The organism is Bacillus sp. TH25 (assembly GCF_016650935.1).
GTDB lineage: Bacteria > Bacillota > Bacilli > Bacillales > Bacillaceae_G > Bacillus_A > Bacillus_A mycoides.
This window is the reverse complement of sequence record NZ_JAEKEU010000039.1, coordinates 1,094,763-1,152,433: the sequence shown is the minus strand read 5'-3', so window position 1 is coordinate 1,152,433 and position 57,671 is coordinate 1,094,763. Positions and strand designations below refer to the sequence as shown.

63 protein-coding genes and 2 pseudogenes (2 of these 65 cut by a window edge) are annotated in these 57,671 nt (G+C 36.0%); 20 read left to right on the top strand and 45 right to left on the bottom strand.

The annotated features are described in order from the left end of the window. The 9 genes from JFT89_RS29880 to JFT89_RS29840 form a co-directional block, all read right to left on the bottom strand. Positions 1-660 carry the 5' portion of a conserved phage C-terminal domain-containing protein gene (locus JFT89_RS29880; protein ID WP_201040998.1) on the bottom strand. It extends 105 nt beyond the left edge of the window, so only the first 660 of its 765 coding nucleotides appear in the window; the start codon lies at positions 658-660; its stop codon lies off the left edge, out of view. Next, positions 657-929 carry a hypothetical protein gene (locus JFT89_RS29875; RefSeq protein ID WP_201040997.1) on the bottom strand — a complete coding sequence of 91 codons (273 nt, stop codon included), beginning with the start codon at positions 927-929 and terminating at the stop codon, positions 657-659. The genes JFT89_RS29880 and JFT89_RS29875 overlap by 4 nt, the downstream gene beginning before the upstream one ends. A 13-nt stretch (positions 930-942) precedes the next feature. Further along, the gene (locus JFT89_RS29870) at positions 943-1,614 is read right to left on the bottom strand and encodes a DUF1071 domain-containing protein (RefSeq protein ID WP_201040995.1); all 672 of its coding nucleotides are present in this window, start codon (positions 1,612-1,614) and stop codon (positions 943-945) included. After that, the gene (locus tag JFT89_RS29865) at positions 1,611-2,093 is read right to left on the bottom strand and encodes a siphovirus Gp157 family protein (RefSeq protein ID WP_201040993.1); all 483 of its coding nucleotides are present in this window, start codon (positions 2,091-2,093) and stop codon (positions 1,611-1,613) included. Before JFT89_RS29865 ends, JFT89_RS29870 begins: the two co-directional genes overlap by 4 nt. 14 nt (positions 2,094-2,107) lie before the next feature. Further along, positions 2,108-2,272 (bottom strand): hypothetical protein, encoded by a 165-nt coding sequence (locus JFT89_RS30425; RefSeq protein ID WP_242488433.1) that lies wholly within the window; start codon positions 2,270-2,272, stop codon positions 2,108-2,110. Positions 2,273-2,342: 70 nt separating this feature from the next. Next, positions 2,343-2,660, bottom strand: a complete 318-nt coding sequence (locus tag JFT89_RS29855) for a hypothetical protein (protein ID WP_201040988.1) — start codon at positions 2,658-2,660, stop codon at positions 2,343-2,345. A 150-nt stretch (positions 2,661-2,810) separates the two neighbouring features. Then, positions 2,811-3,077, bottom strand: a complete 267-nt coding sequence (locus JFT89_RS29850) for a hypothetical protein (RefSeq protein ID WP_000483547.1) — start codon at positions 3,075-3,077, stop codon at positions 2,811-2,813. A gap of 19 nt (positions 3,078-3,096) precedes the next feature. Then, positions 3,097-3,798 carry a Rha family transcriptional regulator gene (locus JFT89_RS29845; RefSeq protein ID WP_201040986.1) on the bottom strand — a complete coding sequence of 234 codons (702 nt, stop codon included), beginning with the start codon at positions 3,796-3,798 and terminating at the stop codon, positions 3,097-3,099. Beyond that, positions 3,783-4,016, bottom strand: a complete 234-nt coding sequence (locus tag JFT89_RS29840) for a helix-turn-helix domain-containing protein (RefSeq protein WP_242488435.1) — start codon at positions 4,014-4,016, stop codon at positions 3,783-3,785. Before JFT89_RS29840 ends, JFT89_RS29845 begins: the two co-directional genes overlap by 16 nt. A 167-nt stretch (positions 4,017-4,183) precedes the next feature. On the opposite strand from JFT89_RS29840, the gene JFT89_RS29835 reads away from it, so the two are divergent. The 4 genes from JFT89_RS29835 to JFT89_RS29820 are packed head-to-tail and all read left to right on the top strand — an operon-like array spanning position 4,184 to position 6,434. Further along, on the top strand, positions 4,184-4,612 hold the full coding sequence (locus JFT89_RS29835; RefSeq protein WP_201040982.1) for a helix-turn-helix domain-containing protein: 429 nt from the start codon (positions 4,184-4,186) through the stop codon (positions 4,610-4,612). A 22-nt stretch (positions 4,613-4,634) separates the two neighbouring features. Continuing rightward, on the top strand, positions 4,635-5,063 hold the full coding sequence (locus JFT89_RS29830; RefSeq protein WP_098204355.1) for an ImmA/IrrE family metallo-endopeptidase: 429 nt from the start codon (positions 4,635-4,637) through the stop codon (positions 5,061-5,063). Between the two features lie 16 nt (positions 5,064-5,079). Next, positions 5,080-5,247 carry a hypothetical protein gene (locus JFT89_RS29825; RefSeq protein WP_197219421.1) on the top strand — a complete coding sequence of 56 codons (168 nt, stop codon included), beginning with the start codon at positions 5,080-5,082 and terminating at the stop codon, positions 5,245-5,247. A gap of 41 nt (positions 5,248-5,288) precedes the next feature. Further along, positions 5,289-6,434, top strand: coding sequence for a tyrosine-type recombinase/integrase (locus JFT89_RS29820; protein WP_201040980.1), 1,146 nt, complete (start codon positions 5,289-5,291; stop codon positions 6,432-6,434). Positions 6,435-6,548: 114 nt separating this feature from the next. On the opposite strand, the gene glnA is transcribed toward JFT89_RS29820, so the two are convergent. The 4 genes from glnA to hflX all read right to left on the bottom strand — a co-directional run bounded on the left by glnA (position 6,549) and on the right by hflX (position 11,031). Beyond that, positions 6,549-7,883, bottom strand: coding sequence for a type I glutamate--ammonia ligase (gene glnA / locus JFT89_RS29815; RefSeq protein ID WP_002014472.1), 1,335 nt, complete (start codon positions 7,881-7,883; stop codon positions 6,549-6,551). Between the two features lie 48 nt (positions 7,884-7,931). Beyond that, on the bottom strand, positions 7,932-8,321 hold the full coding sequence (gene glnR, locus JFT89_RS29810) for a transcriptional repressor GlnR (RefSeq protein ID WP_002014475.1): 390 nt from the start codon (positions 8,319-8,321) through the stop codon (positions 7,932-7,934). Positions 8,322-8,495: 174 nt separating this feature from the next. Then, on the bottom strand, positions 8,496-9,767 hold the full coding sequence (locus JFT89_RS29805; RefSeq protein ID WP_033707568.1) for a methionine gamma-lyase family protein: 1,272 nt from the start codon (positions 9,765-9,767) through the stop codon (positions 8,496-8,498). After that, the gene (gene hflX, locus JFT89_RS29800) at positions 9,760-11,031 is read right to left on the bottom strand and encodes a GTPase HflX (protein WP_002069969.1); all 1,272 of its coding nucleotides are present in this window, start codon (positions 11,029-11,031) and stop codon (positions 9,760-9,762) included. The genes JFT89_RS29805 and hflX overlap by 8 nt, the downstream gene beginning before the upstream one ends. A 92-nt stretch (positions 11,032-11,123) precedes the next feature. Here hflX and JFT89_RS29795 point away from each other — a divergent pair, with 92 nt between their 5' ends. Together JFT89_RS29795 and JFT89_RS29790 are read left to right on the top strand one after the other, a co-directional pair. Next, positions 11,124-11,747 (top strand): trimeric intracellular cation channel family protein, encoded by a 624-nt coding sequence (locus JFT89_RS29795; RefSeq protein ID WP_002014478.1) that lies wholly within the window; start codon positions 11,124-11,126, stop codon positions 11,745-11,747. Positions 11,748-11,846: 99 nt separating this feature from the next. Continuing rightward, positions 11,847-11,984 (top strand): hypothetical protein, encoded by a 138-nt coding sequence (locus tag JFT89_RS29790; protein WP_002087943.1) that lies wholly within the window; start codon positions 11,847-11,849, stop codon positions 11,982-11,984. Between the two features lie 31 nt (positions 11,985-12,015). On the opposite strand, the gene spoVK is transcribed toward JFT89_RS29790, so the two are convergent. After that, a complete protein-coding gene (gene spoVK, locus JFT89_RS29785; RefSeq protein ID WP_002014481.1) occupies positions 12,016-12,972 on the bottom strand; it encodes a stage V sporulation protein K in 957 nt (318 codons plus the stop codon). Positions 12,973-13,085: 113 nt separating this feature from the next. Here spoVK and JFT89_RS29780 point away from each other — a divergent pair, with 113 nt between their 5' ends. Both JFT89_RS29780 and JFT89_RS29775 read left to right on the top strand, forming a co-directional pair. After that, positions 13,086-14,048 (top strand): tyrosine-type recombinase/integrase, encoded by a 963-nt coding sequence (locus JFT89_RS29780; RefSeq protein ID WP_002137832.1) that lies wholly within the window; start codon positions 13,086-13,088, stop codon positions 14,046-14,048. 117 nt (positions 14,049-14,165) lie between these two features. Continuing rightward, positions 14,166-17,957 (top strand): Gly-Xaa-Xaa repeat protein, encoded by a 3,792-nt coding sequence (locus JFT89_RS29775; protein WP_201040978.1) that lies wholly within the window; start codon positions 14,166-14,168, stop codon positions 17,955-17,957. A gap of 79 nt (positions 17,958-18,036) precedes the next feature. On the opposite strand, the gene hfq is transcribed toward JFT89_RS29775, so the two are convergent. Further along, positions 18,037-18,261, bottom strand: coding sequence for an RNA chaperone Hfq (gene hfq, locus JFT89_RS29770; RefSeq protein ID WP_000813896.1), 225 nt, complete (start codon positions 18,259-18,261; stop codon positions 18,037-18,039). Positions 18,262-18,282: 21 nt separating this feature from the next. Further along, positions 18,283-19,236 carry a tRNA (adenosine(37)-N6)-dimethylallyltransferase MiaA gene (gene miaA / locus JFT89_RS29765; RefSeq protein ID WP_002014696.1) on the bottom strand — a complete coding sequence of 318 codons (954 nt, stop codon included), beginning with the start codon at positions 19,234-19,236 and terminating at the stop codon, positions 18,283-18,285. Positions 19,237-19,416: 180 nt separating this feature from the next. Here miaA and JFT89_RS29760 point away from each other — a divergent pair, with 180 nt between their 5' ends. Continuing rightward, the gene (locus tag JFT89_RS29760; RefSeq protein WP_002014695.1) at positions 19,417-19,662 is read left to right on the top strand and encodes a hypothetical protein; all 246 of its coding nucleotides are present in this window, start codon (positions 19,417-19,419) and stop codon (positions 19,660-19,662) included. A 62-nt stretch (positions 19,663-19,724) separates the two neighbouring features. Here JFT89_RS29760 and entD read toward each other — a convergent pair whose 3' ends face one another. The 8 genes from entD to gabP all read right to left on the bottom strand — a co-directional run bounded on the left by entD (position 19,725) and on the right by gabP (position 28,734). Beyond that, positions 19,725-20,690, bottom strand: coding sequence for a cell wall-binding protein EntD (gene entD / locus JFT89_RS29755; protein ID WP_002066697.1), 966 nt, complete (start codon positions 20,688-20,690; stop codon positions 19,725-19,727). Between the two features lie 348 nt (positions 20,691-21,038). Further along, positions 21,039-22,895 carry a PTS fructose transporter subunit IIABC gene (locus JFT89_RS29750; protein ID WP_002066696.1) on the bottom strand — a complete coding sequence of 619 codons (1,857 nt, stop codon included), beginning with the start codon at positions 22,893-22,895 and terminating at the stop codon, positions 21,039-21,041. A 13-nt stretch (positions 22,896-22,908) separates the two neighbouring features. Next, positions 22,909-23,820 (bottom strand): 1-phosphofructokinase, encoded by a 912-nt coding sequence (gene pfkB / locus JFT89_RS29745; RefSeq protein ID WP_002137839.1) that lies wholly within the window; start codon positions 23,818-23,820, stop codon positions 22,909-22,911. Beyond that, positions 23,817-24,569, bottom strand: coding sequence for a DeoR/GlpR family DNA-binding transcription regulator (locus JFT89_RS29740; protein WP_002137840.1), 753 nt, complete (start codon positions 24,567-24,569; stop codon positions 23,817-23,819). The genes pfkB and JFT89_RS29740 overlap by 4 nt, the downstream gene beginning before the upstream one ends. Positions 24,570-24,727: 158 nt before the next feature. Continuing rightward, positions 24,728-25,891: an iron-containing alcohol dehydrogenase gene (locus JFT89_RS29735; RefSeq protein WP_002014688.1), complete on the bottom strand. Its 1,164-nt coding sequence runs from the start codon at positions 25,889-25,891 to the stop codon at positions 24,728-24,730. 117 nt (positions 25,892-26,008) lie between these two features. Beyond that, positions 26,009-26,551, bottom strand: coding sequence for a DUF420 domain-containing protein (locus JFT89_RS29730; RefSeq protein WP_002137842.1), 543 nt, complete (start codon positions 26,549-26,551; stop codon positions 26,009-26,011). Between the two features lie 316 nt (positions 26,552-26,867). Continuing rightward, positions 26,868-27,206 carry a hypothetical protein gene (locus JFT89_RS29725; RefSeq protein WP_002014685.1) on the bottom strand — a complete coding sequence of 113 codons (339 nt, stop codon included), beginning with the start codon at positions 27,204-27,206 and terminating at the stop codon, positions 26,868-26,870. 133 nt (positions 27,207-27,339) lie between these two features. Next, on the bottom strand, positions 27,340-28,734 hold the full coding sequence (gabP, locus tag JFT89_RS29720) for a GABA permease (RefSeq protein ID WP_033707099.1): 1,395 nt from the start codon (positions 28,732-28,734) through the stop codon (positions 27,340-27,342). A gap of 270 nt (positions 28,735-29,004) precedes the next feature. On the opposite strand from gabP, the gene JFT89_RS29715 reads away from it, so the two are divergent. Beyond that, entirely contained in the window at positions 29,005-30,087 is a 1,083-nt protein-coding gene (locus JFT89_RS29715; protein ID WP_201040976.1) for a chitinase, read from the top strand. Positions 30,088-30,141: 54 nt separating this feature from the next. Here the strand turns inward: JFT89_RS29715 and JFT89_RS29710 are convergent, their stop codons facing one another. Beyond that, on the bottom strand, positions 30,142-31,353 hold the full coding sequence (locus JFT89_RS29710) for a M20 metallopeptidase family protein (protein WP_002014679.1): 1,212 nt from the start codon (positions 31,351-31,353) through the stop codon (positions 30,142-30,144). 122 nt (positions 31,354-31,475) lie between these two features. Then, a pseudogene (locus tag JFT89_RS29705) lies at positions 31,476-32,368 on the bottom strand (metallophosphoesterase). Positions 32,369-32,567: 199 nt separating this feature from the next. On the opposite strand from JFT89_RS29705, the gene JFT89_RS29700 reads away from it, so the two are divergent. Beyond that, on the top strand, positions 32,568-33,383 hold the full coding sequence (locus tag JFT89_RS29700; protein WP_002137851.1) for a formate/nitrite transporter family protein: 816 nt from the start codon (positions 32,568-32,570) through the stop codon (positions 33,381-33,383). Between the two features lie 141 nt (positions 33,384-33,524). Next, positions 33,525-33,797, top strand: coding sequence for an HU family DNA-binding protein (locus JFT89_RS29695; protein ID WP_002033657.1), 273 nt, complete (start codon positions 33,525-33,527; stop codon positions 33,795-33,797). Between the two features lie 19 nt (positions 33,798-33,816). On the opposite strand, the gene JFT89_RS29690 is transcribed toward JFT89_RS29695, so the two are convergent. The 10 genes from JFT89_RS29690 to JFT89_RS29645 form a co-directional block, all read right to left on the bottom strand. After that, positions 33,817-34,296 (bottom strand): GNAT family N-acetyltransferase, encoded by a 480-nt coding sequence (locus tag JFT89_RS29690; RefSeq protein ID WP_201040974.1) that lies wholly within the window; start codon positions 34,294-34,296, stop codon positions 33,817-33,819. Positions 34,297-34,514: 218 nt separating this feature from the next. Continuing rightward, positions 34,515-36,935, bottom strand: a complete 2,421-nt coding sequence (locus JFT89_RS29685; RefSeq protein WP_016096285.1) for a heavy metal translocating P-type ATPase — start codon at positions 36,933-36,935, stop codon at positions 34,515-34,517. Between the two features lie 95 nt (positions 36,936-37,030). After that, entirely contained in the window at positions 37,031-37,237 is a 207-nt protein-coding gene (copZ, locus tag JFT89_RS29680; protein ID WP_002066751.1) for a copper chaperone CopZ, read from the bottom strand. Positions 37,238-37,432: 195 nt separating this feature from the next. After that, positions 37,433-37,735, bottom strand: a complete 303-nt coding sequence (locus JFT89_RS29675; protein WP_002014668.1) for a metal-sensing transcriptional repressor — start codon at positions 37,733-37,735, stop codon at positions 37,433-37,435. A gap of 387 nt (positions 37,736-38,122) precedes the next feature. After that, positions 38,123-38,350, bottom strand: a complete 228-nt coding sequence (locus JFT89_RS29670; RefSeq protein WP_000849103.1) for a hypothetical protein — start codon at positions 38,348-38,350, stop codon at positions 38,123-38,125. 261 nt (positions 38,351-38,611) lie between these two features. Continuing rightward, entirely contained in the window at positions 38,612-39,547 is a 936-nt protein-coding gene (locus tag JFT89_RS29665; RefSeq protein ID WP_002137858.1) for a cation diffusion facilitator family transporter, read from the bottom strand. Positions 39,548-39,639: 92 nt separating this feature from the next. After that, positions 39,640-39,900 carry a ferredoxin gene (locus tag JFT89_RS29660; protein WP_002066749.1) on the bottom strand — a complete coding sequence of 87 codons (261 nt, stop codon included), beginning with the start codon at positions 39,898-39,900 and terminating at the stop codon, positions 39,640-39,642. Between the two features lie 60 nt (positions 39,901-39,960). Beyond that, the gene (gpmA, locus tag JFT89_RS29655; protein ID WP_016092151.1) at positions 39,961-40,683 is read right to left on the bottom strand and encodes a 2,3-diphosphoglycerate-dependent phosphoglycerate mutase; all 723 of its coding nucleotides are present in this window, start codon (positions 40,681-40,683) and stop codon (positions 39,961-39,963) included. A gap of 66 nt (positions 40,684-40,749) precedes the next feature. After that, the gene (locus JFT89_RS29650) at positions 40,750-41,124 is read right to left on the bottom strand and encodes an ArsR/SmtB family transcription factor (RefSeq protein ID WP_002066747.1); all 375 of its coding nucleotides are present in this window, start codon (positions 41,122-41,124) and stop codon (positions 40,750-40,752) included. Positions 41,125-41,275: 151 nt separating this feature from the next. Beyond that, complete coding sequence (locus JFT89_RS29645; protein ID WP_016096283.1) at positions 41,276-42,352, bottom strand: helix-turn-helix transcriptional regulator; 1,077 nt, start codon at positions 42,350-42,352, stop codon at positions 41,276-41,278. A 91-nt stretch (positions 42,353-42,443) separates the two neighbouring features. On the opposite strand from JFT89_RS29645, the gene JFT89_RS29640 reads away from it, so the two are divergent. Continuing rightward, positions 42,444-43,130, top strand: a complete 687-nt coding sequence (locus tag JFT89_RS29640; protein WP_002066745.1) for a class I SAM-dependent methyltransferase — start codon at positions 42,444-42,446, stop codon at positions 43,128-43,130. Positions 43,131-43,177: 47 nt separating this feature from the next. Here the strand turns inward: JFT89_RS29640 and JFT89_RS29635 are convergent, their stop codons facing one another. The 6 genes from JFT89_RS29635 to JFT89_RS29610 all read right to left on the bottom strand — a co-directional run bounded on the left by JFT89_RS29635 (position 43,178) and on the right by JFT89_RS29610 (position 48,933). After that, positions 43,178-43,996, bottom strand: a complete 819-nt coding sequence (locus JFT89_RS29635) for an alpha/beta hydrolase (protein ID WP_016096282.1) — start codon at positions 43,994-43,996, stop codon at positions 43,178-43,180. 16 nt (positions 43,997-44,012) lie between these two features. Continuing rightward, positions 44,013-44,834: an ABC transporter ATP-binding protein gene (locus JFT89_RS29630; RefSeq protein ID WP_002066741.1), complete on the bottom strand. Its 822-nt coding sequence runs from the start codon at positions 44,832-44,834 to the stop codon at positions 44,013-44,015. A gap of 15 nt (positions 44,835-44,849) precedes the next feature. Then, positions 44,850-45,872 carry a FecCD family ABC transporter permease gene (locus tag JFT89_RS29625; protein ID WP_002087982.1) on the bottom strand — a complete coding sequence of 341 codons (1,023 nt, stop codon included), beginning with the start codon at positions 45,870-45,872 and terminating at the stop codon, positions 44,850-44,852. After that, positions 45,865-46,872: a FecCD family ABC transporter permease gene (locus tag JFT89_RS29620; RefSeq protein WP_002066739.1), complete on the bottom strand. Its 1,008-nt coding sequence runs from the start codon at positions 46,870-46,872 to the stop codon at positions 45,865-45,867. Before JFT89_RS29620 ends, JFT89_RS29625 begins: the two co-directional genes overlap by 8 nt. A 27-nt stretch (positions 46,873-46,899) precedes the next feature. Next, a complete protein-coding gene (locus JFT89_RS29615) occupies positions 46,900-47,865 on the bottom strand; it encodes an iron-hydroxamate ABC transporter substrate-binding protein (protein WP_002066738.1) in 966 nt (321 codons plus the stop codon). Between the two features lie 309 nt (positions 47,866-48,174). Continuing rightward, positions 48,175-48,933: an exodeoxyribonuclease III gene (locus tag JFT89_RS29610; protein ID WP_201040972.1), complete on the bottom strand. Its 759-nt coding sequence runs from the start codon at positions 48,931-48,933 to the stop codon at positions 48,175-48,177. 154 nt (positions 48,934-49,087) lie between these two features. Between JFT89_RS29610 and JFT89_RS29605 the strand changes: the two genes are divergently transcribed. The 6 genes and pseudogenes from JFT89_RS29605 to JFT89_RS29580 all read left to right on the top strand — a co-directional run. Next, entirely contained in the window at positions 49,088-49,660 is a 573-nt protein-coding gene (locus JFT89_RS29605) for a bifunctional transcriptional activator/DNA repair enzyme AdaA (protein ID WP_002066736.1), read from the top strand. A 4-nt stretch (positions 49,661-49,664) separates the two neighbouring features. Further along, positions 49,665-50,189: a methylated-DNA--[protein]-cysteine S-methyltransferase gene (locus tag JFT89_RS29600; RefSeq protein ID WP_201040970.1), complete on the top strand. Its 525-nt coding sequence runs from the start codon at positions 49,665-49,667 to the stop codon at positions 50,187-50,189. Between the two features lie 2 nt (positions 50,190-50,191). Further along, complete coding sequence (locus JFT89_RS29595; protein ID WP_201040968.1) at positions 50,192-51,103, top strand: DNA-3-methyladenine glycosylase 2; 912 nt, start codon at positions 50,192-50,194, stop codon at positions 51,101-51,103. Between the two features lie 391 nt (positions 51,104-51,494). After that, a complete protein-coding gene (locus JFT89_RS29590; RefSeq protein WP_201040966.1) occupies positions 51,495-52,283 on the top strand; it encodes a hypothetical protein in 789 nt (262 codons plus the stop codon). 323 nt (positions 52,284-52,606) lie between these two features. After that, the gene (locus JFT89_RS29585) at positions 52,607-53,620 is read left to right on the top strand and encodes an S-layer homology domain-containing protein (RefSeq protein ID WP_201040965.1); all 1,014 of its coding nucleotides are present in this window, start codon (positions 52,607-52,609) and stop codon (positions 53,618-53,620) included. 143 nt (positions 53,621-53,763) lie between these two features. Then, a pseudogene (locus JFT89_RS29580) lies at positions 53,764-54,595 on the top strand (HTH domain-containing protein); the annotation flags it as partial. Here the strand turns inward: JFT89_RS29580 and JFT89_RS29575 are convergent. From JFT89_RS29575 to pepT, 3 genes are all read right to left on the bottom strand, one after another. Beyond that, positions 54,564-54,827, bottom strand: a complete 264-nt coding sequence (locus JFT89_RS29575; protein WP_201040964.1) for a helix-turn-helix domain-containing protein — start codon at positions 54,825-54,827, stop codon at positions 54,564-54,566. The pseudogene JFT89_RS29580 and the gene JFT89_RS29575 sit on opposite strands and share 32 nt — an antisense overlap. Positions 54,828-54,975: 148 nt before the next feature. Beyond that, positions 54,976-56,040 carry a lactonase family protein gene (locus tag JFT89_RS29570; protein ID WP_201040963.1) on the bottom strand — a complete coding sequence of 355 codons (1,065 nt, stop codon included), beginning with the start codon at positions 56,038-56,040 and terminating at the stop codon, positions 54,976-54,978. 101 nt (positions 56,041-56,141) lie between these two features. Continuing rightward, positions 56,142-57,374: a peptidase T gene (gene pepT / locus JFT89_RS29565; RefSeq protein ID WP_002066729.1), complete on the bottom strand. Its 1,233-nt coding sequence runs from the start codon at positions 57,372-57,374 to the stop codon at positions 56,142-56,144. Positions 57,375-57,555: 181 nt separating this feature from the next. Here pepT and JFT89_RS29560 point away from each other — a divergent pair, with 181 nt between their 5' ends. Then, on the top strand, positions 57,556-57,671 hold the beginning of the coding sequence (locus JFT89_RS29560; RefSeq protein ID WP_002137875.1) for a YczE/YyaS/YitT family protein. The gene runs 529 nt beyond the window's last position; 116 of the gene's 645 nt are visible here — the first part of the coding sequence; its start codon is at positions 57,556-57,558; its stop codon lies off the right edge, out of view.

Sequence of the window (57,671 nt, the reverse complement as noted above, 5' to 3'; positions counted from 1 at the left end):
CTTTGTGCCGAACAACGTTTCTGGTCTTAGATACTTTGCTTGTTCCGTCCTTAGCCATTCTCTAGCCTTTATATCAATCACTGCTTTGAAGTTATCCACAGTGAATCCTTCTATTAATCTAGTTTTAATTAATGACTGTGTTTTCTTAGATGTTGAGCGATAACTACTACCACAAACGTCGTTGAGATAGTTTACTATCTCGACTATATATTCTTTTGCTGTAGTCTCTGTTGTTACTCTCTGTGTATTCTCTGGTATTGGTCGGTTCAAATTGACCTCTTCCATCGGGTCAACTTGACCTGTTCGTGGGGTCAAATTGACCTCATCGTCGGTCGATTCTAACTGACGGAGAAATGTATAATCTATTGAGTACCATTTCGTTTTATCAAACTTTTTCTTGTTATAGTTCCCGATAACCAATACATTGATATTTTCAAGGTTTTTAATGGTCCTTTTAATGGTTGATTCTCCCCAAAAGGGAAACTGTTCTTGCCATTTTGGAATACTGTTATAAATCCACGGTCTTCCATCATAAGAATGCTTGGAACGCCTTAGCCAATAGTGTATCTGTTGTAAAAATATAGCTTCATTCAATCCAATTTTCGTTGCCAGTCCTGGAAGAACAAGTAATGGTTCTTCATGAATTAATAAATTACTCATCCCTTCACCTTCCTCATAACAACCTCATAGTAGAATCCACGGTCACGATCCATCACAACGCAACCTCTAAATAGATGAGGATTTTCATCATTTCTATGTTTAATTGTTTCTAACACCCTTCGAATAGGAAATAGATAATCAAATCCTTCATTCTCTAAACGACGACAACGTTTGAGTAATTCAGATAACCTTTTATCACGTAAATATCGAGTGCCTAAACTTCTATTCAAAGCTAGTGGCATTGATCCATCTCTTACTACCGTTTTCATTTCAGTCACCCACCTATTGTGCTTGCTGTTGCTTTTCTTTCGCTTCGTTTAACCACGATGTTATTGTTTTTTGTAACTGGGATGCTTGTTGTACTGTCATTCCTTTGAAAGATTGAATTCCTAACGACTGTTTTACAGTGTTTTTGGTTTCTTCAAATGGCATGTTATACACTTCTGATAACTCTCTAATTTGCACATGAATAGCTTTTATTCTTTGCTCATTTGCAACTTCTGCTTGTCTAGCTTGCTCCTGTTCTGGAACGTTATCTAGCTGCTTAGCTGCTTGTTTTGGTTCATCATCTTGTGGAATATCTTCACCCGAGTAGATATATAAACCTAAGCCATGTAGTGCTATAGCTTTTGCTAGACACCTTTGAATCGACGTGTTTATTTGAAATGACGTAGGTTTTGCAATTGGCTTATTATAGTTATCCAATACCGGATGAATTTGTGAACGTGTGATGTTATTTACCGTTACTTCAACTTCAACAAAGTACCCTACTTCTGTCTTCATATAAGGTAATCCATCGAACCTAACAATTTGCCATGTAGCATCAGGATGTTTTTTCAAGAGTTGGTCTACAGCCCATGACCAACTCAGATAACTGAAACGCCCCTTCTTCTCTACATGCTTACTAACGTCAATAGATGCTAATTCCGCAAAGTAATTTTTAGTTTCACTCATCGTATTCTCACACTCTCACCTTGTTTTAATGAAATACCATCCCACTTCATGCCATTCTTAATCGCCACTAACAATGCTTTTTTATCTACTTTTGGATTTTGTGGAATCATATATTCCGGTGGAATAACTGCATCCTCTGCAATATCTAAACTTGCTGGATTCTTTTGAATACCTACTGTTATCAATGCACCTTTAATACGTCTTTTATCCACAGCAACCATCTGATGATATAAATAATCCTTAATATTTTTACAGCTGTTCTCTAAAGACCTACGACGCTCAGCCAAGCGATTCTCTTCTCCCTTAATCACTTCAACTTGCGCTTCAATATTACGAATCAATAACGCTGCACCTTGTACCTTATCTTCAATTGCTTCACTAATTGATTGAAGTGTATCGTTAATTACTTCTGGATCTGCCCCGTCTTCAATTATTTGCTGTAATTGATTGAAATTACTTGTTAGTTCATACAGTTTCATATTTTTATAGCCTCCTAGAACGGCATACTGCCATACGGTTTATTAGTTAATATGGTAATCACATAATCTATATCTAACTTTCTACAGTTATCTACTTCCTGTGCAGATATAAGTTTCAAGCTACTTACAGCCGTTTCAACCTGCTTTTTTAATAATTGATTTTCTGTTGACTCTTCCATGTAATCACCCCACGTGATATACTGATTTCGATTTTGTTTTTTAATGGAACCCACTGCAATGGGTTTCTTTTTATTTGCATAAAGCCTTTTGAATAACATCCTCTTTAATTCCAATCTCTCGCATACGCTCTACAACAAGCTGAACTCTATCATTTTCTTTCTTTTTAAATATCAATTCCTTTAATTGCTTATCACACTCTTTGGCCTTTTCTCCACATACCTCATACTCTTTACAAGTCTCATAGAATTCTTTGGTTTTACCCTCTACATTTTTCTTAGTTGCAATGCGAGATAACAAAAATTGATTCTTTATGTAGTTCTCCTTCTTATTACGTAATGATTTCGCTAACTCAGCATCTTCGGGTAACACTAAATTTTCAATTCCCACTAGATTCACCAGCCTTTTTAAAAAGAGCATTTAGACATACAAACCTATTCTCAATTAACCGACGTTGCTTTTTATTTGGTAATTTATAATGGACTAGTAGTCTAAGATAATCAGATACTTTTACATTGTTGTAATCAATTGTAAACATCATTAATCCATCCTTTCTTCTGCCCATTCAACTAAAAATGCTTGCACTTGTTTTGCTGGAAAATACCATTTCTTACCCACTTTGAATTTCGGGAACCGCGGGTCAAAGAAGAACTGATCCTGAATTGTATTCCACGACATACATACACGTTTTTTAAGCTCCTTAGTATCCCAAAACGCTAACTCAGCGTCGTACTCTTTAACCTTCTTTTGAATTTCTTCCACGCATAATTCCTTCACAACATTTTCGTCTATTTGAACATTGAACATGGTTATTCCCTCCTTATTTTTAAACCATTGGTCTCCAGCCGTTTATAAAGTTCAAAGCTTCCTCAAAATCCTTCTTCAAAATGTCCCGATAACTATTCACATTGAATGCATCTTTCAAATTACGTCCCAGTAACCCGAATAGTTTGCGAGTAGAATCATGTACTTCTCTATCTACATGTCCGTTCTCCCATAAGAAGTAGATTCTTTTGGCTTTACTTTTTTCCAGAATACGTTGCTGACCGTAATCAATAGTTAATTGCGTTTCAATTTTTTCTTCTAAGGATGTAACTCTGTTATTTAAATCAAGTGTTCCTGTTGCTAGCAGTTTGATTTGACTGTACGTGTTCCCTAGCATTTCTTGCTCCCCTTGTATCCGCTTCTCCATTTCTTCAAATTGCATAACATATGTAGCAGTAAAAAGTATTCCCTTTTCACCGGTTAATTTATTTGCTACCAAGTCACACCCTTTACGAGTTAAGAGGTATTTTTTGTAAGACTTGTTATTACCTTCAGTTGTATAATTGTCCTCAACAAAAAAATTCTGAGAACGCATTTTTGCGTTTTCTAAAATTTTTATATAATTTTCAATACTTCTTAATAAATCCGTGTGACGTTTACCTATCATATTTGCGACTTCTCTACTATCAACTAACAATTTGCCACTCTGATTTATAACTCTTAATGAAAGCTTCTCGTCTACTACAGCTAGCTGATCGTACATTCCGATTCCTCCTCATGATGTTTAACTTGTATTTCCGTCATTCGTGTCAATAAATTAAGGTCTAGCTCCAAAACAGAAGCTAACCTTATAAAAGTTTTCAAACTAGGGGTATACCTGTCATTCTCGATATCGGAAAGGTAATTCCTAGATATAGAAGCTGATTTTGATACTTCAATTTGTCGCAACTTTTTATTTTGACGACTTTTTTTGACTATCATCCCCAGTGTTTCATGATGTTCCATCAATTAATCACCGCCTTACAAAACTAATTGTACGGTATTTCCGTCATATTGTAAATAGGTTTTTCATTGTTTTTCCGTCATTTTTGCATTAAACTCTTTATAAAGGTCGATAATACCGACATTTTAGGAGGGAACCATGCCTTATGAACGTATCAATAAACATAAAAAAATACAGAAAAGAAAAAAAAATGACGCAAAAAGCATTAGCAGAAAAAGCTAATATTTCACGCTCGTATTTAGGTGATCTCGAAAGTGGAAGATACAATCCTAGTTTAGACACATTAAGAACAATCGCTTCCGCTTTAGATATTGATATTAATTTATTACTCACTGAAGATGGAGCTACTCAAACAAGTAACCTTACTTCAAAAGATGAAAAAGACATAGCAAAAAGAATGGAAGAAATAAAAAGAGATCTTCAAGGTGAGGACGGATTAATGTTCTCTGGTGAGCCTATGAGCGAAGAAGCCGTTGAGTCCTTATTAGATGCAATGGATTACATCGTGAAACAAACTAAAGTAATCAATAAAAAATACGTGCCTAAGAAATATCGTAATACCGACGATAACTGATGCGAGCTTAGGAGGGAAAACATTGAAATTCGTCATAAGAGATCTAGTCCAACAACTTTGCACAAAATACAACACGAATAACCCCTATGAGCTTGCAGATTGTTTAAAGATAAATGTACTAACCTGGGATTTACATGAAGAAATAAACGGATTTTATAAATATGAAAAAAGAAATCGTTTCATTGTTATTAATAATCATTTGTCTCCATCCATGCAAAGAACTGTTTGTGCGCATGAATTAGGACATGCAATCCTACATACTCATGCAAACACACCTTTTCTGCGTAAGAACACATTCTTTTCAGTTGATAAATTAGAGATAGAAGCAAACACGTTTGCTGCGCTTTTGTTAATTGATAAAAAGACCATTCAACCTGGTGATACAAAAGCATGTATAGCATACAAAAATAATATTCCGGTTGAACTGTTAGAATTTTATAAGCCTTACTAAAAGGAGGTGAGACATTTTGATTATTGATTTAACCGCTGAACGAGAAAAACGAAAAAAATCCATCGTTAAATCAGAAGAAATCACAAAGATACCTATAGTTGAAAAAATTTATACAGTTGATGGTGAAATAAAATTTGAAGTTTCGGGTTATAAAGAGACTCCCGTAAAGTGGTTAGATGATTAATCTAGCCACTTTAAAATTATAAGGAAAGAGGGAATAATATAATGGCTAGCTTCAGAAAATTCGGAGATGTTTGGGAATTCCGAGTAAGATTTAAAGACCCTTATACTCAAAAATACAAAGAAAAATCAAAACGTGGATTCAAGACGAAAAAAGAAGCACAGCTTGCGGCTGCTGAAGAAGAGAAAAAATTATTAAACGGTTTAGAAGTTGAGATTATTCCTACTTCGTTAAAACATTACCTTAGAGACTGGTTAAAATTATTTAAGCAAGACAATGTAAGGAAAAACACTTTTATCTTGCATGAACGTAACATCGAAAAGCATCTCATCCCCTACTTTCAAAACATGAACCTAAAAGAACTAAAACCAATGATGTATCAAAAATTTATTAACTCCCTAACTGATCAGGGGTACAGTAAACGAACAGTCCAAATTATTCACGGTACAATGAACAATGCTATGAAAAAAGCTGTTAGCTTAAAAAAAATCGAGAGCAACCCTTGTGAAGAAGTAGTTATTTCAAATAAGAACAATAAAGAAAGAGAAGGGCTAAAATATATGCGAAGTGAAGACATCCCCCTTTTCTTAAAGACTTCTTATCAATACAACTATATTTATTACATCTTTTTCAAAGCGCTTCTGAATACTGGTATGCGTAAAGGTGAAGCTGCTGCATTACAATGGAAAGATATAAATTTAAAAGAGCATACCATAACTATTTCTAAAACATTAGATTTTACAGCTAAAACAAAAGAAGAATTATTCGGAGATACAAAAACATTTACTTCTAAACGTAATATCATGATTCCTAAATCATTAGTTGATGAGCTACTCGAACATAAAAAGTGGCAAAATGCTAATAAGCTTGTTTTACAAGATGCATATGAACATGAATTAGATTTGGTCTTTTCAAGAGTCGATGGAAAGTTCTTACCGAAATCAACATTGTTCAATGCATTCTCACGCATACTAAAGAAAGCGAATTTACCTAGACTAGAAATACATTCATTACGACACACCCACGCGGTTCTTTTATTAGAGTCTGGTGCAAGTATGAAATACATTCAAGATCGATTAGGACATAAGAGTATTGAAATCACTGCTAACGTTTACTCTCATATCAGCGATAAAATTAATAAAGATTCCATTTCGGGGTTTGAAGCTTATATGAATAATGTATTGGGGTAAGTTTGATTTTTTTGTGGGTGTTTTGTGGGTGAATTACTCTTCTTTCAAATAAAAGTGTTTTACCCACAAAATAAAAAAACCCTCAACACGTTGTGTGTCAAGGGTTTGAGTCTCTTAGTATAGAGACATATATTGATCGCGTTCCCATTGGTGAACTTGTGTGCGGAAAATATCCCACTCAATTTCTTTTGCTTCAATGAAGTGCTCAAGTAAATGATCACCTAATGCGCCACATACGATTTCATTAGATTGTAAAGTAACTAACGCTTGCGCTAATGTTGCTGGTAAGTCAACGATACCTGCTTCTTCACGCTCTTCTTTTGTCATTACGTAGATGTTACGGTCTACTGCAGCTGGTGGAGTTAATTTGTTTTTAATTCCATCAAGACCTGCTGCTAATAATGTAGCCATTACTAAATACGGGTTTGCAGCTGGGTCAACACTACGTACTTCTACGCGTGTGCTAATACCACGAGATGCAGGGATACGCACTAATGGACTACGGTTTTGTGCAGACCATGCTACGTAACATGGAGCTTCATATCCAGGTACTAAACGCTTGTAAGAGTTTACAGTTGGGTTTGCTACCGCTGTAAATGCTGGCGCATGTTTTAAAATACCTGCGATGAAGTGACGAGCATCATCACTTAATTGTAAATCACCGTTTTGATCGAAGAATACGTTCTCACCATTTTTAAATAGTGATAAGTTACAGTGCATACCTGAACCGTTCACACCGTATAATGGTTTCGGCATAAATGTTGCGTGTAAACCATGTTTACGAGCAATCGTTCTTACAACAAGCTTGAATGTTTGAATGTCATCACATGAGCGAATTGCATTTGCATATTTAAAGTCAATTTCATGTTGACCTGGCGCAACCTCATGGTGAGATGCTTCAATTTCAAAGCCCATTTCTTCAAGTTCAAGAACGATATCACGACGACAGTTTTCCCCTAGATCCATCGGCGCAAGGTCGAAGTATCCACCGTTATCGTTTAATTCTAATGTTGGATTTCCTTTTTCATCAACTTTAAATAGGAAGAATTCTGGCTCTGGTCCAAGATTGAAATCTGAGAATCCTAATGCTTCCATTTCTTTTAACACACGCTTTAAGTTGTTACGTGGGTCGCCATCAAATGGAGTACCATCAGCATTGTAAATATCACAGATTAAACGAGCTACTTTACCTTTTTCAGCTGTCCAAGGGAAAATTACCCAAGTATCTAAATCCGGATATAAATACATATCAGATTCTTCAATACGTACGAAACCTTCAATAGAAGATCCATCAAACATCATTTTGTTATCAAGAGCTTTTGTTAATTGGCTCACTGGAATTTCTACGTTTTTAATTACCCCTAAAAGGTCCGTAAATTGCAGACGGATATACTTTACATTCTCTTCTTTCGCCAAACGGAAAATATCTTCTTTTGTGTACCTAGCCATTATAAATTCCTCCTTAGTCCCTCTAAACACCTTCAGAATCAGTTATCTTTAGTGAAAAAACCTTGAAATGTCACCTTGTCGCAATGAGGTCCGATTAAATCTACCTGTATGTTGTAGTTCATCTCGAAGAATTTTGCGAAGCTCGGATTTTGAAATTTCTTTCGTTTCTTCTTTTACTTTCACTGCTTCTGTTTGATTTTCTTTCATTTGCAATACTTGTTTAATTCCGGCCATATTTAAGCCTTGATCTAACAAATCTTTAATTTCCAACAATTTATCTACATCGTTAAATGAAAATAATCTACGATTCCCTTTTGTACGGGTTGGAAAAATAAGATTATGCTCTTCATAGTAGCGAATTTGACGTGCAGATAATTGTGTTAAATCCATTACAATACCAATTGGAAACAGCGGAGCAGAACGTCTATCTTCTTTCATTGTTTCAGTTCCTCCTTCGCCTTAACTGTTTCTCATTTTATACCATGTTATGTTTAGTGTCAATAGATGTTAGCTTTTCTTACATGATTTTTTTTGTAAATTTTTTCATTTTTTTCTAATGGCACAAATCATTACTTTCACACGAAAAAAGCTGCCGAAATCGACAGCTTTCCTTTAAGAAATTGTTAATAGTTCTTTTTCAATTAACGCATCAATCGCAGAACAAATCGCAATCTTTACATGCGAATAAGTTAACCCACCTTGCACGTAAGCAACATAAGGCGGACGAATCGGACCATCAGCCGACAGCTCAATACTTGCACCTTGAATAAACGTCCCCGCAGCCATAATTACATCATCTTCATAACCCGGCATATAGTTTGCATATGGAGTGAAATGAGAATTAATTGGAGATGCATATTGAATCGCTTGACAGAACGCAATCATACGATCTTTATCATCAAATTGAACAGACTGAATTAAATCTGTTCTTGGTGCATTCCAAGCTGGTGATGTATTCATCCCTAACTTTTCTAAAAATGCAGCTGTAAAAATCGCACCTTTTAGCGCTTGTCCCGCTACATGCGGCGCTAAGAAGAAACCTTGATACATTTCTTGCAAACTGTATAAAGATGCCCCTGCTTCCGCACCGATTCCTGGAGATGTTAGACGATATGCACACGCTTCAACATACTGCTCTTTACCAACAATGTAACCACCAGTTTTAACAATTCCACCGCCAGGATTCTTAATAAGAGAGCCTGCCATTAAGTCCGCACCAACATGACATGGCTCTTCTTCTTCAATAAATTCACCATAGCAGTTATCTACAAATACAACAACATCAGGTTTAATCTCTTTCACAAACGCAATCATCTCTTTAATTTGTGAAACAGTAAACGACGGACGAGTAGCATATCCTTTTGAACGCTGAATACCAATCATCTTCGTATTACTATGGATCGCAGCTGCAACAGCTTCAAAGTCCACAAATCCCTCTTCAGTTAACGGAACTGCGTTATAACCAATATTATATTCTTTAAATGAGCCTACACCTTTTCCGCGTACACCAACGATTTCTTCTAACGTATCATATGGTTTTCCTGTTATGTATAGCAGTTCATCTCCTGGACGTAAAATACCGAATAGAGCTGTCGAAATTGCGTGAGTACCTGAAATAATTTGCGGACGAACAAGACCCGCTTCTGCCCCAAATACATCAGCATACACTTTTTCTAACGTGTCACGACCAATATCATCATAACCATAACCTGTCGTCGGAATAAAATGCGAATCGCTAATTTTATGTTTACGAAAACTTTCTAATACACGAAATTGGTTGCTCTCAATCACTTCATCCACATGTTTATGTATTTCTGTAATTTGACTTTCTACTTCTTTTACAATTGGAGCAATTTTTTCTCCATTTTTCAAACGATCAAACATTATTTTCTCCTTCTTCCACTAAAAATCTCTTTAATTGCCCCTTAAGCGATGAATGAGCAAATATATACCCTGTACAATCATATACAAATTTATCTTCTAGAAACTCCATTTTAGTTAATATTGTTTCTGTCTTTAAAAGCGTTAATAACCTACCTTCACTCGGAGGGATTTCCACTTGATAATCATCCATTTCTTCCTTCATCTTCGTTTCTAGCGCTTCTTTTATACGCAATAAATCACTTTCTTCAAAAGCACTAGTCATTAAGAAATCACTTTTCGGAAATGGAATGAAGTTTTGATGCAATTTATCTTTTTTATTATATAACGTAATAATAGGAATACGATTAATTTCAAGGTCCGACAATAATTGTTTTACTGTCTGCTCATGCCCTACATAATTAGGATCTGCTGAATCAACAACATGTAAAATAACATCCGCTTCCCCAGCTTCTTCTAACGTAGATCGAAAAGCAGCAATTAGTGACGTAGGTAAATCTTGTATAAAACCAACCGTATCAGTCAAAAGCACTGTATAACCAGAAGGTAACGGCATCTTTCTTGTCGTCGGATCTAGCGTTGCAAACAATAAGTTTTCTTCAAACGTATCAGCTTCCGTTAACCTATTAAACAACGTAGATTTCCCTGCATTTGTATACCCAATTAACGCAACTTGAAACACTTTATTATCTTTTCTTCTTTCACGATATCTTTTTCGATGCTCCACAACAACCGCAAGTTGTCTCTTTATTTCATCAATACGAGATCGAATATGACGACGATCTGTCTCAAGCTTCGTCTCTCCCGGTCCCCTTGTACCAATTCCACCACCAAGACGTGATAAAGCAAGACCTTGTCCCATAAGGCGCGGCATTGTATATTGCAATTGAGCTAATTCTACTTGAAGCTTACCCTCTCTCGATTTCGCACGTTGCGCAAAAATATCTAGTATTAACTGCGTTCGGTCAATCACTCTCGCATCTAATACTGAAGATAAATTCCGAATTTGACTTGGTGTTAACTCATTATTAAAAACAATAACAGCTGGTTCTAATTCTTCCGTCAACGCTGCAAGCTCTTCTAGTTTACCTTTTCCTATATAAGTCGCCGGATGAAACTTCGGGCGCTTTTGCGTCGTTGATACTAACACTTCCGCTCGCGCAGTTTTCGCTAGCGATGCAAGCTCTTTCATGGAATGCATAAATTTTTCATCATCATCTTGTGGCAATTGACAGCCAACTAATATGATTTTTTCTTTTTCTTCCATCAAATATGTTCACTCATCCTTTTCGAAATTTAAACCTTCTAATATAATAGCAGAGGAAGCACATTTCATCTAGTTAGCGGGGGAGAAAATTCATGGCATGGGAGATTTTTAGCATCATAGGCACAATCGCTTTCGCACTAAGCGGAGCCATTGTTGCAATGGAAGAGGATTATGATATTTTCGGGGTATATATTTTAGGAATGGCAACCGCATTTGGGGGAGGTGCCCTTCGTAATTTATTAATCGGTTATCCAATCGTCGCGTTTTGGCAACAAGACATGTTATTCCAAATCGCACTATTATCAATGACGATCATTTTTCTTTTTCCTAATAAATTAATTAAGCATTGGAAAAAGTGGGAAAACATCACAGATGCCATCGGCTTATCAGCATTCGCCGTACAAGGAGCTCTATACGCCCAAAAATTAAATTTACCAATTAGCGCTACAATTGTAGCTGCTGTTTTAACTGGCATTGGCGGCGGTATTATTCGTGATCTTTTAGCACGTAGAAAACCTCTCGTCCTTCGAGCTGATGTATATGCGTTTTGGACGATTTTAGCCGGTTTTTTGATTGGCGCTAAAGTCATCGTTAGCGATTGGGCTCTATACACCTTATTCATTTTAATTGTTTGCTTCCGCATGGTTTCTATTCATTACAAATGGCATTTACCGCATAGACGCATCGATACAAAGGAGCGCTCAATGCATAAATAGCAATCTAACCTCTTTACATATCGTAAAGAGGTTTTTCTTTTCTAACGAGTTTTTCTTTACATAATGTTTATACTAATTTTTAAAGCGAGGTGAATGCAAATGACAAACCATGTTAATAAAGGAGCTCAAAAAAGCTCCGTAAACCAATTTGGACATGATCCAAATTCAGCGCACGAAAAGAGCGCTAAAATGGAACGTCTTCATAAAACTCACCAAGAAAAAGCAAAAAAAGAGTAAACGAACTTATGCATAAAAACAGACGCACAGTTTACGTACTGTGCGTCTCCTCTTCAAGCATTAAATCCATACTTGATATCCCAATTAAATCATATTTATCATACGTATCCTCTTGTAACAATCGCATAGCTTGTGTACGAATCGATTTTTCAACAATATTCCGTACGTATCGCCCATTACTAAACGATGTAATTTGCGACGAATACTTTACCGCATGTAAATGATCTCGAAATTTCCACTCCGCTTCTTTAGATAACTGATATTCGCGCTCCTCATACATTCTCTTTCCAATTTCCAACAGCTGATTTACCGAGTAATCCGCAAATTCAATAATAAACGGAAAACGAGATTGTAACCCTGGATTTAATGAAAGAAAATGATTCATCTCTCTTGAATATCCAGCTAAAATTAATACAAAACCGTGCTGCTTATCTTCCATATGCTTCACAAGTGTATCAATAGCTTCCTTCCCAAAATCCTTCTCTCCCCCCCGCGCTAAAGAATACGCCTCATCAATAAACAAAATACCTCCCATGGCCTTTTTTATTAAATCTCTCGTCTTTTGCGCTGTATGACCGATATACTCCCCCACAAGATCAGCACGTTCTGCTTCAACTAAATGCCCCTTCGATAAAATATTCATCTCAAACAACAATTTCCCTATCATTCTAGCAACGGTTGTCTTCCCAGTACCGGGATTCCCCCTAAATAACATGTGAAGCACTTGCTTCTCAGACTTCAACCCCATCTCTTGTCTTTTTTTATTTACATAAATCCAAGCATAAATTTCTTTTATTATCTTTTTTATTTCATCCATCCCAACAAGCTTTCCCATCTCTTCTTCAATTCTCTGCAACATCTCATGTTTAGTAGTGGTTTCACTTGAAATTACCGTTTTATTTTCTGATGCCGGTAACGAAATTTTCTTTCGATGGTTTAATACAATATTAATTTGATTGTTATTTTTCTTACGCATCGATTGTTCCATACAATCACCTCATTTTATCCACTCACCAAATATTATTATTCCAGTCCCTCTTGCAAATGCCTATTTTCAGAAAAGTTTGCTATAATATAAGAAATAATCAAGGTGGTGGGACTATGGAAACAACGGAATTCCATGATACAATACAAGCCTTTTCTATTTTTTTATTGAATAAAGGCCGAAAGTCTTCAACCATTAAACGTTATGTTTATGACATTGAAGATTTTGGACATTGGTTAGAAAAAAACAAAAAGCTCCCTTCCAGTAATATATGGGCAACACTTTGTACAAAAGACTATGAAGATTACTTTTCAGACTTAAAAAAGAATCGACACTACTCTGAGAAAACAATGCATCGTGTATTTATTGTATTAAATAGAATGCATCATTTTCTTAACATTCCAAATCCATTGAAGAATATGGAAATTACTATTCAACCAAACCGTGCATTGCGTAATGAAGATTTCATTTCATCCGATGAAGAAAAAAGATTAAAGCATATAGTCACTTCATTAGAAGGACTTTCAGAAAAACAACGTCCCGTTCGTCCATTATTAATGGATCGTAATATCGCAATTTTAAGTATATTAATCGACTACGGACTATCCTTACAAGAGCTTACAGCATTAACTATGCATCACGTTCATTTTGAAACTAATACACTTTCTATTCCAGCAACCGCAGGAGTAGAAAGAACAATCACATTAGCAATCGAAGACAAAAAACAACTGTACACATATTATAAAAGTATTCCAGAACCAGTTCGCCCTAAATACCATAGTAATGACCCGTTGTTTGTTGCATTCGATTTTAACCGCGGAACATACAGATGGGTATATGAAAACGACGCACCAAAAGCACTAACAGAAATCGCTATTCAAAAAATGATCCGACTTGAAGTAGCAAGAGCGAATTTACGTAAAGGCATTTCTGGACAACATTTCCGGAACACATTTATTTTACGCCTAATAAAAAAACAAACCCCAGAGCCAGAGATCATAAAATTAGTTGGCTTCAAATCAAAAATTTCACTAAAACGGTATTATCAGTATGCTGAAAATAAAAAAAACGCCCTATAATAAGGCGTTTTTTTTATTTTTTTCTCGAAAGAATCCATTTCACTATGACCATTTAACTACTCTCTGCATCTACTATGATGAGTTTCGTTCACATTCTTATTAGAAAGGAGAGATTTAATGTCTCGCTTTAATGACAATCAAAATAAATACTCCAATCCATGCTTTCCAACTAGCGCTGGACGAATTCCAACTACCCCAACGATTCCAATTACTAAAGCGCAAATTAGAACATTCCGCGCAATCATTAACGATTTAATAAAAATAATCCCTAAACTTTTCGCCAATCCATCTTCCAAAAACATAGAGGATCTAATAGATACATTGCATCTACTAAGCAAATTCATCTGTTCACTAGACACTACTTCCGCTCTGAAAGCACAAGGATTAGCCATCATTAAAAACTTAATAACTATATTAAAAAATCCAACCTTCGTAGCAAGTGCTGTATTTGTTGAACTTCAAATTTTAATTAATTATTTACTTTACATTACAAAGTTATTCCGAATTGATCCTTGTACACTCCAAGAACTCCTTAAATTAATTGCAGAGTTACAAACTACTCTAGTTAATTCAGCTTCGTTCGGCAGAGGACCTACTGGACCTACTGGACCTACTGGACCTACTGGACCTCAAGGTAACACGGGCGCTACTGGTGCGACCGGACCTAGAGGTAACACGGGCGTGACTGGTGCGACCGGACCTAGAGGTAACACGGGCGTGACTGGTGCGACCGGACCTAGAGGTAACACGGGCGTGACTGGTGCGACCGGACCTAGAGGTAACACGGGCGTGACTGGTGCGACCGGACCTAGAGGTAACACGGGCGTGACTGGTGCGACCGGACCTAGAGGTAACACGGGCGTGACTGGTGCGACCGGACCTAGAGGTAACACGGGCGTGACTGGTGCGACCGGACCTAGAGGTAACACGGGCGTGACTGGTGCGACCGGACCTAGAGGTAACACGGGCGTGACTGGTGCGACCGGACCTAGAGGTAACACGGGCGTGACTGGTGCGACCGGACCTAGAGGTAACACGGGCGTGACTGGTGCGACCGGACCTAGAGGTAACACGGGCGTGACTGGTGCGACCGGACCTAGAGGTAACACGGGTGCTACTGGACCTCAAGGTATTCAAGGTAACACGGGTGCTACTGGTTCCACTGGACCTCAAGGTGCGCACGGTAACACAGGACCTCAAGGTATTCAAGGTAACACGGGTGCTACCGGTGCTACTGGACCTCAAGGCGTTCAAGGTAACACAGGTGCTACTGGTTCCACTGGACCTCAAGGTGCGCACGGTAACACAGGACCTCAAGGTATTCAAGGTAACACGGGTGCTACCGGTGCTACTGGACCTCAAGGCGTTCAAGGTAACACAGGTGCTACTGGTTCCACTGGACCTCAAGGTGCGCACGGTAACACAGGACTTCAAGGTATTCAAGGTAACACGGGTGCTACCGGTTCCACTGGACCTCAAGGCGTTCAAGGTAACACAGGTGCTACTGGTTCCACTGGACCTCAAGGTGCGCACGGTAACACAGGACCTCAAGGTATTCAAGGTAACACGGGCGCCACTGGTTCCACTGGACCTCAAGGTGCGCACGGTAACACAGGACCTCAAGGTATTCAAGGTAACACAGGTGCTACTGGACCTCAAGGTATTCAAGGTAACACAGGTGCTACTGGACCTCAAGGTGCGCACGGTAACACAGGTGCTACTGGACCTCAAGGCGTTCAAGGTAACACGGGCGCTACTGGTTCCACTGGACCTCAAGGTATTCAAGGTAACACGGGTGCTACTGGACCCCAAGGCGCTCAAGGTAACACAGGTGCCACGGGTGCCACTGGACCTCAAGGCGTTCAAGGTAACACAGGTGCTACTGGTTCCACTGGACCTCAAGGTGCTCAAGGTAACACAGGTGCTACTGGACCTCAAGGTGCTCAAGGTAACACAGGTGCTACTGGACCTCAAGGCGCTCAAGGTAACACAGGTGCCACTGGTTCCACTGGACCCCAAGGCGTTCAAGGTAACACAGGTGCTACAGGTGCTACTGGTTCCACTGGACCTCAAGGCGTTCAAGGTAACACAGGTGCTACTGGTTCCACTGGACCTCAAGGTATTCAAGGTAATACAGGTTCCACTGGACCTCAAGGTATTCAAGGTAACACGGGTGCTACCGGACCTCAAGGTGCTCAAGGTAACACGGGTTCCACGGGTGCCACTGGACCTCAAGGTAACACAGGTGCCACTGGTTCCACTGGACCTCAAGGCGTTCAAGGTAACACAGGTGCCACTGGTTCCACTGGACCTCAAGGCGTTCAAGGTAACACAGGTGCTACTGGTTCCACTGGACCTCAAGGCGTTCAAGGTAACACAGGTGCGACCGGACCTCAAGGCGCTCAAGGTAACACGGGTGCTACCGGACCTCAAGGTGCTCAAGGTAACACGGGTTCCACGGGTGCCACTGGACCTCAAGGCGCTCAAGGTAACACAGGTGCCACTGGTTCCACTGGACCTCAAGGCGTTCAAGGTAACACAGGTGCCACTGGTTCCACTGGACCTCAAGGCGTTCAAGGTAACACGGGTGCTACTGGTTCCACTGGACCTCAAGGTATTCAAGGTATTCAAGGTAATACAGGTGCCACTGGACCTCAAGGTATTCAAGGTAACACGGGTGCTACCGGACCTCAAGGTGCTCAAGGTAACACGGGTTCCACGGGTGCCACTGGACCTCAAGGTAACACAGGTGCCACTGGTTCCACTGGACCTCAAGGCGTTCAAGGTAACACGGGTTCCACGGGTGCCACTGGACCTCAAGGCGTTCAAGGTAACACAGGTGCTACTGGTTCCACTGGACCTCAAGGCGTTCAAGGTAACACAGGTGCGACCGGACCTCAAGGCGTTCAAGGTAACACAGGTGCGACCGGACCTCAAGGCGCTCAAGGTAACACGGGTGCTACCGGACCTCAAGGTGCTCAAGGTAACACGGGTGCGACTGGTATAGGAGTTACCGGACCTCCTGGACCTTCTGGTGGGCCTCCTGGACCTACTGGACCTACTGGACCTCAAGGTAACACGGGTGCTACCGGACTTCAAGGTGCTCAAGGTAACACAGGTGCTACCGGACCTCAAGGTGCTCAAGGTAACACAGGTGCGACTGGTATAGGAGTTACCGGGCCTCCTGGACCTACTGGACCTCAAGGTAACACGGGTGCTACCGGACCTCAAGGTGCTCAAGGTAACACGGGTGCGACTGGTTCCACTGGACCTCAAGGTGTTCAAGGTAACACGGGTGCGACTGGACCTCAAGGTGCGCAAGGTAACACGGGTGCGACTGGACCTCAAGGTGCGCAAGGTAACACGGGTGCGACTGGACCTCAAGGTGCGCAAGGTAACACGGGTGCGACTGGACCTCAAGGTGCGCAAGGTAACACGGGTGCGACTGGACCTCAAGGTGTTCAAGGACCAACGGGTGCGACTGGTATAGGAGTTACCGGACCTACTGGACCTAGCTTCCCAGTAGCAACAATCGTTGTAACAAACAACATCCAACAAACAGTACTCCAATTTAATAACTTTATTTTTAGTACTGCAATTAACGTAAACAATATTATCTTTAACGGCACAAATACAGTTACTGTTATTAACGCTGGTATTTATGTAATTAGCGTATCTATTTCTACAACTGCGCCAGGATGCGCTCCACTTGGAGTAGGAATTTCAATTAATGGAGCTGTTGCTACTGACAACTTCTCTTCAAATCTAATAGGCGACTCACTTTCATTTACTACAATCGAAACATTAGCTGCTGGAGCAAACATTTCTGTCCAATCTACTCTTAACGAGATTACGATCCCTGCAACAGGAAACACTAACATTCGTCTTACTGTATTTAGAATCGCTTAAATTTCACTATTTATTGTTTATGGCAAATAAAAAAAGAGCGAGAAACTCGCTCTTTTTTATTATGTACAATAATTCATTACTACTCTAATTCAATTGAAACATTTTTTTGTGGTACAAATGTAGAAATTGCATGTTTATAAATAAGCTGTTGCTTACCTTCTGTTTCCAGCAGGACTGTAAAATTATCAAATCCTTTAATTAATCCACGAAGCTGGAAACCATTTAATAAGTACAGCGTAACGAACGTATTCTCTTTACGGAGTTGATTTAAAAACTGATCTTGAATATTGATTGATTGCTTCATGTCGAATCCTCCTCTTTTTCTCTACTTACTATTATTCGACTTTAGTTGTAGCTTTCCTTCTATGTATCGTAAAATTTCTGACGTTTTTTCACCATCAGTAACATCGAACCACGCGACATCCATCTTATTACGGAACCACGTTAATTGACGTTTTGCATAACGGCGTGAATTCGTCTTTAATTGTGATACCGCTTCTTCTAAAGATACACGATTCTCAAAATAATCATATATCTCTTTATAACCAATCGCTTGAATAGATTGACAATCTCGCACTCCTCTTTCATGTAAACCTTTTACTTCTTCTAATAAACCTTGTTCAATCATTAGGTTAACACGTAAGTTAATGCGATCGTATAGCATTTCTCGATCCATTGTCAAGCCAATTAATGAAACATCGTACAGTAACTCATTTTCTTGTTTTTCGAGCTGGTTACTCATTTTTTCACCCGTCGTGTGAAAAATTTCTAACGCCCGAATAACACGCCTTACATTATTGGCATGAATACGCTCCGCACTTTCTGGATCTACTTCTTGTAACTTTTTATGTACATATTCCACACCGTGTTCTAATGCTAACTTTTCCATCTGTTCTCGGTATGTAGCATCCCCAGCCTCATCTGTAAACTGGTAATCGAATAGAACAGATTGTATATAGAGACCGGTTCCACCAACAATAATTGGTAATTTCCCGCGCTCTGTAATTTCTCGAATGCACTTACGGACACGTTCTTGAAATTCCGCCACAGAAAATGAATCTTCCGGATCTTTTATATCAATCATATAATGCGGAATTCCGTCCATCTCATCTATCGTCACCTTTGCAGTCCCGATATCCATCGTACGATAAATTTGCATGGAATCACCACTAATAATCTCACCATTCAACGCTTTTGCAAGATCGATACTTAATTTCGTCTTTCCGACAGCAGTTGGCCCAATGATGACAGCAACTTTTTCACGTTGCACTTCTCCCATATCATTCAACTCTCTTTATGTAATATACTCCATCTATTGATTATACCCAATCTTACCAATTTTAACGGCATGATTGCAAGTTCTTTGAATCCAGTACATGAAATTACACAAAAAAAGAGCATAGCTTGTCCAATTCTGCATATACATGATAAAAAATAGCTCGGAGAGGGTGCAATGACTATGAAACAAGCGACTATCGATTTTCCATTATTAATAAAAGACCTTATTTTAGCTACTGCTACAAAAGAACAAAATTGTTCACAAGAAGAATTATACTTCGCACTAAATTGTTTACTACGTTCCTTTCATTCTACTCTTCAAGAAACAACGTTACATCCAGAAAATAAAAATACAGAGTATATGCAAACTCAATTTTGCACCGCGTATAAAATTATTACAGGTAAAACAATTTACCCTTTTCAATAATTCTTATATAAAAAAAGCGGCCGCTTAGACATTTTCAAGCAGCCGTTTTTTATTTTAATAAATTATTTTATAACTTTCACTTTAACGGATTTACGACCCCAACTATCAGCAGTGCTATCTGAACCAACTAAAACATCAATACGGTTTCCTTTAATCGCGCCACCAGTATCTCCAGCAATTGCTTCTCCATATCCTTCCACCCACACTTTTGATCCGAGAGGAATTACTTTCGGATCAACAGCAATAACTTTCATATTTGGATTCGCTGTTAAATCATGCCCCATCGCAGTTAACACACGACCACCATATGTGCCATTTTCACTCGGGTGAGCTGTGTAAGCTGTCGCTTCTACTGTTATTTCACGACCAGCAGGTTCACTTGTTTCAGTAGATTTCGCCACTGGCTTAGTTGCCGGCTTCGCTTGCGCTACTGGTTTACTTGATGCTCCACTTTTAACTGATTCCTTTCCGTTAACTGCCGTATCATTTTTAGCCGGCGCTTTCACCTTAACTGATGTATCATTTTTAACCGCCGTTTTCACCTTAGTTGGCGCTTCATCTTGAGCTGGAACTTCTTTTCTTTCAATAACAGGTGCTGTACCTGTTAAAAATGGTATGTGAACATACGCCGCTTTCCCGCCATATTCGAATTGTAACCATTCGTTTTGTACTTGATTTGTCGTTTCAATCAAGTCATCTTTTTTAAGCGTGCCAAGAATTTCTGAATCAGTATTCGCTCCAGCACGAATGTTTAATACGTTTGCTGTTACATAATAAGAACTTTTCGTAAACTCAGCACTTACAAAAGCTTCTTTACCATCTAATTTAATTTTGGACCATCCGTTTTCTGTATTTATAACATCTAATTTATTTCCACTTAACATTTTACCTACAAGTTTTGATTCTACAGTCGGGTTTTCTCTAACGTTTAATACATCTGTTGTTACAATCGTTTCCGCTTTAGCAGAACCTGCAAAAATCCCAAGACCAAAAACTGCTGCTGTTGCTATACCTAATAATTTTTTCATGAATAGCCTCCATTTGCTTTGTTTTCGTGTTCTCATTATAGCAACAGTTTTTTGTAGAATTTCGAAAATCACACAATTACAAAGCATTCGTAATAAACGATTAATGATTTGTAACATAAATTTCCATATTAAAGAATTGTATTTCTACCAAAATTAGCAATAGTTTTCATATATTTCTCACAAATTAGTATAAGAATTTTTTTCCAGAAAAAATTACAGTATTACTTTTTTGTTACAAAAAAATCACTTTTCATTACATCTTTTACCAAAATCCATCATAATCCAATTATTAAATTATTTTTTGTAACGAAAAAGGAACAACTCCTATTAGCTGTCCCTTTTTATCTTTTATTTAACTTTCTTCTTCCAAACACCTATCATAATAGCTGAAACAATCGTCCCAATTAATATAGAGAAAATGTATAGCAACGGTTTATTCACTAATGCGATAACAAACAATCCACCATGCGGTGCCGGCAATGTAATTTGGAATAACATAGATAAGGCACCCGCGATACTTGAACCAACAACACAGCTTACTATTACTCGAACCGGATCGGCAGCTGCAAATGGAATCGCACCTTCTGTAATAAACGATGCTCCCATAATATAATTTGTTAAACCAGATTTACGTTCTGCTTCTGTAAATTTTGTTTTAAAGAATGTGGTTGCGAATGCAATCGCAAGTGGCGGTACCATACCACCAGCCATAACTGCTGAGTGCACTCCAAAATTCTGTGCTTCTATTGCAGCAATACCAAATGTAAATGCCGCTTTATTAATTGGACCACCCATATCAATTGCCATCATACCGCCTAAAATAAGTCCTAATAATATAGCATTCGTACCACTCAAACCATTTAACCATCCTGTTAACATTTCATTTAATGCTACTACAGGCGGATTTACTACTTTTTGCATAACAACTCCTGTAATCAACAATCCAAAGACTGGATATAACAAAACAGGTTTAATTCCTTCTAACTGTACTGGTAATCCTGAAAATAATCTTTTCAATCCTAAAACAACATATCCAGCTAAGAAACCAGCAATTAATCCACCTAAAAATCCCGCATTCGCTTGTGCTGCTAAAAACCCACCGACAACGCCAGGCATAAAACCAGGTCGATCAGCAATAGAACTTGCAATAAATCCAGCTAAAATAGGTACAAGGAATAAAAAGGCTCCTTTTTCTCCACCGCCAATATTCATTAATATTTCAGCAATAGGACCTTCCGCCTTAATTCCACCGAACATAAATGCTAATGCAATTAAAATTCCGCCACCAACAACGAACGGAAGCATATTACTTACACCGCTCATTAAATGCTTATAAATTCCTAGCCCTTTTTCTTTCTCTACATTTTCTGCCTTCCCATTCTCTTTGACACCTTTAAAGATTGGCGCATCTTGTTTTATAGCTCGATTAAGAAGGATTTCAGTTTTTCTAATCCCATCGGCGACTGGTACTTGAATGACATGCTTCCCAGCAAAACGATTCATTTCTACTTGTTTATCTGCAGCTACAATAATAGCCGTTGCGCGTTCAATGTCCTCTTTCGTTAAATCGTTTTTAACACCTGTTGATCCATTCGTTTCAACTTTAATCGCTATTCCTAACTCTGCTGCTTTTGCTTTCAAACTATCCGCAGCCATATATGTGTGAGCGATTCCAGTTGGACAAGCTGTAACAGCTAATACGTATGGCTCATTCCCTTCCGGCTTTGCTACTTCAACTTCTTCTTCTTTTTCACTCTCTTTTTCATCAAATAAACGAAGAAGTTCCTCTTCATCCTTTGCTTCTAATAATTGTTTACGAAAACCTTCATCCATTAATAATGTAGATAGACGAGACAACGTTTCTAAATGAGTATTATTCGCCCCTTCACTTGCAGCAATCATAAAGAATAAATGTGCAGGCTGTCCGTCAAGTGATTCATAGTTGATACCGCTTACACTTCTACCAAAACAAATCGCCGGTTGCTTAACGGCATTCGTCTTCGCATGAGGTATAGCAATACCTTCACCAATGCCTGTTGTACTTTGTGACTCTCGCTTTAAAATAGCTTCTTTAAATTCAGCTTTACTATTTAAACGATTTGCCCCGTTTAATTTCTCAACTAATTCATCTATGACAGCTTCTTTATTTGAAGCTGTCAAATTCATAATGACTGTATCCCTTTTTAATAGTTCTGTAATTTTCATATGTTGCTTCCCCCTATCGCTTAGCTACAATTACTTGCGACAATAATTCTTCTACTTTTTCCTTTGTACATAAATCCGCCGAGAATGCTGTTGCACTTCCTGTTGCAACACCATATTGAAATGCTTTTTCAATATCTTTTGTCTGTTCATATTTACCTACAAATCCAGCAACGAGAGAATCTCCTGCCCCAACCGAATTAATTACAACACCTTTCGGAACAGTTGCTTCATATATACCTTCTGCCGTAAATAATAAAGCTCCATCTCCTGCCATTGATACGATAACGTGCTCTACACCTTGTTCGATTAATTTTCTTCCATACGGTAATATGTCTTCTACGGTTGAAAGCTCCACTCCGAATAACTCACCAAGTTCATGATGATTTGGCTTTATTAAAAACGGCTTATTTTTAATTACATGCTGCAGTGCACTACCGCTTGCATCTACCACTACACGAATACCTTTTTCCGCTCCAAACTCTGCGATTGATTCATAAAATGTATTTGGAATAGAAGAAGGTACACTTCCAGCTAGTACAACACAATCTCCAGATTGCATACTTTCGATTTTTTTCATCAATTGTTCAAATTGCTCATTTGTTACAATAGGACCTTGTCCATTTAATTCTGTTTCTTCTTGCCCTTTTATTTTCACATTAATTCGAGAATCTCCATCTACTTGGACGAAGTTTGTTGTTACACCTTCATCATGCAATACATCTTTAATAAATTGGCCTGTAAATCCACCCGTAAATCCAAGCGCTACATTTTCAACACTTAAACGATGAAGAACACGAGAAACATTAATCCCTTTTCCTCCAGGAAACTTCATATCTTTCTCTGCTCGGTTTACTGTTCCTAAATCGAAAGAATTAACTTGTACTACATAATCAATAGATGGGTTTAAAGTAACTGTATAGATCATTGTTTATCAGCCTCAATTACATTGGTTTGTCTTTTATATTTTTCTAAATCAATTTCTAAATGGTTTGTAATAATGCTTGCATCTTCAACATTTGCAATTTTCGCAAACGCAACTTCTGAAAACTTGCTTTCATCAATTAAGAAATATCCTTCGTTTGCTAATGTTAATGCCATTTGTTTTAAGAGTGCCTCTTCTGGATCTGGCGTTGTAAAACCAAGCTGTTCATGTACACCATTCGCTCCTAAAAAACATTTATCAAAGCGATACTTCTGCATACTTTCCTGTGCCATAGCACCAATTAAAGCTTTCGTCCTACTCTTCATCATCCCGCCCAGTAAATATGCACGAATATTATTTTCAACTAAAGCTTCAATATGCATAAGTCCATTCGTAACGACTGTAACATCTTTATTTATTAAAAATGGAATCATTTCAAATGTTGTACTTCCTGCATCTAAATAAATACAATCACCTTGTTCAACAATGTTAGCCGCATACCTCGCAATTTGGTGTTTTATTTGAATGTTTTTGGATGATTTTTCAACCATCGTTGGCTCTTGTCCTTTTCCTGTTAAAACAGCAGCACCACCGTGAACTCTTTTTAATAACCTTTGCTTTTCCAATTGTGCTAAATCACGACGAATTGTTGATTCAGAGCTTTCTGTTCTTTCCACTAATTGTTGTAATTTAACAACCTTCTGCTCTTTTACAAGTTGCAATATCATTTGATGACGTTCAGGAGTTAACATTTTATTCACCTCTTCTTTGATTACAGTATAATGAAAACGATCACAAAAATCAACCATAAACATTCACAAATAATCAAAATCAGTCACAAACGGTTATATACAACAAAAAAGAAACCTATTTGATACAATAATCAAATAGGTTTCTTTTCTCGATTCACTTATAAAGAAGCTTTATATATATTTAGAACATCATCTTTATTTAATTTTTTAAAGTTACCGAATTCACCATAAGCCATCGCTTTATCCGCCATTAAGTCAATTTCACTTTCTCTAATAGCGTAATCAGCTAATGTTACTGGAGCTTCAATTGAAGTCCAAAATTGACGTAACGCCTCAATTCCCTCTAACGCAACCTCTTTATCTGTCTTCCCATCTGTTTCTACATCGAATACACGAATAGCGAACTGTTTAAAGCGACTCACATTTTCATCTATAACGTGCTTCATCCAATTTGGGAATAGAATCGCGAGTCCGCCCCCATGCGGTATGTCATGAACAGCAGAAACTGCATGCTCAATATTATGAGTTGCCCAGTCTCCTTTTACTCCCATCGCTAAAATGCCGTTTAACGCCATAGTACCGCAATATAAAATTGTTTCCCTATGCTCATAATTTTCTAAATCACTTAAAAGCTTAGGAGCTGTTTCAATTACTGTTCTTAAAACAGATTCACAATAACGATCTTGTAATTCTGTATTCATGCCGTGATGGAAATATTGCTCTAATACGTGCGACATAATATCGACCATACCATAAATCGTTTGATCTCTCGGCACAGACGAAGTATGTAGTGGATCTAAAATTGAAAACTGTGGGAATGTAACTGGACTGCCCCAGCCGTACTTTTCATTCGTTTCCCAGTTTGTAATTACAGATCCTGCATTCATTTCAGATCCTGTTGCTGCAAGCGTAAGCACAGTACCAAATGGTAACGCCTCGCTAGCAAATGCTTTTTTCGTTACAATATCCCACACATCTCCATCATACTTACTACCAGCTGCAATCGCTTTCGTACAGTCGATTACACTTCCTCCACCAACTGCTAAAATAAATTCGACTCCATTGTCTTTACAAATTTGAATCCCTTTCTTTACAGTTGATAAACGAGGATTCGGTTCAACACCTGTCAATTCAAACACTTCCGCATTTATATCCTTTAAAATAGAAATTACATTATCATAAATACCGTTTCTTTTAATACTTCCTCCTCCATATACGAGAAGAACTTTCTTACCGAACTGTGGAATCTCAGTTTTTAACTGCTCTAATTGTCCTTTACCAAAAATAAGTTTTGTTGGATTACGAAATACAAAATTTTGCATATACCTTTACCATCCCTTCCATATGAAAAGCAACTATACTTTTGTATACCACACTTTTTTAATTTCACAAACAAATTTGCTTAACAAAAAAATCCCAGCCTTAAAGGCTGAGATTTTTTATTGATAATAAGGCGAGATCATTAAGTAAACAATAACCCCAGATAAACTTACATATAACCAAATTGGCATCGTCCAACGTACAATTTTACGATGACGTGTTAATTGATTTGTAAAACCAAATACAAGTGCAAACAATGCAAGTGGTACAATAATTGCTGCAAGGATAATATGTGTAATTAAAATGATGAAATACACATATTTAATGAATCCTTCTCCGCCAAAATGTGTTGCTGGCGCCAAGTAATGATACGATAAATATGAAACACAAAATAGTAAAGTCGTTGTAAATGCTGCAAGAATAAATCCACGATGCATTTTTACATTCTTTTTAATAATAGAGAATAATGCTGCTAATAAAAATACAAACGTAAAACTATTAAAGATTGCATTTAACATTGGTAAAATTGTTACATCAAAATGTACTTCTCCTTCATAGCCAACAGGTCCAAAGAACAAAAATAAAATAATCGCATTTACAAGTACAGAAAGCGTTATCACAATAGGAGCATAGCTTTTCTGATTAGTTGATTGATCCACCAAAATGGTCACTCCTCTTCCTTCAAATATGTATACGTAACCTCACTATTTTAACATATTATTCACAGTGTAAATGTGACAATAGTTTGACACAGTAAGACAGAGCAAAGAAAAAATCCTTCTTAATAAAACTTCTTAAGAAGGATTTTATCGCTTTATTATTTAAATAGCAATGGAATTAATTTTTGTTAAAAAACGTATTGCTATACGCTTGATATATTTCAGACACTTGATATCCCATTAATGAAATTGCTGTTAATGAAAAGAAACCAATCATAAGAAATCGAAACCACATATAAATCTCCTCCTTGTATTTAGCTTAAAAAACGTTAGCTATATTACAAGTTGAGTGGCACTCTTCATCGTCACTTTCCTTCTTCTTTACAATTGCTGTTATAAATCGAATCATAAAGAAAATCACAAAAGGAAATTGTTCGTAATTTACCTTGGCATAGTTCAGCAACGGCTCGCGCTGCACATCGAACGGAGATGAGAAGGAATAGAACATACCTTGCTCTTCCATATATACAATTACAATTTTCATACAAAATACTATTCCTAGAAACGAAACAATATCTTGCCATTCTGTCGTATATAAAAAGTTATACAGCTCCAATACGTACTCTTCCATCATCATCCCCCCTTCCTTTTTTACCATTTTGCTCGCCTTCGTATAAAAAGTCAAGAAAAAAGTTTATATTCACTATGATAATAGTAATTACTTGTTTCTATGATTATATATGATTCTTTTATAGCAATGATTGGGTGTAACTCTCTTCCAAAACAATAAATTAGAATTGAACGGGCTCTTTATCCTCACTTTTAGGATTCAAAACCGAACTATTTTTATTTCTATTAAAAATAAAATAAGAAACTATAATAAGAACAGTAACAAGCATCGTTAAAAGTGCTTGTGAACGTAAGGATTCAATTGCAACCATTGCAACTAAAACTGCTATAATAGCGGCAATTGTAACATACGTTACATACGGGAAAAGCCACATTTTCACTTTCAAATTTTGTTGTTCTACTTTCCCCATTTTTTTACGTATCTTTAAATGTGAAACTGCTATAACGAGATAAACTAGTAACGCAATCCCACCAGATGCATTCACTAAAAATAAAAAGACTTTATCTGGAGATATGTAACTAAAAACAACTCCAATATAAGCAAAGAACGTTCCAAATAAAACTGCCCCAACTGGAACACCACTACTGTTCAATTTTAAAAATGCCTTTGGAGCATCTCCTCTTTCTGCCATCGAAAAAAGCATTCTTGAGTTTGTATATAAACCTGAATTCAAGCAAGAAAGTACAGCTGTTAAAACGATAAAATTCATAATTTGTGCTGCCGCTGGTATTCCTATATGTTCAAGTACCGCTACAAACGGACTTTTTAATATGTTTGCTGAGTTCCATGGAAGAAGTGTAACAACTACAGCGATAGATCCAATAAAAAATACGAGAATACGCCAAATCACACTATTTGTTGCTGTTTTTACTGCTTTTACAGGTTCGGCAGATTCACCAGCCGCTACTGCAACAATCTCTGATCCCATAAATGAAAATATAACGACGGTGATTCCAAGCAGCACCGAACTTATACCATTTGGCATAAATCCCCCTTGCCCTACTAAATTTGAAGTGCCAGGTGCTTCCGTTCCTGGTACAAATCCTAAAATCACAGCAAGACCAAGGCATAGGAACAAAACAATACTAATTACTTTAATAAATGAAAACCAATATTCAAACTCTCCAAATGATTTCACTGAAAAAACATTCGTCAGCGTTAATAAAATTGTTAATAGTAAGCTTAATAACCAGAGCGGGATTTGTGGAATCCAGTATTGAATGATACCAGCCCCTGCTGTAGCTTCTATTGCAATAACAATTACCCAGAAGAACCAATATAGCCACCCAATTGTATAACCCGCCCAGGGGCCGATTGCTTCTCGTGCATATGTTGCAAACGAACCACTTGTCGGGTTAATAGCTGCCATTTCCCCCAGCATTCTCATAACGAAAATAACTAGAAGTCCTGCTAATGCATATGAAACGATAGAACCTGGCCCTGCTGAATGCACAACCGCACCACTTCCGACAAACAAACCAGCTCCTATTACGCCGCCAATTGAGATCATTGTAATGTGGCGTATTTTGAGGTCTTTCTTAAGATTTTTATCCAACTCTTGTACATCCCCTTCCAAACTTAATTTTGAAATTTATGTAAGAGTATTATGCGAAAAACGTTGTTCTATACTTTAGAATATATCAAAATATTCTGAATTTAAAAATTGTAATGCAAGCTCCTAATGAAATTATTACATTAGGTTTAATAATTTTCCATATACAATTGTTGAGAAAATTATAGTCGCCTTACAAAAGAATGAATTTTCAGATAATATTAAAGAAACAAGATTATACATCTAGACAACTTTTTGTATAGGAGTGTTGATATGTTAAACAAGTTCAAATTCATTTGTTGTATTTTAGTAATTTTCTTACTGCTACCACTAGCTCCCTTCCAAACAAAAGCAACAAACAATTTAGGGTCAAAATTACTCGTTGGATATTGGCATAACTTTGATAACGGTACTGGCATTATTAAATTAAAAGATGTTTCACCAAAATGGGATGTAATAAATGTATCTTTCGGTGAAACTGGTGGTGATCGTTCCACTGTTGAATTTTCCCCTGTGTATGGTACAGATACAGAGTTCAAATCTGATATTTCCTATTTAAAAAGTAAAGGAAAGAAAATAGTTCTTTCAATAGGTGGACAAAATGGGGTCGTTTTACTTCCTGACAATGCTGCTAAACAACGTTTTATTAATTCCATACAATCTCTGATCGATAAATACGGTTTTGATGGAATAGATATTGACCTTGAATCAGGTATTTACTTAAACGGTAATGACACTAATTTTAAAAACCCAACAACTCCTCAAATCGTGAATCTTATCTCAGCAATTCGAACGATTTCAGACCATTACGGTCCAGATTTCCTATTAAGCATGGCCCCTGAAACAGCTTATGTTCAAGGCGGTTATAGCGCGTATGGAAGCATATGGGGTGCATATTTACCAATTATTTACGGAGTGAAAGACAAACTAACGTATATTCACGTTCAACACTACAATTCTGGTAGCGGCATTGGGATGGACGGTAATAATTATAATCAAGGAACCGCAGACTACGAGGTCGCGATGGCAGATATGCTCTTACATGGCTTTCCTGTAGATGGTAATCCAAATAATATTTTCCCAGCTCTTCGTTCAGATCAAGTAATGATTGGACTTCCGGCGGCACCGGCAGCAGCTCCAAGTGGCGGATATATTTCTCCAACCGAAATGAAAAAAGCTTTAGATTATATCATTAAAGGCGTTCCCTTCGGAGGAAAGTATAAACTTTCTAATCAGAGTGGCTATCCTGCATTTCGCGGTTTAATGTCTTGGTCTATTAATTGGGATGCAAAAAACAACTTTGAATTCTCTAGTAACTATAGAACATATTTTGATAGTCTTTCCTTGCAAAAATAATAAAAAACAACAATAGGTTTTATATGACCTATTGTTGTTTTTTATTTATGTAAATTACTTTTTCACTTCTATATGATGAAGAAATTCTTTTCCATCTCTTAAATAACTATTCACAAGACTTAAAAGCAACTTCCCACCAACCAACATCGCACGTTCATCAAAATCAAATTGAGGATGATGATGTGGGTATGTTGCTCCTATTTCTTCATTACCCGCACCTGTGAAGAAAAATGCTCCTGGAACATGTTCTAAGTAGTATGCAAAATCTTCCCCACCCATAATAGGTGGTACTTCCATGACCCTTTCTTTGCCAAGATCATGTTCCGCAACCGTCATAAAATGACGTGTTTCATCTACATGATTTATTAATATTGGATAACCTCGTTTATATTGAATATTAACTTCAGCATGAAGAGACTGACAAATCCCCTCAACAACTCGTTTAAATTCCTTCTCCATATATCCTCTCACTTCAGGGTCTAACGTTCGAATGGTCCCTGTAAATGCAGCAGTATCCGCAATAATATTATCCGCTTGACCAGCATGGAATGTACCGACTGTTAATACCGCAGATTGAAGCGGATCTATTTTTCGACTCACTAAAAGTTGTAACTGATTAATTACTTGTGTTGCAACGATAATAGCATCAACAGTATGATGCGGCATACCGCCGTGACCGCCTCGCCCTTGAATCTTTACTTCAAAAGTATCAGCTGCCGCCATCATTGCTCCAGCTTTCGCCCCAACCATTCCTAAAGGCATTTGAGAAGATAAATGTGTTCCAAATACAACATCTACTCCTTCTAAACAACCATCCTCAATCATAGCAATTGCTCCGCCAGGCTCTTTCTCTTCTGCATGTTGATGTATCAGAACTATTTTTCCAGAGAGCTGGTCTCTATGGTCACTTAATATTTTTGCAACACCTAAAAGTGTTGCTGTATGTCCATCATGGCCACAAGCGTGCATTACGCCGGGAACCTTTGATTTATATGAAACTTGTTTTTCATCTTGAATAGGTAGTGCATCAAAATCAGCACGCAGCGCTATCGTCTTCCCAGGTATTCCACCTTCAATTACGCCGATTACCCCTCTTCCCCCGACATCTGTTGTCACATCAATATGAAAACTTTTTAAGATTTCAGCTATTTTTTTCGGTGTTTCTATTTCTTGAAACGATAGCTCTGGGTATTGATGAAAATCTCTTCGCCATGAAACCATTTGGTTATATATACTTTCCAATTCTTTATGCCATGTTTCTATCATAGAAATTCTCCTTTCTTTTTAACACTTTACATAAAAGTACATAATATTCTGCACTTAATCAATAAAAAAGATAACTTTCTTTAAAAATACTCTTAATTCTCCAAAATATGAAACGTTCTACTTTAGTTACTACTTTGCTTCAATACAAAAACTGAAAGTTCAGGTACACTCCAAAACCTGACAGGCATTCGAGTCGTTCCAATACCGCGATTTACATATAAATATAACGACTTACTCTTTCCTTCTAATTCATACATTCCTTCAACATACTTCTCTGCTAATTTTGTGGTAATTAAAGGACCTACAAAAGGAATCTGAACTTGTCCTCCATGACTATGTCCTGAGATTTGAAAATCAACTGGATAACCAGCTACTTTATCTACAACATCAGGCTCATGTACTAATAGCATATTGAAATCTTGTTGTCTTAAGTTTTTTAAAGTCGAATCTATTTGTGGTTTCCCTAATAACAAATCATCCAAACCTGATATTGTAATATACTTGCCATTTTCCACTTTAATTTTCTGCACGTCATTTACTAAAACAGAAAAACCAGCTTCCTCCATGTACCTTTTGTAAAATAAACTACCGCCCCCGCCTCTATCATGATTCCCAAACACAGCATACTTTCCGAGAGGAGCATGAATTTTCCTCAAAATTTCTTTTGCCTCTTCTCTTTCCTCATTATAAGATCCGAACTTATCTATTAAATCCCCTGTGAAAACTACTATATCTGGACATAACTCATTCATTTTCTCCACCAAATTATCTAGTTGCTTCAATGTAAACTCTGGCCCTAAATGCACATCTGAGAATTGCAATATCTTTTTATTGTTAAACTCTTTAGGAATCGTAGGAGCTTCTATTTCATTCCACGTGACCGATACTAACCTTCGTTCTATTTCTGTTGCATAGAAATAGAAGCTTATTGGAATCATTAATATACTTATTAAACTAATAATAAATTTCTTTAAGATTGATTTTTTTGCTCTTTTTTCACATGATGCGTATTCATGTTTTCACCTCTAGAAGTAGTTTAAAACCTTTTTGTTACATTGATGTGACAACATGAAATAATGTTATCTATATTCGATTTTATCCCTATTTCAATTTGACAAATTTATACATAACCCATAACATATTTTTATAATACATAGATTTCCAAAAATGTTCCTTCTATTCGTTCCATCACAATATTTATGGAGGGGTTAATCATGTCTGTATTTACACCAGAAGAAATTACGGAACTTGCTGCTAATTCCGGAAGAAAAAAAGCTCATTTATCATTACTCCCTATGCTAATTCTCGGTTTTTTTGGTGGTGCTTTCATAGCATTAGGGTATTTACTCGATATTCATGTTATTGGGACAATGCCAAAATCTTGGGGATCATTTAATAGTTTTTTAGGTGCAGCTGTATTCCCTATCGGTCTTATACTCGTTATTCTTGCGGGCGGTGAATTAGTAACTGGTAACATGATGACAGTTTCAATGGCTTGGCTTCAAAAGAAAATCACCCTATTTCACTTCATACGCAATTTAATTATTGTTACGTTTAGCAATTTCATCGGCGCTATATTCGTTGCTTATTTTTTCGGCCATATTGTTGGATTAACAGAGGGAGCTTTTTTAACGAAAACAGTTTCCATTGCACAAGCTAAACTACAAGATACACCTCTACAAGCCTTCATTTCTGCAATCGGATGCAATTGGCTTGTTTGTTTAGCTGTTTGGCTTAGTATGGGAAGTAAAGAATTTATCGGAAAGATTATCGGCATTTGGTTCCCAGTTATGACTTTTGTTGCGATCGGATTTCAACACGTTGTAGCCAATATGTTTGTTATCCCAGCTGCAATTTTTGCCGGTCATTTAACTTGGATTGAATATTTTCCAAACTTCATTTTTGTTTTCTTTGGAAACTTAGTAGGAGGTATGTTATTTGTAGCCTTACCTTATTTCATATCTTATAATAAGAAACTGCCTCTAAATAAAGAGAAGACTGAAATAAAGAACAAATCTGTATCCGCTTAAATTAAATGTCTATAAAGTGGCCCTAAAAAATATTACAAATCCCATTTTTTTTGCGAATATATGTACGTACACTTGTTCTCGAATGTTTTATACGTTATAATAACAACTTAAATAGCATTATTTACATATGAGGTGAAAAACATGAATAAAACAGAATTAATTAAAAACGTAGCACAAAATGCTGAGATTTCTCAAAAAGAAGCTACTGTAGTTTTACAAACTGTAGTAGAATCAATCACTAACTCTTTAGCTGCTGGCGAAAAAGTACAACTTATCGGATTCGGTACATTCGAAGTTCGTGAAAGAGCTGCTCGTACAGGCCGTAACCCACAAACGGGTGAAGAAATGCAAATCGCAGCTTCTAAAGTACCTGCTTTTAAAGCTGGTAAAGAACTAAAAGAAGCTGTAAAATAATGAAAAATAGCCTTCTCATTTATGAGAAGGCTATTTTTTTCATGATATAATTAATAAAAATCTGACCATTATGCTGCTTATTTTGTTCCTTTATGCAAATAAAACCTTTGCTTTCAAAGAAAGGTCTCGCTGTAATACTCGCTTCTGTAAATATATCTCTATGCTGCAAGTTCACTGCTTCTTTTTCTAACTTCTGTAGTATGTATGATGCTATCCTTTTTCCTTGATAATCTTTATGCGTAAATAAGCGATCTACGTAATGATCATCATTATAATCCCCAAATCCCACTATCACACCTTTATAATCAGCAACGTAACAAATATTCTTTTCTAAAGACTGTAGCCATCTCTCTCTATCTAGTCGCTCTGGGGCCCACACCTGTAGCTGTAACTCGTTATAATCTTTTGCATTCACCGTATGAACCGTTTCATAGAACAATTGTAATACTTGCTCTAAATCCTCTTTCTGGAATATCCTAATTTTAATATCTTTAAACATATGTAAAACTCCTTATCAAACTAACTCTTCTATTTCGGTTATCCCGATAATTATTTCGCGTTTATTTTTGAAACAGTTTCTTCTACATATGATTCACTACTTCTGCTCTTTCTAAATTATTTCGACTTTTCCTTCTAAGCGAACAATAAACAATACTTATACAAAGTATTGTTTATTGTTAAAAAAGCATATTAAATTCGATTTATAGCTGAAAGTGTTTAAGATTTCAATTTAACTCTTTGCAATCTTAATGCATTTAATACGACTGATACAGAACTAAACGCCATCGCTGCACCTGCAACCCAAGGAGCTAAGAAACCGAGCGCCGCAATTGGAATTCCTAGGCCGTTATAAGCTAACGCCCAGAATAGATTTTGCTTAATATTTCTAATCGTCATTTTACTCATGAAAATTGCATCAGCAATACTATTTAAATCACCACGGATTAACGTAATATCCGCTGCTTCCATCGCTACATCTGTTCCTGTTCCAATTGCCATTCCAATGTCCGCTGTAGCAAGAGCAGGAGCATCATTAATTCCATCTCCAACCATAGCCACTTTCTTACCACTAGCTTGAAGTTTCTTCACTTCTTCTGCTTTTCCTTCTGGTAATACTTCTGCAATTACGTGATCAATACCAACTTGCTTAGCGATTGCCTGAGCAGTTTGTGTATTATCTCCTGTAATCATAACAACGTCTAGACCCATTTTCTTAAGTCTTGCGATAGCTGCTTTTGAAGTATCTTTTACAGTATCTGCAACGGCGACTATACCAGCATATTCTTTATTGATCGCAATAAGCATTGCTGTTTTTCCTTCTCGTTCTAGCTCTTCCATCGATTTAGAAACTTCTTCAATACCAATATCGAATTTCTTCATTAATCGACGTGTACCAATTAATAATTGTTTCCCTTCTACAACTGATTCGATACCGAATCCCGGAATTGCTTCAAACGTTTCTGAACTTGGGATATCAATTTTCTTTTCTTTAATTCCTTCTACAATCGCTTCTGCAAGTGGATGTTCAGAATTTTTTTCTGCCGCACCTACTAAACGTAGTATTTCTTCTTCATGGAATCCATCTGCTACAATTACATCTGTTAACACAGGCTTCCCATTTGTCACAGTACCTGTTTTATCTAGAATAACTGTATCTAATCGGTGCGTCGCTTCTAAATGCTCTCCGCCTTTAAATAAAATACCGTATTCAGCTGATCTTCCTGATCCCGCCATAATAGATGTAGGTGTCGCAAGACCTAATGCACATGGACAAGCGATAACAAGTACTGCTATCATTTTCTCAAGTGCTCCGCCAAAATCACCAGGCGTAACAAATATCATCCACACCGCAAATGTGATAATAGCAATCACAACTACAACAGGTACGAAAATACCTGAAATTTGATCTGCTACCCTTTGAATAGGAGCTTTCGAACCTTGTGCCTCTTCTACTACTTTAATGATTTGAGCTAATGCAGTATCTCTGCCTACTTTAGTTGCTTTAACTTTTAAAAATCCATTTTTATTCATTGTAGAACCGATTACTACATCCCCAATTGTTTTATCAACTGGAATACTTTCACCTGTCAACATCGATTCGTCTATCGCTGACTTCCCTTCTACAATTTCCCCATCTACCGGGATTTTTTCCCCTGGTTTCACATAAACGATATCACCAGCTACCACTTCTTCAATCAATATTTTCATTTCTGTTCCATCTCGCACGACTGTAGCAGTTTTCGCCTGTAATCCCATTAATTTTTTAATTGCTTCTGATGAACGTCCTTTTGCTTTCGCCTCAAATAATTTACCTAAAATAATTAATGTAATAAGTACTGCACTCGTTTCAAAATACAAGTCTGTCATATGTTCCGAAGAACCAATCGACCTAATACTTAAATACACACTGTAGAAATATGCCGCAGACGTTCCAAGTGCAACGAGAACATCCATATTAGCGCTTTTATTACGTAACGCTTTATAAGCCCCAATATAAAACTGCCCACCAATGATAAACTGAACTGGAGTTGCAAGAGCCAGCTGCACCCATGGGTTCATAAGCATATCAGGTAAATAAATAAACGATGTAAATGAGAAATGGCTCACCATTGCCCACAATAACGGGAATGATAAAATAAACGAAATAATAAATTTCTTCTTTTGTCGCTCAATTTCTTGTAAGCGATGATCAGTTGATGCATCTTGCTCATCTGATTTTACTTCTAATTTATATCCTAATTTTGTAATGACGCTCTTCATTTCACTTACATTAATTTCATCCGGATTAAAATCTACCGTTGCCGATTCTAAAGCGAAGTTAACCGTCGCTTTGTTCACACCATCTAACTTATTTAAACGCTTTTCCACTTTATTCGCACATGCTGCACATGTCATTCCCGAAACAGTAAACTCAGCTTTATCACTGACAATTCCATATCCTAACGATTCAACTTTTTCTTTAAATTCTTGCGGGTTTGTTTTAGTTGGATCGTACAAAATTTTCGTTTTTTCAAGTGCAAAATTTACATTTGCATCTTGCACACCTTCTACTTTTTTAAGACCTTTTTCAATTCTATTTGCACATGCCGCACATGTCATTCCTGATATTTGAAGATTGGTCTCTTTTTGTTCATTCATGTCTCTCACCTCTATATACCCTTATAAGGTATAATTATTAGCAAAATAAATCGTACTTCGTTTAAAGTACGATTTATTTCCGTATCTAAAAATAATTATTGAACATCGTATCCTTGATCTTCAATTACAGCAACGATATCTTTTAACGTTACAACTGATGAGTCGATAGTAACTTCAACAGTTCCTTCTGATAATTGAACTTTCACTTGTTCAACACCGTTTAGTTCTTTCACGCTGCCTTCGATAGAATTTACACAATGTCCACAAGACATACCTTCAACTTGTAATGTTAACTGTTCCATTTAAAATCCTCCTCTTGTTTCTTCATTGTTTGTTAATCACAACTACATCTTACCATACCCCCCTAAGGTAATCAATGGTTTTGTATCATGATTTTAATTCTTTTCTAAAATCTTTATTTTTTTGCTCCAATTATGAATTTATATATCTTCTCCTATATAAACAAAAGCCAAGCTAGTCAAATACTAGCTTGGCTTTTATGCTTTTGAAAAACGTTCAAATACTGTCATTAATTCTTCAATTGCTTCGTCACCATTACCATTTTTAATAGCTCCTGAAACACAATGACTCGTATGATTTTTTAAGACACCCATTCCTACTTTTTTCATCGCTGCATTAATCGCAGAAATTTGAACTAAAATATCCACGCAATAACGATCATTTTCAATCATGTTTTGAATACCACGGACTTGGCCTTCAATTCTCTTTAATCTATTTATAATTTGTTCTTTTTCTTTTTCTGATCTATGTGTTACTGATTCATGGTCCTTATGATCCATATTATCACCTTCTTAAAGTTTCTCTTCATCCAATAAAACAATTGCTTTTATGAGTATACCAATTATATCATCAAATATCTATGTAGGATACCCCATATGAGTATATTTTCGCTTTATGATTATTCTTAACACATCATTAGCTTCTCAGTCTCAATTAATATGATACCCTTTCTTTTTTTCAAAAAAACATTTCATCTCCCATCAAAACTCAATAAAGTGAAACTTTAATCATCCCTCACCAATCGAGCTTTTACGGGTAGCTAATGCGGGATAAAATGAAACAATAATAAGCGGGGATTGTCCATTCCCCACTTATTATTCGCCTACAAATATAAAAGCCTCAATCTTCACACATTTAAATCGAGGCTTTTTTCTTCCTATATATAATTATTGCTGGTCACATACTTTTGTATCATTCACTACTGAAGTTCCTTCAACGGTTACCGTATGAAAACAGTCATTTACACGAACTGTCACAACATTATCTTGCCGATCAATGATATGATATTCATTAAAATTTTTATTCAGAGCACTGCGAATTTGTTCTCCTTCATAAATTGGAATGCCATGTGATAAAACCCAAATAAGCCCAGCGATAGCAAGAATAGTTTTCATACGATCTACCTCCTTGAGAATATAGTGAACTTTAAATCCGCGCTTTTTCAGCTTTACTAATCATAAATTGAATTAACCAAGCCCTTTTGGAAGTAAGTTCATTTCGTCTATTTTATGTTTATGCTAATTGTGACGGAATTGTGACAACTTTTTGTCTCTTTAGACGAAAAGTTGAAACAAAACGTTCAAAAAGGACAATTCTACTTACGTGAACAAAAAGGCTATGGAGAATTTCCTCCATAGCCTTTTTGTTCAATTTTATTAAATGACCATTTCACTATGCTTAATCTTAAGCGTTTCAATTTGAATTGTAGCGTGTTCAATATGGAACTCCTGTTTTAACATAGTAATAATATTTTGAAGCACTTCTTGATCGTCCTGTTTTTTATCAATCATTACATGGACACTTAATGCATCTAATCCTGATGTAATTGTCCAAATGTGGAGATCGTGTATATCACGTACACCCTCTACTTCTTTAATAGCTTGCTTAACTTGTTCTATCTCAATTGAAACAGGTGTACCCTCCATAAGTATATGAATGGAATGTTTTGTTACTCCCCATGCACTCTTTAAAATTAATAGCGCTACAATTACTGAGATAATTGGATCTGCAATATACCATGAAAATAAAGACATAAGTGCACCAGCTACTAACGCACCAACTGAACCTAAAGCATCTCCAAGAACATGTAAATATGCGCTACGTAAATTGACGTTATTTTTCACATCACCTTGTCTCATAAGAGCCCATGCACTAATTAAATTCGCTAGTAAACCAATTGATGCGATTAACATCATTGGACCACTCGCTACAGTTGGTGGTTCAAAAAACCTTCCGATTGCTTCCCACACGATAAGTCCCGCCACAACAAATAATGTAATTCCATTAATTAATGCAGCTAAAATTTCAAAACGATAATATCCATACGTTTTTGTAGAAGTAACTGTTCTAGCTGCTAATCCAATGGCAATTAAACTTAATAATAACGAACTTGTATCACTTAACATATGTCCTGAATCAGATAATAAGGCTAAACTATTTGTAACTAGTCCTCCAAAAAATTCAAGAAACATAATAATTGCCGTAATTACTAATGCCGTAATTAAACCTTTCTTATTCCCTTCTCTACTCTCTTCAAAATGATGATGTCCGTGGGAATGCCCATGATGTTGGTGACCGTGATGATGTCCCATATAAATTCCTCCTTTTATTAATCTATTAACATTTGTTCTGAAATTCACCACTTCTATCTGTCTATTGCTTTTATTAATATAGAAACGCGGCTTTAATCCATTCTCATACCATTTTCTAATTTTTGATTTTCAAACGACTCTTTTCCTACTCGAATCGAATTTGTCGGACAACTTTCATATGCTGCCACCATTGCATTCAAAAATGTAGTTGGAATTCCAATTATTCCTTCATTGTGATCTAATGCACCAAATGCTTTACTTTTACAATCCAATTGATATATATCTGGTGCTATAGAGCGGCATAATCCACATGATTCACAAGTTTCTTTATTTACAACAGTATAATGTAACAATATTTGTTACCTCCATTAATCTCATACGATACTAAGGTAGGGTATATAGAAATGATTATTTTACACTATTTTTCTTTCTATCACTTCTCCTTTTCCCCTTAAATAATAATGACATATCGGTTTTAAATCGTTATCTAATTCATAAACTAATGGTGTTCCTGTTGGAATGTTTACATATTCTATATCTTCATCTGAAATTTGATCTAAATGTTTTACTAAAGCTCGTATTGTATTTCCATGCGCTGCAATAATCACTTTTTTTCCATCTTTTAAATTAGGGGCTATTTCTTCATCCCAATATGAAACAACTCGTTTTTCTGTATCTTCTAGATTTTCTGTAAGGGGAAACTTATTTTCTTTTAAATCTCTATACTTCGGATGTGCCGCTTCATATCTCTCATCATCTTTTGTAAGAGCTGGTGGGCGTACATTTGTTGAACGTCTCCATAAAGTTACTCTCTCATCACCATATTTTCTCGCTGTTTCTTCTTTATTTAATCCTTGAAGTGCACCGTAATGTCTCTCATTTAATTTCCAGGTTTTATGAATAGGTATCCACATCAAATCCATTTCCTCAAGAGTAATCCACAAAGTACGCATCGCTCTTTTTAAAACAGATGTATATGCTATATCGAATGAGAATCCATCGGCTTTCAAAATCTCTCCAGCTTCTCTTGCTTCTCGAAGACCAGCATTTGATAAGTCTACATCCGTCCAACCTGTAAACCGATTTTCAACATTCCATTCACTTTGTCCGTGCCGTATTAAAACTAGCTTTACCATACTTATTATCTCCTCTCCTTTTAAAGTTGCATTTTCATAAAGAAGTATCTTTATGAAAATGCATGATTACATATCAAGTTCTTTCTTGTTCATTTCACTACTATGACTAAACGCTAATTCAATTAATCCATTTACGTGAGAGTCATCTAATGAATAAAAAACAAGTTTCCCTTCTTTACGCTTTTTCGCTAATCCTATTGTTTGTAATAGTCTTAAATGATGCGATGCCGTTGCAATACTGCTATGAATAATACTTGCGACATCTCGTACGCAAAGCTCATTTTCCGTATACAGCGCATAAGCAATTTTCAAACGTGTTTCATCTGCAAGTGCCTTAAACATTTTCGCTACACTACTTATATTTTCTTTCTCCAACATGTCACTTGCATGCTTTACTTTTTGCTCATCGTGATAACAAAGTTCACAATGTTCTTCTTTCATAAGTAACACCTCTTATTCAAGTATATATTTGATTATGTATACAGCATACCTTATTAACCAAAAACATTCAAATGTTTATTTGAATGTTTTTGGTTATCCTAAAAAAATTATAAAAAAAGAATCCTAAATGACTTTGGATTCTTTTCTATTATTACTTCTCTTTAGAAAAACAAAACTTCGAAAAAACCTCCCATATAAGTTCATTTCTACTACATACCCCTACCTTTTCAAAAATGGATTTAAAATGATCTTGAACTGTATACGTAGAAATATGCAATTCTTCCGCCACGTCTTTTGTTGACATTCCTCTAACAATCCCTACTATCACTTGCTTCTCTCTTTGAGAAAGACTATAAGAATCTGCAATAAGGGGAAAAACTTCTTCCGGCCTCGCTCTTTCAAACAAAACTATATAGCCATCATTACAACTACCGTAACCTTCTAACCTACTCGCGCGAATAACTAAAAATTGTCCACAAGATAAACCAATACCTACCATTTCCCCTTCATCTGCTGCTTCCCTATTAGATTCGTTGGCTTTCACTCTTGAACAAACCGCACGTATTGGCCTTGGAACGTCATCTTCATTCAATTGTTCATATGTTCTAAGAGTGGATAGCCACGCCTTTCCATTTTGATCCCAATATAGTAGGTCAAATTTTTCATTTAATATAATCGTACCCGTTCCTACTACTTCCACTTGTTCCTCTGAACATGTTATAAATGATTTTCTTAATGTATCTCCCACAATAGAGCTTATTTTTGATAAATACTCACATTCATTTTGTTGAAAAGATACTCTTGTATTATCTCGAAACAAACTTAAGTGTCCAAAACATTTTCCTTTACTCATACAAACCACTCTTACTTCATCTATAAAACCGGCTGGTTTTAAAATATTTCGATACCTAGCGCTTTTTATCGGATTATCATTTGTGACAATACGTATCGCGCCAACATGGGGGGCCTTTCGTGCTAAATCTTTAAATTTGTTGTAATCATCCTCTAAAAATTCATTCATAAATAACTGCGAATGCAGCTGTTCAATTATTCGATCTGTATATGCCCCGGTTGATAAAAATGTGCGTGGGTCTATAGCGGTGAAGCAGGAAGCATCAAATGGAATTAACTTTTTTAATATATTTAAAAACCCTTTTTGGAATTGTCTAGTTGAGCTCTCGCTTTTCATTAACACTGTTATTTCTTTCGTTGCCTGTTCATAAATCATCTTTATTCCCCCCAGATTTATGGGATTGTTTCCTCTAACCATTTCATTTCATAATAAAGTGAAACTTTATTGTAAAAGAGGAGGTTAAAAAATGAGCTGGAATGATTGTACTGTACATACATATGAACGAACAATTCCGTTGAAAATCCCTGGATATTTTACCCTATATGAAATGATGAATCATTTCTTATTTACTACACTCCCTAAAGAAAATATGAATCCAAAGTTACTAGTTATAGGTGCTGGTGGTGGACAAGAAATCCTCTCAATAGGCAAACAAAATAGCAATTTTTATTTTACAGGTGTTGATCCATCTGAAAGCATGCTACAGTTAGCTAAAAAAAGAATTGAAAACGCAGGCATACAAAATCAAATTCACTTTGTACATGGAACTGTTCATTCATTATTAACCAATCCATTATTTGACGCTGCCACCTGTATGCTTGTTCTGCACTTCATCCCAACTATGAAGGGGAAAAAAGAGTTACTTAATGAAATTAGTAGTCGCTTAAAGCCCGGTGCTCCATTCTTTCTCTCTTCAATAAATGGTATACCCCATACAAGTATGTTTTCTGCACAATTAAATGCTTGGCGCAACCATATGATGCAAAATCAAATTCCATTAAAAGATTGGGAACGATTTGAAAATTCTTTTGAAAAAGAAATGTTTCCTATTTCTGAAACAGATTTACTAACTATCATGGAGGAATGTGGCTTTACTCAAATCACTCGTTTTTTCACTAGCTTTTTAATTGATGGGTACGTGGCAATAAAATAATAATGAAAAAAGGTAAGCAATTGCTTACCTTTTTTCATATACGTCTTCTACACTTGACTAATAAATCGCAATCCTTTACTTAAAGACGTTGGGACAACAGATGCGTGATTCTCCCCTTCCGCTTCATAAAACTTAAATTTAAGTTTATCATGTGTTACTTGGAGAAGGCGCTCTGATAATTCATTTGCACCTACAACCATATGCTCTCGTTCTAGTGACCCAACTGTAAGGAATACCCCTGTTTCAAACTTAGCATTGTTTAATTCACTTATAAGGTTCTCTTCTTTTTCAAGTACGGATTGATTATTCCACCAAATAGACGGACTACTAATAAAGTAATTTTGAAAAGCATTTACATTTGTAAATAGTATATGTAATGCAAATAATCCACCTAGAGAATGTCCAAATAACGTTTGTTTCTCTTTATCAATTTCAAAATTATTTTCAATTTGTGGTTTCAATTCTTCTTCAATAAACGTAAAGAAGTTATGTGCCCCGCCTGTTTTAGGCCACGGTTTACCATCCGGTTTTAAAGGAGCATCTTTTGAAATTACGCTAGGCGTAAAATCATAGCATCTTTCTTCACCTGAAAATGCCCCTTCAATTGGATAACCAATACCTACTATAATGGCTGGTGAAACACCTGTTTTTTCTGCTCTAACTGATTGTATTTTAACCGCTTCATGGAATGTTTGAAAAAAGGCATTGCCATCTAATACGTATATAACAGAATATCCTGACTCTGGTGCCGGCTGCCTCGGCTTTGAAATATGAATTTGATATTCCTTACCTTCTAATTTTGAATACATTTTCCACTGTTCTGTATTAGATGTAATAATCTGCTGTTTTTCAATAGTAGTATTCATCTTATATCCCCCCTTCTTAACTCGTTACATATATTTCTACTTTCTCTTCTTGAGATACAACGCTATCGTATCCAAAACAAACAGGAGACCCATTATACGGATCAATCATGACACGCGCATCAATATGAAATACTTCTTTTAATACTTCATTTGTAATAATCTCTTCTGGGCTTCCAGTTGTAACGATTTCCCCTTCCTTCATTGCAATAATTTCATCTGAAAACCTCGCTGCATGGTTAATATCATGTAATACCATAACGACCGTACAATTATGTTCTTTATTTAACTTCTCGACAATTTGTAATACATCTAATTGATGAGACATATCAAGATATGTCGTTGGTTCATCTAGTAGTAACACTTCTGTCTCTTGTGCTAATGCCATCGCTAGCCATACCTTTTGTCTTTGTCCACCTGATAAATTTGCAATTTGTCTCATGCGGAATGCTGTTGTTTTGGTAATATCTAATGCCCAATCAATCATTTCTTTATCTTTTGAAGTTAACTTATTCACGTTATTACGATGCGGATAACGTCCATAAGAAACCAACTCTTCTACTTTAATCTCTCCTGGGGCAATCGGGTTTTGCGGAAGTAAAGCTAACTGTTTCGCAATTTCTTTCGTTGAAATCTTATTTAAATCTTGTCCTTGTAAATATACTTTACCGCTTTTTTGTTTTAAAATTCGTCCCATCGTTTTTAATAATGTCGATTTTCCGCATCCATTTGGACCTATAATTGTCGTTACTTTTCCCTTTTGTATTTCCACATTTAAATCGCGAAACACTGTAAGTTTTTCATAATTTGCTTCCAAGTTTTTTGCACTTAAAATATTCACTTTTGTTTCCTCCTCTTACGCTTTCGCCTTATAAAGTAAATATAAGAAATACGGTACACCGACAATAGCAATAACAATCCCTACAGGCAATTCTGCAGGCATAAAAATTGTTTTTGCGATAAAATCTGAAGCAATTACAAGTAGCATCCCAATTACTCCGCATGTAGGAATTACATATTTATGTTGAATGCCAACAAGTCTTTTGGCTATATGTGGCGCCATTAGACCAATAAATCCAATACTTCCTGAAACAGCAACACATGCACTTACAAGTCCAATACTGCTTAATAATAGAATAGACTTCTCTCTTTCTACTGAAACACCTAGACTTGTAATACTCGTTTCTTCCAATTGAAATAAATCTAGCAAATAAGCTTTCTTTTTTATAATTGGAATTAATATAATAAGCCATGGCAACATTGCAATAATGTATTTCCAGTTTGCATTATATATGCTACCTGAAACCCAGACAGCTGCCATTTCAAAGTCAGTTGCTTTCATTTTCAATGATAAATACATAGAAAACGCTCCGAAACCTGACCCTATTGCGATCCCTGTTAGTAACAGACGCTGTGAATCTAACTTTCCATTTCGCCAAGAAAATATATAAATTAATATAGCCGCGCCTAACCCTCCAACTAAGCCAAACATCGGCATCATCATTATAGAAATCCAATCCGTACTCTTTATTTGTCCTTGGAAAAAGAACATAAAAATTACGATTGCAGTTCCTGCACCAGCATTTACTCCTAAAATACCCGGATCTGCTAAACCATTTCTCGTAATCCCTTGAATAACAGCGCCAGCTATCCCTAGACCTAATCCTACTAGGCCAGCAATTATGATTCGCGGCAGTCTAAAATCAAATATAACTAAATCATGTTCTGGGACTGGATCAATCCGAAAAATTGTTCGAAAGACGTCCATAATTGTAATATCAAATGTACCATTCGTTAAGCTAATATAAATGGTACATAAAATTAAAAGTATAATAGTACCCATAGTCATTACAAAACGCTGACTTGAGCCTTTAAGCATGTCTCTCTCCCCCTCTTGTACGAATTAAATAAAGGAAGAAAGGAATTCCAATTAGAGACGTAACAACGCCTATTGGTGTTTCAAATGGATAGTTTACAAATCTGCTTAACACATCACATAAAGCAAGAAACACACCACCAATTACTCCAGCACAAGGCACAATCCATTTATAATCTACACCGATTAAAAAGCGGGTAATATGAGGAATAATTAGTCCTACAAAACCTATTTTCCCTACTAAAGCAACTGCTGTACCAGTCAGAAATACAACAGATAAAATTGCAGTCATTTTTATAATTTTCGTACGCTGTCCTAAATTAATAGACACTTCTTCTCCCAATGAAAGGATTGTAATAGATTTTGAAATAAGAAGTGCTAAAATAATACCAACTATACCAAAAGGAATTGCTAATTTAAGTATATTGGGATCTACTTGATCTAATTTCGCATTGTACCAAAAACTAATATTTTGAGAGACTTGAAAATAAGAAGCAATTGCGGCAGAAAGACTACTTAAAAATGTCCCTATCACGGTTCCTATAATTGCTAATCTTACAGGTGACAATCCGTTTCTAAGCAGTGAACCAAATCCAAAAACAATCCCCGCGCCTAATGCTGAACCCAGCATAGAACATAAAATCATGTTGACTGAAGACATTCCCGGAAGGAATACCATACACATTGTAATAACAAAAGCAGAACCATCCGTCACACCCATAATAGAAGGGGATGCAAGATAATTCCTTGTCATCCCCTGCATAAGTGCTCCTGATATCGCTAGAAAAGCTCCAACTAAAAGAGCTCCAATTACCCTTGGTAAACGAGACGTAACAATAATATTATGATTTACATTACTCGAATCAAAATGAAACAATGCATTCCACGTCGTTTCAAAATCGATATTTTTTGTCCCATATAAGATAGATAAAATAACAGTAAGTAAAATACATATGGGTGCTAAGCATAAAATTATCATTGGAAGTGAATTTATTTTCCGCATATCATTCAACGCACCTTACTAATTTTATTATTTAGTCAAATTTTTCACTGCTTCTTTTAAAAATACTGTTTTACTCCAAGCAGTACCACCTTGTGCAATAGGATCCACAGTATTTACAAATACTTTCTTCTCTTTTACAGCATTTACACTTTGCCAAATTGGGTTACTTTCTATTTCTTCTAGCACTTTTGGTTTATTATTTTCACTTGCTTCATATTGTAAGAATACGTAATCTGGATTTATTTGAGCCAGTTGTTCTAAAGAGATTTTCTCTTGCGCTTTTACATTTTTAAGTTGTTCTGGAGCCGTTAACCCAAGGTCTTTATAAATTACAGGGTTGAAGTATACTCCTTCTGGATAAACGAATAATGTATTTGCTCTTAATCTTATTACAAGTACCTTTTTATCTTTTAACTTATCTCCAATTTTGGCTTTCGCTTTTTCAGCGTCTGCTTTATAATCCTTAATAATTTTTTCTGCTTTGTCTTTTTTACCAGATAGTTCTCCCATTAATTTTAAGTTTTCTTCCCAATCTGTAGAAACATGTGATATTGGGATTGTTGGAGCTACCTTCGTAAATTTCTCAGCCGCTTCTGCTGGGAATTTCGTACTTGATGTAATAACATCAGGTTTTAATTGAAGTAATGTTTCAAAGTTTGGTTCCATTTTCTCACCGATAGATTTCGCACCTTCTAAATCTTTCGCAACGTTCCCTGGTAATTTCCCACCAACCGTAATTGCACCTACCGGTTTAATTCCAAGTACTGCCGCATCTTCCATTGACTCTAAACTAGCTGTCGCAATTTTATCTACTTTTGCTGGTACTGTATATTCTTTACCTAAATATGTAATTTTTCGCTTTTCGTCTTTTTTCGTTTCCGTAGCCTTTGTCTGTTGTTTTTGTTCCCCAGAAGTTTTGTCTGCACTATTACATGCTGCTAAACCAACACTTAAAACTGTAACCATCCCTAATGTAAATAACTTCTTGTTCATCTTTATATATCTCCTCTCGAAATCTTCAAATATATTATTTCAACAATGAAACTTAATTATATGAAACATAATCCTCATCTATATTTCACATCATTAATAAATCTACGTAAAATGGAGAGCCATTCTCGTTCACTTCCCCTAGTATTAAATTCTTTACAACCCTCATCCCACGATAATCACTGCCGGTGATAATGATTATCGTTATTAAGTATATATTTAATATCAGATTATTTCAAGAATGATTTGAAAAATTTTAACAAACTGAACAAAAAAGAAGTATCTCCTTTTTTCAGGAAGATACTTCTTTTTTTAGAAATCTATATGTAATTCAACTGGACAATGGTCCGATCCCATCACTTCACTATTAATTTTCGCATCGATAATTTTATGTTCTAGCCTTTCAGAAATTACAAAGTAGTCTAAGCGCCATCCAATATTTTTCGCTCTTGCACCCATACGGTATGACCACCATGAGTACGCTCCTTCTTGATCAGGATAAAGATAGCGATACGCATCAATGAATCCCGCCTCTAAAACACATGTAAATTTCTCTCTTTCTTCATCCGAAAAACCAGGATTTTTCCGATTACTTTTCGGATTTTTTAAATCTACTTCTTTATGGGCAACATTTAAATCTCCACAAAAAATAACTGGTTTCTTTTCATCTAATCGCTTAATATAGGCCCTGAAATCATCTTCCCATTCCATTCTGTAATCTAAACGTTCTAATCCTCGTTTAGAATTTGGTGTATACAGCGTTATCATATAAAAATCATCAAATTCTAACGTAATAACTCGTCCTTCTTGATCATGCTCTTCAATCCCTAAACCATATGTAACAGAAATCGGTTCTTTTTTCGTGAAAATAGCCGTTCCTGAGTAGCCTTTTTTCACAGCATAATTCCAATATGTATAATATCCCTCGGGATTTAAATCAATTTGTCCACTTTGTAATTTAATTTCCTGTAAACAAAATATATCTGCATTAGATTCTTCTAGATATTCTAGAAATCCACCTTTTGCAATAACTGCTCGCAAACCATTTACATTCCATGAAATCAACTTCATCTATGTTCCTCCCCTTGATGTGCATTTTCAATTTTCATGCTAACACAAAATAGATACCCTATCATAGTTTCATCTTTGTAATCTTGCTCTTACATTCGTAAATACGTACATACGTACTTTATTCAGGTTATACTAATGCCAGAGGTGATGTTCTGTGCATAATGACGAGTTCACAGTAACAAATGAGTATTGGCAAGCAATTATTCATAATGACTCCACATATGATGACAAATTCTTTTACGCTGTAAAATCAACCGGTATTTTTTGCCGACCATCATGTAAATCGAGAATACCGAATAAAAACAATGTACGTATTTTTCTTAAGGCAGAGCAAGCATTACATGAAAATTTTCGTCCGTGTAAACGTTGTAAACCAAACGGGCTAACTTTACCTAATGAAGAATGGGTAGAGCAAATTAAAGAATATATCCAAAAACATTATTGTGACGTGTTAACCCTCGACTTACTCGCAGAAATATGCCATGGTAGCCCTTATCATCTACAACGCACTTTCAAGAAAATTGTAGGGATTAGTCCAATAGAATATATACAGCAATTCAGAATTAAAAAAGCGACAGAATACCTTTCACATACAAATCAATCCATTATGGAAATTAGTACTGATGTCGGGATAGAAAATCCGGAGTATTTCGCGACTTTATTTAAAAAGAAGACAGGATTTACCCCTACTGAATATCGAAAAAAGAACGGAATAAAAGAGGTATGAAATAATGAAACCATATGAAAATAAAACTATATATTGGACATTGCTTATTCATAAACATTGGCGTATGCATATTGCAGCTACTTCAAATGGATTATGCTTCATCGGATCGCAAAATGAAACTTTTGAAGAACTAAATACGTGGGCTAGCAAAAAACTGCCACAACATACATTCATCCAAAATCCAGATTATCTGCAAACATATACAAAAGAACTTATCGAGTATTTGGAAACCAAACTAGAAACCTTTACAATTCCTATCGATGTTTACGGAACTGCATTTCAATTAGCTGTTTGGAATACGATACGTGAAATTCCTTATGGGGAGACACATTCTTATTCAAAGATTGCGGAAAGAATTCAAAAACCTAACGCTGTACGTGCAGTTGGGACTGCCGTTGGGGCAAATCCTCTGCTTATCACTATTCCTTGTCACCGCGTTATTGGGAAAAATGGTAAACTTACCGGTTTTAGAGGTGGTTTAGAAATGAAAAAAGAATTGCTCAAATTAGAAGCGCTTCGGGAGGAGTAAATATGACAGAGGATTGTAATGAAATATTGTCTTTAGTCGTTCCAAAAGAATTTAGTTTTCAAGAAAACTTACGCTATCTATCGCGTTCTAAAAATGAATGTATGTTTCATATTGAAAACAATAAAATCTATAAAGTCATTCCTGTTCAAAACATAAATCCATTAGTTGAAATTGGTTTGAATGCCGATAGTAATATTCAAATACGTTTTTTAGGAGAATCATATGTCTCTGAAAAATGGGCACACGATGCCGTATCTAACTATGTAAAAGAGTGGTTTGATTTAACTACTGATTTAGCTCCCTTCTATAAATTAGCTAAACACGACCCACTCCTTCAAAAACCCATTAAAGAATTTTACGGTCTTCGTACTTTGGGAATTCCGGATTTATTTGAAGCACTATGCTGGGGGATTATCGGTCAACAAATTAACCTCACATACGCCTATACTTTAAAGAGAAGATTAGTCGAACAATTTGGAGACCATGTAGAATGGAAAGACCGAAAACATTGGATATTCCCATCACCTGAAGTAATAGCAAATCTACGTGTAGAAGATCTCGCAACATTAAAAATGACTACAAGAAAGTGCGAATACTTAATTGACGTCGCGCAGCTCATTACAGAAGGTAAATTTTCAAAAGAATCTCTATTACAAATACAAGATGTGAAGCAAGCTGAAAAACAATTAACTAGCATTCGCGGTATAGGGCCATGGACAGCTCACTATGTTTTGATGCGTTGTTTACGATTCCCTTCAGCTTTTCCAATTGATGATGTTGGTTTGCATAATGCAATTAAATTTATAACAGGTTCCGAAAAGAAACCGACTAAAAATGAAATAAAAGAATTTGCATCAAATTGGACAAATTGGGAGTCTTACGCGACTTTTTATTTGTGGAGGGTGCTATATTAAAATTTCCTAATAAAAAATAGATAGGGAAATAAAATGTACCCTATAGAATAGACACTGAAAAAAAGTCCATTCTATAGGGTATTTCTTGTATAATGAGAGAAAATTGGGATCGGAGAAAGTTCAAAATGACAAAAAAGCGGACACCAAACTATAGAGCAATATCACTAATGCTCTTTATAGTTCGGTGTCCGCTGGTTCTTCCAGTAGGACTAAATGTGTAATTGCTATTATTATATCATTTTCTCTAACAAAATAAATCTATCTTGCAATGCCAAGGCAGTATCTAAAAACAAAAAAGTTATTAAAAGACAACCTTTCTCAAATGTTCCAAGTTATGTTACATTAGTAAACGTGTCTTATTTATATATACGAAAAGGAATTGGTGTTTTGAATGAAAAAAATTAGTGCTCTTTTATTTTTATTATGTTTCTTTTTATTGTCTGCTTGCTCAATGGGTGATGAAAAGTATCAAAAAAAATTATCAGAAGGTCTTGCTAAATACATGCAACTTCAATATAAAGCAGACGATACGGAATTTTATAGTAAAGCAGAATGTATAAGCGCCTACGACCTCGCGATTGAAGAAGGGACGAAAATATTAAAGATTGAAAGCCCTTCAAAATATAAAGATGCTCACAAATATTTTAAAAAATATATAGAAAGTGACTTGAAATATTTAGAGCTGGAACGACAAGAGTTGAAAACTGGAAAATCAAACCCTGGAAAAGCATTAGAAATACTTAACGAGTCTCAAGCAAATCACATTTCATTTGAAGAAAAAGTAGGAAAAGAGTTTATGGATTCATTAAATGAAAAAGTTTATGATAATCAACGTATGGAAACAAGAGAATTCATAAAAGCGACTACAGGTAGAATGAAACAATTCTATACTTATTTCAACGGAGATTCTTTAACTAAAGTAGAAACAGAAGTACGTATGAAAAAAGCAGAAAATATTTTAACTAGTATTAGACGTTTAGTTCCTTCAAAGGAAGCCGAAGAGTTAGGTCAATATTCTGATAATGCAATTAAAGCATATAAAGAAGCCGTGGATTTGAGAACATCAGATCCTCACCTTGAAGCTAACGGAGCTGAAGAAAAGTTCCGTGAATACTTTAAAAAAGGTGATGACATAATTATTAATAAATTTACTGAAGAAGCAGATAAATACTTACAATAGATTTTCCAATTACATCACGCCCCAATTCCAATGTGAATTAGGGCTTTTTTATTTTATTAAATAATAGTACCTCCTCGATTAACACCCTCACCTCTAATATAAACCCCACCTCCGACTAACACTTTTGCTTTGATACTATATCCATAAACTCTCGTTATTCTTCTAAATGGCATCTATCTAAAACATTACAAAAATTTGACATTCATACATTTATAGTAATATCATAATATAGAAATTCAACAAAAACGAGCAATTGTCGCTTGAAGACAATGTATATAAATTATGCTATCAATTCATGTTTTATATACCTAGGAGGAATAGCAATGAATTTTAAAAATGTAATTACAACTGGATTGATTACTGCAACCCTATTAAGTACAACAACTACCTATGCACAAGCTACACCTTTTACAGATATACCTAGCGGACATTGGTCTGAAAACTCCATAAATTATTTAGCTGATAAGGGTATTGTTAGTGGGTATGGAAATGAAATTTTTGGCTTTGGAGATAATGTAACTCGTGGTCAAGTATGTTCCATCATTTCAAGATACCTAGGCTTGAAGAATGATGGATATGAAATCAAACATTTCTCTGATATTAAAGGGCATATGTTCGAAGACAGCATCAAAGCAATTACTCAAGCAGGAATAATGACAGGTGATAATACAGACAAATTTAGACCCGATGATACATTAACTCGATATGAAATGGCTGTTATCTTACAAAAAACCTTTCATTTACCTGTAAAAGCAAATTTCCTTTTCCATGATGTTTCAACTAAACATTGGGCAAGAGATTATGTACGTGCATTATATAGCAACGGTGTAACAAGCGGCATCGGAAAATATCAGTATGGTGGAGATATGAAAGTAACAAGGGAACAATTTGCAAAATTTATGTATGATTCTATTTTTGTAGATCCAAACTTTGTACCAAAAATAATTCCCATTGAACCTTACTTAGAAGGTGAATACTTAGAGATGAGGAACTTGGCAGTTTCATCGGGGTTCTTTCATAGAAACGAAGAATTTAAAGGAAGTTATATATTTAATCCTTATGGTAAAGAGGGAGATTTTTCATTTGATGTAATGGATTTACAAATTACACCTAACACAGAATATGGTTATAGAATGTTTGTTTATAACGGTAATTCTGCTATTAATGAACCTATTAAAAATATGTTTAACAAGTTATTGCCTACACAAGCTGATTACTTATACAATTTAGTTAATGATCCTAACGTAAAAAATCAAACATTAGAATTAGATGGGAGAGCGGTAGTTATAAAAAAAGGATGGAATCTAGCTATTCTTTTTGGGCCTATTAAAAATTGACTTTTATATAAATCAATTTATCACTTAAATAAAAAAAGGTGGAGGTCTAAAATGTACCCTATAGAATAGACACTGAAAAAAAGTCTATTCTATAGGGTATTTCTTGTATAATGAGAGAAAATTGGGATCGGAGAAAGTTCAAAATGACAAAAAAGCTATTTACAGAAAGAGACATTCAAATTCTATCAAATAACCCCTACATAAAATCTGTAAGTCAGAAAGGTATCACTTATACAGATGAATTTAAGCGTATTTTTATTGAGGAAATGAGAAAGGAAAACTACCTCGAAATATTTTTGAAGAATGTGGTTTTGATATAGATATGATTGGAATGAAACGAATTATGTCATCAGGAAGTAGATGGCGTGCTGCTTACAGAAAAAATGGTGTATTTGGTCGCACACAAAACGCGGGAAGAACTCTTGAGAGAGCGCAGAAGTATGCTCGTTTAGAAGCCGAACGGAACTTACTAAAGGCAGAAAATGAATTGTTAAAAAAAATCAAACTTATGGAAGGGAGGATGAGAAGGAAATAACTTTATCACCTAGTCAGAAATATATCCTGATTCGTTCTGTCATCATAAAATATAACTTAAGAAATATGGTGAGTTATTTGTGTAAAGTAGCTGGTGTATCCCGTTCGGGATACTATAATTATTTTTCCATTTCATCTCAAGAACAACGGAAACAAAAGAACAATCAAGATAAAATCGTGAAAGAAATCATATTAAAAGCACTTCGATTTAGAAATCGAAAGAAAGGGGCTCGTCAAATAAAAATGACATTGGTGGGTCATTTTCAAGTTGTCTACAATTCAAAGCGTATCCGTAGAATCATGAAAAAACATGAGATTGTCTGTCCGATTCGGAAAGCAAATCCTTATAAAATAATGCTGAAAGCTTCAAAAGAACATCGAGTAGTGCCGAATCAATTAAATCAAGAATTTAAACAAAACACCCCAGGAAAAACGCTTCTAATCGTTGTATCCTAGCATCTTGACTGACTTCATTTGTTTGTCTAGATCTTCCACGTTTTTCTTGTAGGCCCAGAATACCCTCATTTTCATATTTTTTAATCCATCTATCTATAACTGAATATGTAACTCCTAATTCCTTTCCAATTAATTTACTTCCAATTCCTCTATGTGAGTACAATTCAATAGCTTTCATTTTAAAATCGATTGAAAAAGTTCTTCTAATTTTCCCCATAAAAAATCCCCTCCATAATAAACAGTGAAGTAACTTTCTTTCAACTGTCTACTACAAGGGGATCATATCCGGATACAGAAATCATCTTCTTGATGTTGCCTAACTTTTTTCAAAACGTCCTTTACAAAGGGTACAGATTAAAACCTATCTATTTTTTCACATGTAAAAACTTCACACATACTGGCTCTGGAACATTTACGTCCGTCTGTACAAGCGTTAGCTCACCTGTCATTTCATCCCTAGCAAATAAAGTCAAAGTATTAGATCTTTCATTCGCTGCAATTAAAAATTTCTCATCCGGATCTAAAGAAAAATCACGTGGCCAATCCCCTTCTGTCGATACTGTTTCAATAAAAGCGAGCTCTCCATTGTGCTCATTCACTCGGAAAACCGCGATACTATTATGTCCCCTATTTGCTGCGTAAACAAACTTGCCATCAGAAGAAATGTGAATTGCACTTCCGTAACTATCTTTTCTAAAATCTTCAGGTAATGTAGAAATGTATTGTTTTTCTTTAAAACTGCCACTCTTTGCATCATATTGAAGTACAATAATCTCTGAACTGAATTCTGTCATAACATATGCATACTGCGCACTTGGATGAAATATAAGATGCCTTGGACCACTACCATGTTTTACAGATAACCGTGTAACTTCTATTAGTTCTCCATCACTTTCTTTATATGTAATCACCTTGTCTATTCCTAAATCAACTGCTACTACATATTTTTCATCAGGAGTAAAATCCATATAATGAGCATGTGCCTTTTCTTGCCTTTCCTTATTTGGTCCTGACCCTTTATGTTCTACAATTACCGTAGCAGCATTTAAACTTCCATTATCCTTTTTCACTAAATAGGACTCTACTGTTCCTTTATGATAATTAGCTGCTACTACTATACTATTCTCCCGATTCACACTTACATAGCACGGCGATGCCCCTTCTAAAACTTGCATGTTAATCGAATTTAGATTACCGGATTTATTATGAATGGAAAAACTAGCAATTCCACCTAACCCATTATCTTTCGCAACAGAATAAAGGTACTCGTTGTTATGACTAATCGTTACATACGTCGGGCTTCCTATATGAGCTGCTAATTCGACCCCTTTAATTTTTCCGATGTTCGTATCAAGTATAAATTTATAAATCCCCTTACTCTCTGCTTTTGTATATGTCCCTATATAACCATGAAACTGATTTTCACTCATACCATTTCCCCCTTTTACAAACGTCCTGTAACAAGTTTCACTTTGTATTTTTTACTATAGAAAAGAACCAAGTAGCACTTCATTACTACTTGGTTCTCTTTTTAAGCTTGTTCTTCAAATCGTCTTGCGATTTCTACAATTACTTGAACAGCTTTTTCCATAGTATCTACCGAAACATACTCAAATTTACCGTGATAGTTTTCACCACCGGTAAAAATATTTGGCGTTGGTAATCCCATATACGATAATTGTGATCCATCTGTTCCACCACGAATTGGATGGATGTTCGGTTCGATATTTAAACTTTTCATCGCTTCATATGCAATATCAACAATTTCTCGCACTGGTTCAATTTTTTCAAGCATGTTATAGTACTGATCATTCATCTCTAAAACAATCGCATCTTCACCGTACTTCTCTTGCATGTTTTTCACAATATTTTTAACGTTATTTTTACGTACCTCAAAATTTTCACGATCAAAATCTCGAATAATATAGTAAGCTTTACTTTGCTCGACATCACCATTTAAAGAGAGTAAGTGATAGAAACCTTCATACCCTTCCGTATATTCTGGTGCATCTTCTACCGGTAGATACCCATTAAACTCCATAGCAAGTTTAGTTGCGTTACGCATTTTATTTTTCGCTGTTCCAGGATGTGTATTTGTCCCTTTAAAAGTTAATTTAGCGCTTGCAGCGTTAAAACTTTCATATTCTAAACCACCTAATGGACCTCCGTCCATCGTATAAGCAAATGATGCACCAAACGCTTCTACATCAAAATGAGCTGGCCCACGACCAATCTCTTCATCTGGTGTGAATGCTACTCTTATTTTTCCATGCTTAATTTGCGGATTATGTATTAAATAATTCATTGCGACCATGATTTCTGTAAGACCAGCTTTATCATCTGCTCCAAGAAGTGTTGTGCCATCAGTTGTAATAATTGTATGTCCTTTATATGATGGTAATTCCGGGAACTGTTCAGGTGTTAACACAACATTTAATTCTTCATTTAACGTAATCGCATTACCATCAAAATTTTCATGAATTTGTGGTTTTACGTTTTCCCCTGTAAAATCTGTTGCTGTGTCTAAATGAGCTAAAAAGCCGATTACAGGAACATCCTTATCTGTATTAGCAGGCAGTGTTGCCATTACATAACCATTATCATCCATCGTCACTTCTGATAACCCAATCTCTTTTAACTCTTTCACTAATAACTTACCAAACTCAATTTGCCCTGGTGTTGTAGGCACTGTATGACTTTCTTCATTTGATTGTGTATCAATCTTCACATATCTCGTAAATCTTTCAATAAGTTCTTGTTTCAAATTCGTTCACTCCTTTTATAGTTCTCTCTCTATTATAATCCTTAAAACGAAATATTTTAACTTTTTTGACTGTGAAAATATATATCCATTTACATTTTTAATAAATCATAAAAAGACATAATATTTGTACATTGAAATTCAAACATGTATTATACATCATTATATATTGGGAGGTTTAAAGATGAGGCTAACTCTCTTTCGCTATTTTCTTTTTTTCCTAGGATTAATTTTTTTTGGACTTGGAAATGCTCTCGCAGTCAAAGTTAAATTCCTCGGTTTACACCCTTGGGAAGTTTT

What these genes read in the sequence shown, in the direction of transcription:
- JFT89_RS29575 (WP_201040964.1), bottom strand. Translation starts at nt 54,827, where the DNA reads ATGGGGAAAATTAGAAGAACTTTTTCAATCGATTTTAAAATGAAAGCT.
- JFT89_RS29845 (WP_201040986.1), bottom strand. Translation starts at nt 3,798, where the DNA reads ATGTACGATCAGCTAGCTGTAGTAGACGAGAAGCTTTCATTAAGAGTT.
- JFT89_RS29725 (WP_002014685.1), bottom strand. Translation starts at nt 27,206, where the DNA reads ATGGTAAAAAAGGAAGGGGGGATGATGATGGAAGAGTACGTATTGGAG.
- JFT89_RS29790 (WP_002087943.1), top strand. Translation starts at nt 11,847, where the DNA reads ATGACAAACCATGTTAATAAAGGAGCTCAAAAAAGCTCCGTAAACCAA.
- JFT89_RS29570 (WP_201040963.1), bottom strand. Translation starts at nt 56,040, where the DNA reads ATGAGTGAAAATCAGTTTCATGGTTATATAGGGACATATACAAAAGCA.
- JFT89_RS29665 (WP_002137858.1), bottom strand. Translation starts at nt 39,547, where the DNA reads ATGGGACATCATCACGGTCACCAACATCATGGGCATTCCCACGGACAT.
- gpmA (WP_016092151.1), bottom strand. Translation starts at nt 40,683, where the DNA reads ATGGTAAAGCTAGTTTTAATACGGCACGGACAAAGTGAATGGAATGTT.
- JFT89_RS29735 (WP_002014688.1), bottom strand. Translation starts at nt 25,891, where the DNA reads ATGCAAAATTTTGTATTTCGTAATCCAACAAAACTTATTTTTGGTAAA.
- entD (WP_002066697.1), bottom strand. Translation starts at nt 20,690, where the DNA reads ATGAAAAAATTATTAGGTATAGCAACAGCAGCAGTTTTTGGTCTTGGG.
- JFT89_RS29820 (WP_201040980.1), top strand. Translation starts at nt 5,289, where the DNA reads ATGGCTAGCTTCAGAAAATTCGGAGATGTTTGGGAATTCCGAGTAAGA.
- JFT89_RS29685 (WP_016096285.1), bottom strand. Translation starts at nt 36,935, where the DNA reads ATGAATGAACAAAAAGAGACCAATCTTCAAATATCAGGAATGACATGT.
- spoVK (WP_002014481.1), bottom strand. Translation starts at nt 12,972, where the DNA reads ATGGAACAATCGATGCGTAAGAAAAATAACAATCAAATTAATATTGTA.
- JFT89_RS29805 (WP_033707568.1), bottom strand. Translation starts at nt 9,767, where the DNA reads ATGTTTGATCGTTTGAAAAATGGAGAAAAAATTGCTCCAATTGTAAAA.
- JFT89_RS29740 (WP_002137840.1), bottom strand. Translation starts at nt 24,569, where the DNA reads ATGTTAACTCCTGAACGTCATCAAATGATATTGCAACTTGTAAAAGAG.
- JFT89_RS29835 (WP_201040982.1), top strand. Translation starts at nt 4,184, where the DNA reads ATGAACGTATCAATAAACATAAAAAAATACAGAAAAGAAAAAAAAATG.
- JFT89_RS29715 (WP_201040976.1), top strand. Translation starts at nt 29,005, where the DNA reads ATGTTAAACAAGTTCAAATTCATTTGTTGTATTTTAGTAATTTTCTTA.
- JFT89_RS29750 (WP_002066696.1), bottom strand. Translation starts at nt 22,895, where the DNA reads ATGAAAATTACAGAACTATTAAAAAGGGATACAGTCATTATGAATTTG.
- JFT89_RS29585 (WP_201040965.1), top strand. Translation starts at nt 52,607, where the DNA reads ATGAATTTTAAAAATGTAATTACAACTGGATTGATTACTGCAACCCTA.
- JFT89_RS29780 (WP_002137832.1), top strand. Translation starts at nt 13,086, where the DNA reads ATGGAAACAACGGAATTCCATGATACAATACAAGCCTTTTCTATTTTT.
- JFT89_RS29650 (WP_002066747.1), bottom strand. Translation starts at nt 41,124, where the DNA reads ATGAAAGAAGAACATTGTGAACTTTGTTATCACGATGAGCAAAAAGTA.
- pfkB (WP_002137839.1), bottom strand. Translation starts at nt 23,820, where the DNA reads ATGATCTATACAGTTACTTTAAACCCATCTATTGATTATGTAGTACAA.
- JFT89_RS30425 (WP_242488433.1), bottom strand. Translation starts at nt 2,272, where the DNA reads ATGGAAGAGTCAACAGAAAATCAATTATTAAAAAAGCAGGTTGAAACG.
- JFT89_RS29625 (WP_002087982.1), bottom strand. Translation starts at nt 45,872, where the DNA reads ATGCTTAAAGGCTCAAGTCAGCGTTTTGTAATGACTATGGGTACTATT.
- JFT89_RS29870 (WP_201040995.1), bottom strand. Translation starts at nt 1,614, where the DNA reads ATGAGTGAAACTAAAAATTACTTTGCGGAATTAGCATCTATTGACGTT.
- JFT89_RS29590 (WP_201040966.1), top strand. Translation starts at nt 51,495, where the DNA reads ATGAAAAAAATTAGTGCTCTTTTATTTTTATTATGTTTCTTTTTATTG.
- JFT89_RS29595 (WP_201040968.1), top strand. Translation starts at nt 50,192, where the DNA reads ATGACAGAGGATTGTAATGAAATATTGTCTTTAGTCGTTCCAAAAGAA.
- JFT89_RS29710 (WP_002014679.1), bottom strand. Translation starts at nt 31,353, where the DNA reads ATGATAGAAACATGGCATAAAGAATTGGAAAGTATATATAACCAAATG.
- JFT89_RS29610 (WP_201040972.1), bottom strand. Translation starts at nt 48,933, where the DNA reads ATGAAGTTGATTTCATGGAATGTAAATGGTTTGCGAGCAGTTATTGCA.
- copZ (WP_002066751.1), bottom strand. Translation starts at nt 37,237, where the DNA reads ATGGAACAGTTAACATTACAAGTTGAAGGTATGTCTTGTGGACATTGT.
- JFT89_RS29645 (WP_016096283.1), bottom strand. Translation starts at nt 42,352, where the DNA reads ATGATTTATGAACAGGCAACGAAAGAAATAACAGTGTTAATGAAAAGC.
- miaA (WP_002014696.1), bottom strand. Translation starts at nt 19,236, where the DNA reads ATGGGAGAAGTGCAACGTGAAAAAGTTGCTGTCATCATTGGGCCAACT.
- glnA (WP_002014472.1), bottom strand. Translation starts at nt 7,883, where the DNA reads ATGGCTAGGTACACAAAAGAAGATATTTTCCGTTTGGCGAAAGAAGAG.
- JFT89_RS29695 (WP_002033657.1), top strand. Translation starts at nt 33,525, where the DNA reads ATGAATAAAACAGAATTAATTAAAAACGTAGCACAAAATGCTGAGATT.
- JFT89_RS29850 (WP_000483547.1), bottom strand. Translation starts at nt 3,077, where the DNA reads ATGTTCAATGTTCAAATAGACGAAAATGTTGTGAAGGAATTATGCGTG.
- JFT89_RS29640 (WP_002066745.1), top strand. Translation starts at nt 42,444, where the DNA reads ATGAGCTGGAATGATTGTACTGTACATACATATGAACGAACAATTCCG.
- JFT89_RS29875 (WP_201040997.1), bottom strand. Translation starts at nt 929, where the DNA reads ATGAAAACGGTAGTAAGAGATGGATCAATGCCACTAGCTTTGAATAGA.
- JFT89_RS29670 (WP_000849103.1), bottom strand. Translation starts at nt 38,350, where the DNA reads ATGAAAACTATTCTTGCTATCGCTGGGCTTATTTGGGTTTTATCACAT.
- JFT89_RS29760 (WP_002014695.1), top strand. Translation starts at nt 19,417, where the DNA reads ATGAAACAAGCGACTATCGATTTTCCATTATTAATAAAAGACCTTATT.
- JFT89_RS29840 (WP_242488435.1), bottom strand. Translation starts at nt 4,016, where the DNA reads ATGATAGTCAAAAAAAGTCGTCAAAATAAAAAGTTGCGACAAATTGAA.
- JFT89_RS29795 (WP_002014478.1), top strand. Translation starts at nt 11,124, where the DNA reads ATGGCATGGGAGATTTTTAGCATCATAGGCACAATCGCTTTCGCACTA.
- JFT89_RS29700 (WP_002137851.1), top strand. Translation starts at nt 32,568, where the DNA reads ATGTCTGTATTTACACCAGAAGAAATTACGGAACTTGCTGCTAATTCC.
- JFT89_RS29600 (WP_201040970.1), top strand. Translation starts at nt 49,665, where the DNA reads ATGAAACCATATGAAAATAAAACTATATATTGGACATTGCTTATTCAT.
- JFT89_RS29690 (WP_201040974.1), bottom strand. Translation starts at nt 34,296, where the DNA reads ATGTTTAAAGATATTAAAATTAGGATATTCCAGAAAGAGGATTTAGAG.
- JFT89_RS29620 (WP_002066739.1), bottom strand. Translation starts at nt 46,872, where the DNA reads ATGCGGAAAATAAATTCACTTCCAATGATAATTTTATGCTTAGCACCC.
- JFT89_RS29615 (WP_002066738.1), bottom strand. Translation starts at nt 47,865, where the DNA reads ATGAACAAGAAGTTATTTACATTAGGGATGGTTACAGTTTTAAGTGTT.
- JFT89_RS29675 (WP_002014668.1), bottom strand. Translation starts at nt 37,735, where the DNA reads ATGGATCATAAGGACCATGAATCAGTAACACATAGATCAGAAAAAGAA.
- JFT89_RS29865 (WP_201040993.1), bottom strand. Translation starts at nt 2,093, where the DNA reads ATGAAACTGTATGAACTAACAAGTAATTTCAATCAATTACAGCAAATA.
- JFT89_RS29635 (WP_016096282.1), bottom strand. Translation starts at nt 43,996, where the DNA reads ATGAATACTACTATTGAAAAACAGCAGATTATTACATCTAATACAGAA.
- hfq (WP_000813896.1), bottom strand. Translation starts at nt 18,261, where the DNA reads ATGAAGCAATCAATCAATATTCAAGATCAGTTTTTAAATCAACTCCGT.
- JFT89_RS29775 (WP_201040978.1), top strand. Translation starts at nt 14,166, where the DNA reads ATGTCTCGCTTTAATGACAATCAAAATAAATACTCCAATCCATGCTTT.
- glnR (WP_002014475.1), bottom strand. Translation starts at nt 8,321, where the DNA reads ATGAAAGAAGATAGACGTTCTGCTCCGCTGTTTCCAATTGGTATTGTA.
- hflX (WP_002069969.1), bottom strand. Translation starts at nt 11,031, where the DNA reads ATGGAAGAAAAAGAAAAAATCATATTAGTTGGCTGTCAATTGCCACAA.